We start from the raw sequence: 43,827 nt of genomic DNA, 5'->3' as shown, positions 1-43,827 counted from the left end.
GTCGGCGTCCTCAGTTAAGTGCTCAACGGTTGGCCTGAGGTCGGGTTGTAGCGGAGTGAGCCGGGTGGGATGTTCCGAATACTTCTCCGTGACATGCTGATGCCCGTATAGCCCCGGCGGCGTTCGGATACCTTCGCCCTGAGCCGCAACAGAAGCGCCAGCGCGTGGGCGCGTGTGCTCGGACGCAATACTCGCGTCGGTCGATCCCCGGATCCGCGCTGCCGTGCGTGCCGCAGCCGACGCGCTCGAGAGGGCCGGGCGTGAACTGGTCGAAACCGACATTCGGTTGAGTGAAGAAGCGACCGCCGCTTATTTCACGGCCTGGGTCGCATATGTCGCGCAACTGCCGGTCCCTGTCGGACGCGAGAACGATCTGCAGGAGGTGACCAGGCTACTGCGGCGGCTCGGAGCCGCTGTGGTGCCGGCCGACCTATCAGGCGAGGTCGCGTTGCTGGACGCTGCCCACAACCGAGTGGATGTCGAGCTCGGTCCCGGCTGTTCGCGTCCGAAACTGGCGATCGGTGAGCTGCGGCGTTCCGACCCGGTGGCTGCTGTAGCAGCGCAAGCTGAGTTCGCGCCGTTCACGATCCCTGCCAACGTCGAAGGCAGACCAAGCATCACAGTCCCGGTTGGGCTCCCGGCGGACCCGGGCCCCCTTTCGCTGTAATGCTGTCCGCACGCCGTGGATATGATTGGTGGCTCTTGGTATTTGCAGCCGAGGTCGAGCACGCTGTGGATGGCTTCCGACGGCCGGAATGCCCATCGCGCACGTGCACCACTGGGGGAGATTCGTGGTGACAGCATCGTCCAGTACAGCGGAGAAAGCCGTGCTTCCCCGCATTTTTCACGTCTGGCTGGGCGGTGCTCTGGTGTCGCAACTCGGCGACGCCGCTTTGTACTTCGCATTGGGGTGGGCGGCCTCGGCTCACGGCGGCCTGGCGTCCGGTTGGATTCTGTCGGCGGTCGCGCTGCCGCGGACGATTCTGCTCTTGTTCGGCGGCGCCGTCGGCGATCGGCTCGGTGCCCGACAGGTCATGATCGTCGGTGATGCCGTGATGCTGGTTGTCGCCGTAACACTGGCTGTCGTGTCGGGGGCAGCTGGGGCACCGTTGGCCATTCTCGTGATAGCTGCCCTCATAGTCGGCACAAACGACGCCTTCTACCTGCCCTCGTCCGGATCGATGCCCCGCCGGCTCGTCGAGCCCGAATTGCTCCCGCGGGCAGTCGCGCTTCGTCAGAGCGGAACGCAGGTGATTAGTCTGGTCGGTGCTCCTATCGGTGGTGCCTTGGTGGCATTCGCCGGGCTCTCCGCAGCGGCATGGGCCGACGCGATCACCTTCGCCGTGGTACTGGTCGTGCTGGTTGTGGTGCGTCCGCCGTTCACCCCGCCGTCGCCCGCGCAGCGCAAGCACATCCTGCGCGAGGTGTGGGAAGGGATCCAGGTCGCGGTCAGGACCTCCGGACTGGGACCCGTCCTGTTGCTCGTCGCGGGCGCGGCGGGATTCGTGCTGCCTTTTGCAACTTTGCTGATCCCGCTGCTGGCGCGAGAGCACGGATGGGGTTCGACCGGTGCGGGGTTTGTGGTCGGAGCCCAGAGCATGGGCACGATCGTCGTAACCCTGATCATCAGTCGCCGCGGGATCTTCGCCCGCTCCGGCATTGTTGCCGCGCTCGCGCTGGCGGTGGTCGCCGTGGGCGAACTGGCGGTTGGCCTCGCGCCAGCGCTGCCAATGGCCATCACGGGCGCGTTAGGCGTCGGCGCGGCGAGCGGCATGTTCGTCAGCCACCTCAGCCCGCTGCTCCTCAGCGCCGCTCCTGATACTCATCTCGCTCGTGTACAGGCAATCCTCTCGGTGATCCAGAGTGTGACCCTGTTGGCGACCAACAACATCATCGGCTCGGTTGCCCACGCGCTCGGACCTCAAGCCGGGACCCTCGTGTGTACGGCCGCGCTGCTTATGTGCGCCGCGGCGGGACTCTTCAGCCGGCCCGTCCGCAGGATCGCCCGACCGGCTGGCCGAGCTGTGCGTTCTTGATGGTCTGTCCGCAAGGGCATCGTCTGAACAAGGACAGCGGACGATGGTGCTAGCCACGACACTCGCGGTTGAAATGTCGGCGGCGCATGTCGGTTTTCGGCAGCGGCATCGCGACGTTGCGCGCGTATGAGCCTGCGAGGCCTGGCCGCGGCCGGATCACGTTCCCCCGCCACGAGCCCGTGCGCCCGCTCAACACGAACAGCCGGCCCGACGAACTGCCTGGCGTGCTCACTCCGGACGGGAATCCGTCCGGGGCGCTAGTCCTGGGGCAGTTGTCGTTCGGGGATGCCTGCGCTGACGTTGGTCGCGGAGCGGCGGAACGCGGTCGGCTCAGGCGGGCGGGAGCGCTGTTCGCGGTCGGCGCACTGTTGGACATGATCCGCAGGTCCGCGATGGACATCCTATTGCGCTGGCTAATGGACACCTACGGGCAAGGTGGTCGGCCCGCTGTCCACCATGGACGGCATCGCGTTCTTCGTCGAGACGATCTTCCCCGGCCTCGATTTATACGCCTGGGGCCATCTCCTGCCACGACGGCACCTTCATCTGGAGCAAGTGCTGGCCGAGTATGTCGATTACTTCAACCCCCATCGACCTCATCGCTCCTTGCATCAACGGCCGCCCGATCAAGTCTCGGTACCCGGCCGCATGACCGGCTCGGGGCGGGTTCGGCGTCGTGATCGGCTCGGCGGACTGATCCATGAATATCAGCAGGTCGCATGACGTGACACAGTTCTCGGCACTCACAGGATGCTGCGGCATTCCTCGATCACCGTCACCTCCGACACCTACACGACGGTCTTGCCTCAGGTGGCGTTCGCGGCGGCGGAAGCGACGGCGGCGATCATCCCGCAGCAGTCGGCGAGAAGTCTCGGGCTCGCCAACGACCACAATGGACAATCCAGAACCGGAAGAAAACCCTCCAGAAAACCAAAATCCCCAGGTCGATGAATCACAAGACCTGGGGATGTGGGTGCGCCATCAGGGACTCGAACCCCGAACCCGCTGGTTAAGAGTCCACGGCCTGACCTGTCGGGTGGTGCCGAGTGATGTCAGGCAAGACCTTTTCGTGTGGTCGCGGGGCGTGGTGTGTTGGCCGGTGTCGTCGTGCGGTGGAGGTCTCGGGCTCGCAAATGCCAGGTTGTGTCGCTTGGTCCGGTCCGGGTCTGGCACCGCGCCTTGGGGATGTCGTGACGGGGTCGGCGGTTCGGCGTGATGCTGTCGTCTCGGCGGTGAGCCGAGTCGAACAAGGTCGATCGGGCCAGACACGAAGCGACGTTCTCTGCGAAGTTTGTCCTGATTCGGAAGGATGCCGGTGGCTGCCGAACCGCACCCGGCGGCGGAGGAGCGGCTCAACTTCGAGTTCCGCCCCAGGATCAACTACGTCGCCGACTCCCGGCGGCTGATCTCGCTGCTGGGCATGCTGTCGAAGACGGTGTCGCACGGTTTCTACGAGGCACACGCCGACTGACCGGATAAAGCCGCGGACGACCAGCGCCGGATCCTGAACGCGCTGAGCGCCCGGTCGGCGGCGCGTACTCGGTCGATCGTGGAGAAGCACTTCTCCGATGGTGGTGAGCGCGCGGTGGCATTGCTGGAGAAACAGGGCTTCTGGGAGTGCTGACCGAGATTCCGCCGCGAATGCGGTCCCCGGCTCGAAGGCGACTTGACCGGCGGGCCAGACCATGGACGACGGGCTCGTCCCCTTCGTGCAGGTCGTAGTACGACTATCCCCTGACCACGGCGGGTTCCTCCTTGTCCGTGCGGGCACGGCGGACGATCTCATGGCTATCGCGATATACGCCGAACCCTCCGGGGATGTCGCCGACGATCCCGGCAACGTGCGGGTGAGCAGCTCGGCTGTTGGCTGGCCCGCCAGCACCGAGAGCCTCGTCGCTGTGCTCTGATCTCTAATCACTCTCGGTGCGAGTCTGGATCCCGACTGCCGCATCGGCGTCGCGCGCATCCGGCGAGGGGGTATTCCAACTGCCCAACAGTCGCAAGGCGTCTTCGGCAGGCGAGCCCGGTTCAGGCAGGAACGTCACCATCTGAAGACCGGCGGCGCCGGGCAGTTCCAGCGATTCGTAGTTCAGGACGATTTCCCCGACGACGGGGTGCTGGATGCGTTTCTTTCCGCGCCGGTGAACGGATACGTTGCGAGTAGCCCACATCGTGCGGAACTCCAGGCTGGCGGTGGAGAGCTGTCCGATCAGTTCGACGAAGGCCTTCGCCCGAGGCGTACGCGCCGATTCGGCTTGCAGGGTCGCCACGGTGTCCTCGGCCACCGCGTTCCATTCGGGGAACGTTTCGTGGCTGTGCTCGTCGAGGAATACGTAACGGGCCAGGTTCGGGAGTCCCGTACCGCGATGACGGTTGTAAATCTCGGAGTACAGAGCCCGGCCCAATGAGTTCGTCGCGAGGAGATCGAGGCGTCCGTTGTGGATCGACGCGGGCAGTCCCGGCATCGCGTCCATCAGCTGCCGCACATTGGCGTGGATCTTGCCTGCCGGCGCGGGGCGGCGCGAGCGGGGGCCCGCGGCGCGGGAGAGATCCAGCAGATGTTGCCGTTCGACCTCGTCGAGCTGCAGGGCGGTGGCGATGGCGTGCAAGATCTCCTCCGAGGCGCGGGCGATGTCACCGCGTTCGATCTGGGCGTAGTACTCGGTGCTCACGCCGGCGAGCACGGCGACCTCCTCGCGGCGCAGCCCGTCGACCCGGCGCTTGCCTCCTCCGGGCGGCAGCCCTGCCTGCTCGGGGGTCACCTTGGCGCGCCGCGTCATCAGGAATTCCCTGACTTGTCGCGAAATGTCCATTCCTCCACTTTAAGGAACGGGGGCGTGGGGAGGCATCTGCCAGCAGCCCACCCCAGATCCGCGTTTCGCCAGGGCATAGCGGGCGTCCTCGGGCAGGCAGCGCAACGGAGAGCGCCGCTGTCATGAGTGTCCGCCTGGGTCGCCGAGGGGCGGCAAATCAGGCCTCGATTCGTGCTGAGGCGGTGTTTCTGTCCCAGCTTGATTCGACCGACCCGCGGCCCAGGCGGAGAGGAGGCGCAGCCCGTTCTCGGTGGCGGACCCCGGGGCCGCGGACATGAACACGACGGATTGCTCGGGGTCGTGGGGGCAGGTGAGCATCTGCCAGTCCATGATCAGCTCTCCGGCGACCGGGTGCTGGTAGCGCTTGGTGCCGAACGTCTTGAGCGCGACCTGATGGGATGCCCACAGGCGGCGGAAGTCGTCGTTCCCGGCGCACAAGTCCTCGACCAGGCGGTCGAGTTCGGGGTCGGCCGGCGAGGAGGCGGCGTCCATGCGGGCGAAAGCGACGCACAGACGCGAATTCTCCTCCCAGTCCTGGTCGGTGTAGAGCGCGCGGACTCCTGGGTGGAGGAACGTGAGTCTCAGCAGATTGCGCTCAGCTGCGGGGAGCGCCCCGAAGTCTGTGTACAGGGCGGCGGCCAGTGGATTCCACGCCAGGATGTTCATATGCCGCCCGAGCACCAGGGCCGGGGCGTCGTTCATGCTGCGCACGAGGCGCAGTGTCTGCGGATGCACGCTTTGCGGCTGTAACTCGCCGACCGTGGGGGAGTTGGTGCTTCGGTCAGCGAGCTGGTGGAGGTAATGCACCTGGTCGGCGTCCAGCCGGAGTGCGTCGGCGATGCAGCCGAGCACGCCGGTGGACGGCGGGAGCCGGCCTTGTTCGATCCGGGTGTAGTACTCGGTGCTGATCGACGCGAGCTTCGCGACTTCCGCCCGTCGCAGACCAGCGACGCGGCGCGGGTGTCCGGTGTTCAAAAATCCCACCTGATCGGGGGAAATGTCAGCCCGTCGGGCCCGGAGGAAGTCGCCGAGCGCGTTGTCCCTGGCGTGCTGGTTCGTGCGCATGAGGTATCCCGTTTCTCTCGCGGTCAGGTTCCGGGAAGGGGGTAGAGATCTCTGCCCCTCAGATGCCCCGCACGATCGCCGCTCAGATGAGACAGTCCGGATTGAGCAAACGTTCCAGCCCTCTGGCTGCGGAATCGAATGCACTTCCAGGAGGCGTCAGTCGTGGAAAACATCGAAACCGTCACTTTCAAGAACAAGAACGTGGACGTCGCCGCGGACATCCACTTCCCGCCCGGGTTCGACCCGGCGCAGAAGTACCCGGCCATCGTCAGCGCCCACCCGGTCGGGAGCTGCAAGGAGCAGACCTCCGGCTCGGTCTACGGCAAGGCCTTCGCCGAAGCGGGCTTCGTCGTACTCGCCTTCGACGCGGGCTACCAGGCCGGCAGCGGCGGCGAGCCACGCCAGCTCGAAGACGCGACTGTGCGGGTGGAGGACTTCCGCTGCGCTGCCGACTACCTGGTCACCCTCGACTACGTGGACGAGGACCGCATCGGGGTGTTCGGCATGTGCGCCGGCGGCGGCTACACCTGGTCCGCCGCGATGACCGAGCGCCGGTTCAAGGCGGTCGCGACCGTGACCGGCGTCAACCTGGGCCGCCTGATGCGCGAGGGCGACATGTCCCCGGACGCGGCCATCACGACACTGGAAGCGGTCGCGAAGCAGCGCACCGCGGAAGCCCGCGGCGGCGAACAGCGACGCGACAGCTCGCTGCCGCCGTCGGTCGAGAAGGCCAATGAACTGGGTCTCGTGCCGCCGATGCACATCGACGTCGCGGAGGCCACCGAGTACTACAAGACGCCGCGTGGAGCCCACCCGCACGCGACGAACCTGTGGCTGTTCTCGTCCCTGGCGCCCACGATCGGCTTCGACGCCTACCACCTCGCGGACAAGCTGCTCACTCAGCCGCTGCTGCTGGTCGTCGGCAACAAGCCGGGGGAATTCGGCGCCTACCGGGACGGGCACACCGTCTTCGACCTCGCCGCCTCGAAGGACAAGCAGCTCCTGATCATCCCGGACGTCTCCCACTACGACCTCTACGACAAGCCCGAGGCCGTCGGGCCTGCTCTGGAGGCACTCATCCCCTTCTACCGGAAGCACCTCTGAGCGGTCCGGCCCCGCCAACGGGCCGGCCGTTTCGGCAAACGGCCCCTTCGTCCTGTCGGAGGGGCCGTTCTGCGCATGCCGTGCGGTCGACGCGTCCCTCATCCTGTTAAGCCGTCTGGAGTTCACTGATGACCACCGCCACTTCTCCTGAGGCGATCGCTTCCGCGCTGGCGCAGGGGTTCGCCTACACCCGGCGCGTCCCGGTGCTGCGTCGTCCTGACGAGTACGGCCTCGCCTACGAAGATGTCAGCTTCCCTTCGCAGGACGGCACGCCGCTCGAAGGCTGGTTCATCCCGGCCGACTCCGACAAGCTCGTCATCGCCAACCACCCCATGCCCTGCAACCGCTACGGCTACCCCGGGCACCTTCCCGCCTACGCCACTCCCTTCGCGGACTTCGAGGTCAACTTCCTGCCGGACTGCAAGAACCTCCACGACGCCGGCTACAACGTTCTGGCGTATGACCTGCGCAACCACGGCCGTAGCGGCGCGGCCAACGGCGGCCTCGTCGGCATCGGCCTGTTCGAATACCGCGACGTGATCGGATCGGTGCGCTACGGCCGTGAGCGCATGGGCATCGGCACTTCGCGCATTGCCCTCCTCTCCCGGTGCCTGGGAGCGGACTCCACGATCGTCGCGATGTCCAAGCACCCCGAGGTGTTCGACGGTATTCCGGCTTTCGTCGCCGTTCAACCCGTGTCGCTCCGCGCTCTCGCGGAAACCGCACTGGCTCAGGTGCCCGGCGGGATCGGCCTGCTGGAGGTGGAGCTGAAGAACCTCACCGGCTTCGACCTGGACGAGCTGTCCCCGCTGAATCATGCGAAAGACGTCACCGTGCCGACGCTCATCGCCCAGGTCCACCACGACTCCAGCACCCGGCCCGAGGACGTTCAAGGCATTTACGACAACCTCGGCGCGAAGGACAAGAAGCTGCACTGGATCGAGGGAACCACCCGCCGTTTCGACGGTTACAACTACTTCGCCGAGAACCCCGGGCAGATGGTGGACTGGTTCACCTCACACCTCGCTTGACTCGCCTGGAACTGCTGCCCTGGCGCGCCCCGGAGATCAACCCCGAAGCTGGCCGGACACTGTCCGGCCAGCGCTCCGATGGATCGGGTATCGGCCCGAACTGACGCGAATGGCGTGCGACTGTCCACTGCGGCCACCTGCGCATCGCCCCCCCGTGCCGTTGCCTGACAGAGGGCAGGGGTCATCCGATGAACCGGGGCGGCCGCCGCTCGGTGAAGGCCGCGATGCCCTCGGCTGGGTCGGGTCCGGCCATCGCCCGCAGGACGGCCTCGCGTTCCAGGCGTAGCCCGGTTTCGAGCGGCTCTTCCGAGGAAGCGCGGCAGAGGCTTTTCATCGCGGTCAGCGCGGGCCGGCTGCGCTCGGCGAGCGTTTCGCAGTACTCGAGCGCGGCGGCGGCCAGTTCGGCGACAGGCACGACATAACTTGCGAGGCCCCACTGCAGCGCGGTCGGGGCGTCGATGCGGCGTCCGGAATACATCAGGTCCAGTGCGCGGTTCGGCCCGACGACGCGGGGCAGCCGCTGGGTCGCGCCCCAGGCCGGGACCAGCCCGTATTGCACGTGCTGGTCGCCGAACCGGGCGTTGTCCGCGGCGAAGACCACATCGCAGCAGAGGAGCAGCTCCAGGCCGCCTGCCAGGGCCATGCCCTGGCAGGCGGCCACGACCGGGAGCGGACTGCCGGACAGCCGGGCCAGCGTGGCGTGCACGAGCCGAAGGAATCCGTCCAGCTCGGCGGAATCGCCGAGCATCGACTTGGCTTCGGCGAGGTCGCCGCCGGTGCAGAAGTGGTCGCCGTCCGCGTGCAGCAGGACGGCTCGCACGCCGGATCCCGGCCGTTCGAATGCGTCCATCCCGTCGGCCAGCTCGAGGAAATCCTTGCGGCGCAAGGCGTTGAACTTCCCTGGCCGGTTCAGCTCCAGCAATCCGACCGCTCCGGCTCGCGTGACGGCGACCATCAGACGGCCGGTTCCGCGGAACCGGACCGAGCCTCGACGGTCGTCTTGACCGACCGGGGCAGCTCCCGCAGGAGCAGACCGGCGACGACGGAGATCAGCGCCGCGCCGCCGTTGTAGATCGCGACCGTTGTCCAGCTGCCGCTCGACTTGAACAGGGCCGCGGAAATCAGCGGGGCGAACGAGCCGCCGAGCACAGCGCCGAGGCCGTACGACACGGCGAGCGCGCTGTAGCGGATCGAGGGCGGGAACGCGAGGGCGAAGAAAGTCGGCTCCGCGGCGGAGTTCGCGCTGACTGACATGAACAGCAGCACGAAACCGGCTGCCATCGGCAGGTAACTGCCACTGCCCAGCAGTGGGTAGAACGCGAACGGCGTCAGCACCAGTGCGATCGCGGACACGACGAACACCTGCTTGCGGCCGAACCGGTCGGTCAGCAGACCGAACAGCGGGGTCGAGAACATGTACATCGCGGTCACGATGAGCAGAATCGACAGCAGCGTGGTCTTCGGCTGGTGCAGCACGGACGTGCCGTAGGTGAGCGAATACACCGTGACGACATAGAAATTGACGTGGGTGCCGAGGCAGCACAGCATCACCAGGATCATCGGGCGCCAGCCGCGCTTGACCGCGTCCGCGAGCGGGACTCGCTTCACCGCTTGCGCGTTTTCCACGCGGACGAACTCGGGGCTTTCGTCGAGCTTGACCCGGATGTAGAGGCCGACCAGCACCAGTACCGCGCTCAGCAGGAACGGGACGCGCCAGCCCCAGGTGAGGAAGGCGTCGCCGGGCAGTTCATTGAGCACCAGGAACAGCAGGTTGGCCAGGAGCAGCCCCCAGCCCGCGCCGGAGTTGACGAACGCGCCGGCCAGGCCGCGTCGTTTGTCGCCTGAGCTTTCCACGCTCATTACGAAGCCGCCCGCCTGTTCCCCGCCGAGAGCGAGGCCCTGGATCAGCCGGCAGAGCACGAGCAGGATCGGCGCGAAGATGCCGATCGTGCGGTAGGTCGGCAGCAGGCCGATGGCGAAGGTGCCCACGCCCATCAGCATCATGGTCAGGAACAACACGCGCTTGCGGCCGATGCGGTCGCCGAGGTTGCCGAAGATCGCCGCGCCGATCGGGCGCATCACGAACGCGATCGCGAAGGTGGACAGCGACAGCAGAACCCCGGCGGCGGGGTCGACCTGCGGGAAGAACAGTTTTCCGAACACCAGCGAGGCGGCGACTCCGTAGACCAGGAAGTCGTAGTACTCGACGGTGGTGCCGACCATGCTGGCCACCACGGCGCGGCGGCCGGACCTGGCACGGCCGGCGGATTCCGGTGCGGGCGGGGATTTCGGCGTCGTCATTGAACGCCCCTCTCCGAATGGGTGCGGGCAGACCGGGAATGTGATCGAATAGTCCCCGAGTGGGGTTGCCGTAGCGTAAGCAGGCTCACCCGCGCAATCAATTCGGAGTTCCCGAAGCACCGCTTCGGGTTTGCGAAATAGGTTTCCTCCGCCCGCGCGCGTAGCGTCCCGTGGATGGGAGACACGCATTCCGGGCCGCTGGCGGGGGTACGGATCGTCGAACTGGGCGGCGTCGGGCCGACGCCGTTCGGCTGCATGCTGCTGTCCGATCTCGGGGCCGAGGTGCTGCGGATCGAACGCCCGCCCGGCTATGACGGCGGCGCGCCGATCGAACCGCGGTTCGAGCTGATGAACCGCGGCCGCCGCGGCGTCCCGTTGGATCTCAAACGCCCGGAGTCGGTCGCCGCGGTGCTGCGACTGGTCGAACGGGCCGACGCGCTGGTCGAGGGGTTCCGGCCGGGCGTCGCGGAGCGGCTGGGACTCGGGCCGGACGAATGCCTGGCCGCGAACCCTGCGCTGGTGTACGGCCGGATGACCGGCTGGGGCCAGGACGGGCCGCTGGCCAAGGCCGCCGGCCACGACGTCAACTACGTGTCGCTGACCGGCGTCGTGCACTCGATCGGCGAGGCGGGCGGTCCGCCGGTCATTCCGTTGAATCTGGTCGGCGACTTCGGCGGCGGCTCGCTCTACCTCGCCCTCGGCGTCGTGTCCGCGCTGCTGGAGAGCCGCACGTCCGGCAAGGGGCAGGTGGTGGACGCGGCGATGGTCGACGGTTCGGCGTCGCTGATGACCGCGTTCTACGGCTTCCGCGCGGCGGGCTACTGGACCGACGAACGCGGCACGAACCGGCTCGATTCCGGCGCGCCCTGGTATCAGGTGTACGAGACCGCGGACGGAGGCTGGATCAGCCTTGCCGCGAACGAGACCCGGTTCTGGCGCAACAGCCTCCGGATGCTCGGGTTCACCGAGGACGAACTGCCCGGTCAGCACGACCGGGAGCACTGGCCGGAGATGAAAAAGCGCTTCGCCGAGGTGTTCCGGACGAAGACGCGCGACGAATGGTGCGCGCTCGCCGAGGGACAGGACGTCTGCCTCGCGCCGGTGCTGTCGATGGCCGAGGCTCCGCAGCATCCGCACCTGCGGGCGCGCGGGACGTTCGTCGAGGTCGACGGCGTCGTGCAGCCCGCTCCGGCACCGCGGTTCAGCCGTACGCCGGGAGCGATCCAGCGGCCGCCGGCCGGGCCGGGGGAGCACGCGGACGAGGTGCTCGCCGACTGGGGGTTCTCCGCCGCCGAAGCCGCCGCCCTGCTCGGCTGAGTTCGGAAACCCCGAATCCGGCCTTCGGGAATCGTCAATTGGCTTTCCGGTCCGGCCGCATTAACCTGATGGAAACCGCGATGGGAGTACGAGAAAATGTGCGCGAATTTCCTCAATGAATCGCAGGCGGAATGGCTGAAGACCGTCAACGACTTCATGGACAACGAAATCACCGTCGAGTACGTCCGGAACTGCGACTTCGAACGGCAGTACCCGTACGAGGCGTATGACAAGATCGCGAAGCAGGGCTGGCTCGGCATCCTGATCCCGGAATCCGAGGGCGGCTCCGGCGGGGACATCTTCGACTACTCCCTGATGGCCGAGGGCCTGGGCAAGTTCGGCTTCGACTTCGCCTGCTCGGTCCTGGTGCCGACGTTCACCGCGATGAACATCATCAAGTACGGCACCGCCGAGCAGAAGGCGCGCTACGTCAAGCCGTTCATCGACGGCGAGATCCGGTTCTCGGTCTCGATTTCCGAGCCGGACGCCGGTTCCGACGCGGCCAACACCAAGACCCACGCCCGCCAGGACGAGAACGGCGACTGGATCGTCAGCGGCTCGAAGCTGTGGTGCAGCGGCGCGGCGGCGAAGGACACCGTCATCGCGATGCTGGTCCGCACGGACAAGAACGACAAGCACAACGGCCTGTCCGTGCTGCTGATCCCGAACGACACCCCGGGCTTGGACATCCGCAAGCTCCCGACGCTGTCCCGGCACGCGACCGGCACCACCGAGATCTTCCTCGACGAGGTCCGGGTGCCCGCCGACGCGCTGCTCGGCGAGGCCGGTCAGGGCTGGAAGATCATCACCGAGCACCTGGAGCTGGAACGCTGCGCGGTCGCCGCGGCCTACACCGGCAACGCGCAGGAAGCGGTGAACAACGCCAACCGCTACGCCCACCAGCGCACCCAGTTCGGCAAGCCGATCCGCGATTTCCAGGTGCTCAAGCACATGCTGGCGGAGAACCAGACGCGCGTCGACGCCGCCCGCCTGCTCTGCTACCGCGCCGCGCAGATGAAGGCCGAGAACCTGCCGGCAGCGCGCGAGACGTCGATGGCGAAGCTGTACGGCTCGGAAACGCTGAAGCAGTGCGCGCTCGACGGCATGCAGATCCTGGGCGGCTACGCGAACCTGCCCGAGGGCGACATGGAGCGGTACCTGCGCGAAAGCATCCAGTCCACGATCGGCGGCGGCACCTCGCAGATCCAGCGCACGATCATCGCGAAGTCGATGCGCCTGCCCGCCTGACCCGCTCGTTTTCCTGAGGAGAGAAGATCAATGGGGATCAACAACCGCATCGACATGCCCTACGACGAGCTGGAGGTCGGCCAGGTCTTCCGCACCGGCGGGCGGACGATCACCGAGGCCGACGTCGTCAACTACTGCGCGCTCACCGGCAACTGGATCGAAATCCACTCCAACAAGCATTACGCGGAGCAGACCCGGTTCGGCAAGCGGCTGGTGCAGGGCTCGCTGACGTACTCGATCATGACCGGGCTGATCCAGTTCGGCCCGTCGATCCAGGCGAACTACGGGATCGACAACCTGCGCTACCTCAAGCCGGTCGCGATCGACGACACGATCTACGTGACCGCCGAAGTCACCGCGAAGAAGGAAAAGGACGACAAGTACGGCGTCACGACCTTCCTGATGAAGGCGCTCAACCAGGACGGTTACGTGGTGCAGCGCAGCGAGTGGAGCCTGCTGATGCTGCGCCGCCGCGAGGACCTCGAAGCGCTGCTCGCGGCGTCCCTGCCGACGGAGAAGCAGCCGGAGAAGAAGTGAGCGCCGGCGAACCGGTCGCCGCGATCGTCGGGATGGGCGACGCGTACGCGTCGAAGGCCGACCGGAAAGACCCGCTGCAGCTGGCCACCGAGGCGACGATGGCCGCGCTGGCCGACGCCGGGATCGGCAAGCACCAGGTGGACGCGGTGTTCACCGGGCGCTCGCCGTGGGCGGACAAACGGTCCCAGTGGAGCAACATCTTCATCTCGCACCTGCAGATGCCGGTGACGCTCAACAGCGAGATCACCCTGCACGGCGCCGGATTGACGTCGACCATCGCGGTGGCGTCGCAGATGATCGCGGCCGGTGCGGCGGAGTACGTGCTGTGCGTGCAGAGCGACGCGACCGAACTGTTCGTGGACGCGGTCGCGATGGGTTCGGAGGCGGACTCGGACCCGCAGTACGAGGTGCCCTACGGCCCGACCATCCCGTCGCTGTACGCGCAGGCCGCGCACCGGTATTTCCACGAATACGGGATGACCGAAGAGGATCTCGCCGACGTCGCCATCGCCAATCAGCGATGGGGCGCGCAGCATCCGCACGCGGCGAAGCGCAAACACGGCGAGATCGACCGCGAGAAGGTGCTGTCCTCGCCGTACGTCGCCACACCGCTGCGCCGGTGGATGTGCTCCACCTGGGGCGGCGGCACCGGCGGCGCGCTGGTGGTGACCTCGCCCGAACGCGCGAAGGAAGCACGCGATCCGATCTGGGTGCGGGGCTACGGGTCGGCGACCACCCACGAGTACCTCACCGACCGGATGAACATGCGCTCGGGCCGGTTCGCCGGACTGGGCGAGTTTCCGAACCTGACGCACACCGCGACCGTGGAGGCCGCCCGTCAGGCATTCACCCGGTCCGGGCTGACTCCGTCCGATGTGGACATGCTGCAGCTGTCGGTGAACTTCGCGCACATGGGCCCGATCATCATGGAGGACCTGGGTTTCGCGAAGAAGGGCCACGGCATCGACGTGTACCGCGAAGGCCGGACCGGCGTCGACGGCGACCTGCCGACCGACACCAACGGCGGCTGGCTTTCCTTCGGACAGCCCGGGATCTCGTGCAATATGGACAGTCTGGTCGAGGCCGTCCGCCAGCTGCGCGGCACCGCGCTGGGGCTCGCGCCGAAGCGGAAACCGCGCACGGTGCTGGTGCAGGGCGCGGGCGGGATGCTCGCCGCGGCGGGCGTGATGGTGTTGTCCGGCAACGAAGCTGGGAGGCCGTGATGAGCGAGGACTGGCCGCAGCCCTACCGGCTGCCCGACGCCGAACCGTACTGGGCGGCGCTCGGCGAGGAACGGCTCACCTATCAGCGCTGCGGTGCGTGCAGCGAGGTCGTGTGGCCTGCGCACTCGTACTGTCCGCACTGCTCGGCCAAGTCGCTGGGCTGGGAGGAATCGCGGGGCCGCGGCACGGTGTGGTCCTACAGCACGGTCATGCGCGGCCCGACGCCGACGTGGGCGGCGATCGTGCCCTACACGGTCGGGTTCGTCGAGATGGCGGAGGGCTACCAGCTGTTCACGCAGATCGAGGCGGAACCGGACGCGATCGAGATCGGCATGCCGGTCGAGGTCCGGTTCGTGCGGCGCGGGGAGCAGACGCTCCCGGTGTTCGCCCCGGCCGCGGAGGGATGACATGGCCGGACCGCTCGACGGAGTGCGGATCCTGGACCTGACCTCGAACTTCATGGGTCCGTACGCGTCCCTGCTGCTCGCGGACCTCGGTGCCGACGTCGCGAAGGTGGAGCCGCCGGAAGGCGACACCACCCGCGGCGTCGGGCCGCGGCGCAGTCCCGGGATGGCGGCGATCTTCCTGCACCTGAACCGGAACAAGCGCAGTCTCGTCCTCGACCTGAAGCATCCGGACGGGCGGGACGCGCTGCTGCGGATGACGCGGTCGGCGGACGTGCTGCTCTACAGCCTGCGCCCGGCGGCGATGCGGCGGCTCGGTCTGTCCTATGCGAACCTGCGGGAAGTCAATCCGCGCTTGGTGTACTGCGGTTGCTTCGGCTTCGGCCAGAACGGCCCGTACGCGAGCAAACCGGCCTACGACGACCTGATCCAGGCCGCGGTCGGAATGCCGGTGCTGCAGAGCCGGGGCGCCGGAGAGCCGGCGTACGTGGCCACCGCGATCGCGGACCGGGTGGTCGGCATGGCGACGTCCTCGGCGGTGACGGCGGCGTTGTACCGGCGGGAACGCAGCGGGCGCGGCCAGGAGGTGCAGGTGCCGATGTTCGAGACGTTCGCGCACTTCGCCATGGGCGACCACCTCTACGGGCACACCTTCGTGCCGCCGATCGGGGACTGGGGCTACGCGCGGATGATGAACTCCGACCGCCGCCCGTACCGGACCCTCGACGGCTACCTCGGCGTCAACATCTACACCGACCGGCACTGGCAGCGGTTCTTCGCCGCGGTCGGGCGGGCGGATCTCGGCGAGGACCCGCGATTCGCCAGCATCGACGGCCGGACCGAGCACATCGGCGAGCTGTACGCGTTCCTGGCCGAGGTGTTCGCCACCCGAGCCACCGCGGACTGGCTGAAGCTGCTCGGCGAGGCCGACATCCCGGCGATCCGGATGAACACGCCGGAGACGCTGCTGAGCGATCCGCACATGGAGGAGATCGGGTTTTTCGCGGAGCAGGACCATCCTTCGGAGGGACGGCTGCGCACCATCGGCATCCCGCAGCAGTGGAGCGAGAGTGCTCCCGAGCTGCGGTACCCCGCGCCCCGGCTCGGCGAGCATTCGGCGGAGCTGCTGGGGGAGTTCGGGTTCGGCGAGAACGAGATCGGCGCGCTGGTTGCCTCGGGCGCGGCCGGGACGGGAGTGCGCGATGACGCGTGAACTGCCCCTGACGGGGATCGTCGTGGTGGAGCTGAGCGACAGCGCGTCCGCGCCGTTCGCCGGCAAGATCCTCGCCGAACTCGGCGCCGAGGTGTGGAAAGTCGAGCGGCCGACCGGCGACTCCGCGCGCAGCTGGGGGCCGAGCGAGTGGAAGGGCGACGGAGCGGCGTTCCACGCGCTCAACCGCGGCCGCCGCTACCTCAGCCTCGACATCAAGGACCGCGGGCAGCTGGCGACGCTGCACCGGCTCATCGCCGAGCGGGCCGACGTGTTCCTGCACAACCTGCGGCCGGGCACTGCGGCGCGTTACGGCCTCGACGCAGAGAACCTGCGGGTGACCAAACCGGAACTCGTGCACTGCGAGATCGGCGCGTTCGGCAAGGCAGGCCCGCTGCGCGAACTGCCCGGCTACGACCCGCTGATGCAGGCGTTCGCCGGAATCATGGACATCACCGGCGAAGCCGACGGCGGCCCGGTGCGCGCCGGGGTGTCCATTGTGGACTTCGGAACCGGGATGTGGGCGGTGATCGGCGTCCTCGCGGCGCTGAACCGGCGGCACGTGAAGCACACCGGGGCGGCGGTGGACGCGTCGCTGCTGGAGACGGCGATCGCGTGGAACTCCGTCGGCATCGCCGGCTACCAGGCCGACGGGCATCCCGGCGGCAGGCACGGCTCCGGCGTGGCGTTCATCGTCCCGCACCGCGCGTTCGCGGCCTCGGACGGCGCGTTGATCGTCAGCTGCGCCAACGACGCGCTGTTCGCCCGGCTGTCCGAGGCGCTCGGCCATCCGGAATGGGCGGCCGACCCGCGGTTCGCCGGGAACGCCGCACGGCTGGACAATCGCGCCGAAATCGACCGGCTGATCGGCGAGCGGATCGCGACCGGCACCCGCGCGCAGTGGCAGGAACGGCTGGAGGCGGCCGGGATCCCGTGCGCGCCGGTGCAGACGACGCCGGAGCTGGTCGGCCACGAGCAGACCCGCGAACTCGGCATCATCGGCACGGTCGACGAGGACGAGATCGGCGTCGTCGGGCTGCCGCTGTCGTTCGACGGCCGGCGTCCGCCTCCGCTGCACCCGGTCCGCCCGACCGGCGCGGACAACGACCTGCTCGGCTCGGTGCTGCCGACCCGGGCCTGAACCCCGTCCCAGGACAGAAGTGGAAAATGCCATGGCTGCGCCGTATTCGGAAAAGCAGTGGAGCGCGATCGAGTCCGCCTCGGCGGACGAGGCCAGGGTCGTGCAGGAAGAGCGGCTGCGCGAGCAGCTGGCGTACGTGGGTGCGCGGAGCGAGTTCTACCGGGAGAAGTTCGCTGCTGCCGGAGTGGATCCGGCTGCGGTCCGGACGGTGGAGGACCTGGTCCGGCTGCCGTTCACGGAGAAGCAGGAGCTGCGCGAGAGCCTGGCCGCCGCGCCGCCGCTGGGCGCGCACGTGGCGGCGGGCCCGGACGAGATCGTCCAGATCCAGGCCTCCTCGGGGACCACGGGCAGCCCCTCGTATGTCGGGCTGACCCGCAGCGACATCGAAACGTGGTGCGAGCTGGGCGCGCGGGCGCTTTACGCGAACGGGTTCCGGCCGGGCGACCGGCTGCTGCACGCGTTCGGGATGAGCAAGGGGTTCGTCGGCGGGCTGCCGGTGGTGCAGATCCTGCAGCACATGGGGATCGTGGACATCCCGATCGGCGCCGAGGCCGGGGCGGAGCGGTTGCTGCGCGTGCAGGCGGACCAGCGGCCGAACGCGCTCATCGGGACGCCCTATTTTCTGGCGTACCTCGCCGAACAGGCCCCGTCGATCGTCGGCCTGGACGCCCGCGAGCTGGGAGTTCGCGCGATCAGCGTCGGCGGCGAACCCGGCGGCGGGCTGCCCGCGGTGCGGGAGAAGCTCGAAGCGCTATGGGGCGCGACCTCGCGGGAAATGCTCGGCGGGACCGACATCGCGTGCACCTATTGGGGTGAATGCGAGGCCGCGAACGGGATGCATTTCCTGTCGCCGGACCTGATGGTCGCCGAGCTGATCAACCCCGACACTGGGGAGCAGATCGCCCCGGTCGAGGGCGCGCAGGGCGAGCTGGTGTACACCGCGCTGCGGCGGCAGGCGTCGCCGCTGGTGCGCTTCCGGACCCGGGACCACGTCGTGGTGACCGGCACGGACTGCGCGTGCGGGCGGACCGGGTACACGGTGCGCTGCATCGGCCGGACCGACGACATGCTGATCGTGCGCGGGATCAACGTGTTCCCGTCGGCGATCAAGCAGCTGGTGGCGGAGCTGGCTCCGGTCACCACGGGGGAGATGCGGATCCGCGCGGACTTCGAGGGGCATTCCACCCAGAAGCCGCTGCCGCTCGTGGTCGAACACGCGGCGGGCCTTCCGTCGGAGAAACAGGATGAACTCCGAGCGTCCCTGGAGAGCCGGATCCGGTCCGCGCTGAACGTGAAAACCGCCGTCACACTGGTCCCGGACGGCTCCTTGAAGCGCCCCGACCACGTGAAAGTCAACCTCGTAGAACGGGTGCCCGCGCAGACCGCGTGATAGAGGTAGAGCGTGAGCGCGTTCAACAGGCTGCACCTGATCCGGCAGGTCGACCTCCTGACCCTGCGGTTGTTCCTGTCCGCGGTCGAGGAGAAGCAGATCGGGCTGGCCGCGATCCGGGAGAACGTCTCGGCGTCGACGGCGACGAAACGGATCCACGACCTGGAGGCCATCGCCGGCATCGAACTGCTGGACCGCGGCCCGCGCGGGGTGGTGCCCACGCCGGCGGGCGCGGTGCTGGCGCGGCACGTGCGGAAGATCTTCGGCAGCCTGGAGGACATCCGGTCGGAAATCGCGGCGTTCAGCGAGGGAATGCAGGGCGATCTGACGATCGCTTCGGCGCGGTCGATCTTCGCGCCGTTTCTTGCCCGGGAACTCGGTGAATTCTCCCGGCAGTACCCGCAGGTCCGGATAATCGTCCACGAAATCGAAAACCGGGAAATCCTGCAGGAGGTCGCCCGCGGCGAGGCGGATCTCGGCGTGTTCGCCGCGGCGCACGAACTCGATCTCACCGGAGTGGACGTGACGCCCTACCGCCGCGACCGGATCGTGGTGGCGCTGCCGCGCGGGCACCGGCTCGCGGACCGGCTGAGCGTGACGTTCGAGGAGCTGCTGCCGGAGCCCCTGATCGCGGTCGGCCCGATGTCGGGTGCGTTCCGGGCCGCGGCGCGGCGCCTCGGCGAGGAGTTCGAACCGGCGTTCAGCGTGCGCAGCGGGGAGGTCGCGCTGAGCCTGGTGCAGGCCGGTCTCGGCGTCGCGGCGCAGCCGGAGTGCATGGTGACCCGCGAATTCCTGGAGCGGGTGGCGGTCGTCGAACTCGCCGAACCGTGGGCCGAGCGGAAGATCCACCTCGCGACCGCGGCGGGCCGCCGTCCGGCTGCCGCGTGCCGGGCGCTGATCGAGCAGCTGCTGGACCGGCCCGTCGACGAACCCCCGGTGGCCGACTGAGGTCCGTGAAGGACTCCTTGGGGGAATCAGATTCCCTCAAGGGGCCCTTCACGGACCTCAACTCGTTCCGGCGGGTGCTCCGCTTTGCCTTGGCGGGCAACGCAACCGCGCGGCCAGCCACCCCCGCGCCGCTGCTGAGAAACCTCGTGCGCGGCGATCGCCGCGCCCGCCCGCTTTCCCGTTCCCGAATTGCTGCTTCGGATATTCCGAATTGATCCCGCGGGCGTGATCTGCCTAACATCGAACGTGCGGCGGGAAATCTCCTGCGTCACATTTCGCACTTTTCACCAGCGCTTTTCCGCGCTGTCCGCAAAGGAGGCCGAAGCCCATGGGCGCACATCCGGGCACGGTGGTCGCGTGCTGACCCGCGGCGCGGTGCTGCGGGAAACTCCCGGCCAGTACGAGGTGGTCGAACTGGAGGTCGAGGACCCGCGGCCCGGCGAAGTCCGCGTCAAGATGGCCGCGAGCGGCCTGTGCCACTCCGACGACCACTTCGCCACCGGCGACCAGACCCCGCCGATCCTGCCGTTCGCCGGCGGGCACGAGGGGTCCGGGATCGTCGAGGCGGTCGGGCCCGGTACGCCGGGCTTCGCCGAAGGCGACCACGTCGTGTTCTCGTTCCTGCCGGTCTGCGGCCGGTGCCGGTTCTGCGCTCGCGGCCTGCAGAACCTCTGTGACCTCGGCGCCTCGCTCGGCACCGGCGCGCGGCCGGAGGACCCGACGTCGTTCCGGCTGTCGCTCGACGGGCGGCCGGTCGCCCAGATGGCCGGGCTCTCGACGTTCTGCGAGTACACCACCGTGTCCACCGCGTCGGTGATCAAGATCGACCCGGACATCCCGCTCGACCTCGCGTGCCTCACCGGCTGCGGCGTCGGCACCGGATGGGGCGCGGCGGTCAACTCGGCCGCGGTGCGGCCCGGGCACGTCGTGATCGTGATGGGCATCGGCGGCATCGGGATCAACGCCGTCCAGGGTGCCGCGCACGCCGGCGCGGCCGCGGTGATCGCGGTCGATCCTGTTGCGTTCAAACGGGAATCGGCCTTGAAGCTCGGTGCGACGCACGCGGTCGCGGACATGGCCGAGGCGACTGAGCTGGCCCGGTCGATGACCAACGGCCAGGGCGCCGATTCGGCGATCGTTGCGGTCGGCGTCGTGACCGGGAAACACCTCGGCGAAGGGCTCGCCGCGGTCCGCAAGGCAGGCACGTGCGTCGCGGTCGGGCTTGGCGAGAGCTTCGTCCGCGACGGCGACTTCAACCTGCACGAACTCGTCCTGTACCAAAAGCGCCTGCAAGGTTCCCTGTTCGGCGCGAGTTCGCCGACCGCGGACATCCCGGCGCAGCTCGAGATGTACCGCCAAGGCGTGCTGAAACTCGAGGAACTGGTCACCACCCGCTACGCCCTCGACGACGTCGCCGCCGGTTTCGACGACATGAAGGCAGGCCGGAACCTGCGCGGCGTCCTCGTCCACTCCTCCTAACGCCCGAAGACCGAAAGGACAACGATGTCCGCACACGCTTCGCCGCGCGAGACGATCTCCGTCGGCGACATCAGCATCACCTACCTGCCCGACGGCGAGGCCAGCGTCTCCGAGACCGCGCTGTTCCCGGCAGGCACGCCGGAACTGTGGAACGCGCACCGGGAGCTCTTCGACGACGACGGGAAGCTCCTGCTCTCCCTCGGCACCTTCCTCATCCGGACCGGCGACCGCAAAATCCTCGTCGACCTCGGCTTCGGCGACCACACGGTGGCGTTCCCCGCCGCGGACGGCGAGTTCCGCTCCGGCCGCCTGCTCACCAGCCTCCGCGAAGAGGGCCTGACCCCGGAAGACATCGACACGGTCTTCTACACCCACCTGCACATCGACCACGTCGGCTGGACCGCGCAGGGCGACGCGCTCACCTTCGGCAACGCCCGCCACGTCGTCGGCGAAGGCGAAATCGACTACTGGTCGTCGCTGGGCGACAACCCGATGGCTGCGGTCGGCCCCGGCGGCGTGCTGGGCCCGCTCGAAGGGCGAGCCGACGCGGTTTCCGACGGCGCGGTCATCGCACCCGGCGTTTCGGTCGTCGCGACTCCCGGGCACACGCCGGGCCATTGCTCGCTCGTCGTCTCATCGGGACAGCAGCGCGCGATCATCCTCGGCGACGTCCTGCACTGCCCGGTCCAGCTGTCCGACAACGAGGTTTCGCTGGTCTTCGAGGTGGATGCCGAAATGGGCAAACGGACCCGCGACCGGATGATGGGCGAGCTGGCGGGCGACCCGCACGCGGTCGCGGCGCAATGCCACCTCACCGGTTCGGCGTTCGGCCGGGTCCTGCGCGCCGATTCGCGGCGGAGCTGGACGACGCTCAGTGCTCAGGGGGTCTCGTGACCACCGGCACCGCGATGGCCACCCCGGGCGCGACGACCGAGTACTTCGAAATCGACTCGGCCGCCGTCGGAGCCCGGTTCGCGGTCAGCGTTTTCCTCCCGCGCGGCTACGAGGGAAGCAGCCGGGAGTACCCGCTGGTCTACGCGACGGACGGCAACCTCATCGCACCGCTCACCGAAGGCGTGCGCGGCGCGATCACCGACCGGCAGCAGGCGCGGCCGGTGGAGCCGTATCTGCAGGTGAACGTCGGGTACGTCGCCGCCGACGCGCCGAGGCAGCTGGTGCTGCGCAACCGCGACCTGGTGCCGCCGGGGGAGGGCGTGCCGGACTTCATGCGCGCGCACATCCGGCGGCGGCTCGGCGTCGAGTCGGGCGCGGCGCCGGAGTCGATGTACGAGGAATTCTTCGCCCAGCAGAAGAACGCCCGCGCGGACAACTTCCTCGCGTTCCTGGAGACGGAACTGCACCGGGAAATCTCCGCGCGCTACCGGTTCCGTGCCGACGACGTCGGGCTTTTCGGCTATTCCTACGGCGGGCTGTTCACGCTGTTCGCGCTCACTTCGGGATCGAGCCTGTTCACCCGTTTCGGGGCCGGCAGTCCCGGGGTCGTCGTCCCGGACAGCCGCATCTACGAACGTTACGAAAAACTGCTGGCGGACACCGAACCTCCGGCACGGGAAACTTTCCTGCACCTGACCGTGAACGCGTACGAAATGCTGGGTCCCAGCCAGTTCTACCGGCATCTGGGGATCGAGTTCCTGCGCTTTCTCGACGTGGCGACCGAACGTCCGCTGCCCGGCCTCCGGGTCAGCACCGAGCTGATCGCGGACGAGTCGCACAGCAGCGGAATCGTCGACGCCTACCGGAGTTTCCTGCGCACCTGCTACCCGGGAGCCGCCTCGTGAAGACGACCGCCGCACTGCTGTGGGAAGCACCGGGCACGTGGGACGTGCGCGAGGTCGACCTGGACCCGCCGAAGGCCGGAGAAGTCCTCGTCCAGGTGATGGCGTCCGGGCTGTGCCACTCCGACGACCACTTCGCCCAGGGCGACATCCCTTTCCACTCCTACCCGGCCTGCGGCGGGCACGAAGGCGCGGGCATCGTCCGCGAGGTCGGCCCGGGCGTCACCCGGGTCGTGCCGGGCGACCACATCGTCACGTCGTTCATCCCGGCGTGCGGGCACTGCCGGATGTGCGTCACCGGACGGCAGAACCTGTGCGACAACGGCGCGCTGATCACCGTCGGCACCCAACTCGACGGCACCTTCCGGATGCACGCCGACGGTCTTGGCGTCGCACAGAACGCGTGTATCTCCACGTTTTCCGAATGGACGGTCATCCCGGAGGTCTCCGCGACGCCGATCCGGCGCGACATCCCGTTCGAGGTCGCCGCCATCGTCGGCTGCGCGGTGCCGACCGGCTGGGGATCGGCGGTCCGCGCGGCCGGGATCGACGCCGGGGACGTGGTGATCGTGATGGGCACCGGCGGCATCGGGATGAACGCCGTGCAGGGCGCGCGCTACGTCGGCGCGGAGCGGGTCATCGCCGTCGATCCGGTGGCCATGAAGCGCGAACTGGCACTGAAACTCGGGGCCACGGACGCGTTCTCGGACATCGGCGAGGCGGCCGAACTGGCCCGGTCGCTGACCGACGGCCAAGGCGCGGATTCCGCGATCGTGTGCGTCGGTGTGCTCGCCGCCGAGCACTTGGCGCAGGCGTACGGGACGATCCGCAAGGGCGGCACGCTCGTGGTGACGAGTGCGGCCAACCACGACCTCACCGGAATCCCGGTGCCGCTGCTCGATTTCACCATGTCGGAAAAACGGATCCAAGGCGCGCTCTACGGAATGGGCGGCCCGGCCCGGGAAATCCCGCTGCTGCTGGACCTGTACCGGAACGGCTCGCTGAAGCTGGAGGAATTGATCACCCGTACCTACGACATTGAACAGGTGAACGAGGCGTACTCGGATATGCACAACGGGTTGAACGTGCGCGGCGTCGTGAGTTTCGCGGACCGGCACCGGTGATTCGGACTTCCCGAAGGACCGATTCGGAATTCGTCACTTGAATGGGAGGTGCCCGCGAATTACGGTGAAAACACCGGAAGAGCACCGAACCGCGAGGAGGCGGCAATGCTGCTGGGCTACGACGAAGTGGCGAAAGCCTTGGCCGCGGCCGGGGTCCCCGCCGTGCGGGAGCGTCTCGCGGCGTCCCCGGCGGAGGCGGTCGCCGCCGCGGACGAGTTCGGCGTTCCGGTCGTCTTGAAACTGATGAGCCCGGCGCTGGTGCACAAGGCGGACGTCGGCGCCGTGCTGCTCGACGTACAGGGGCACGCCGCCGCGGTCGCTGGTGCTGCGCGGTTGCGGGAGCTGGCCGGGGAACTCGGTCTCCCGGGCTGGCAGATCCTGGTGCAGGAAATGGTGCGTCCCACCGGGATCGAGGTGTTCGCCGGGCTCAAGCGCGATCCGGCGTTCGGCCCGGTGATCGTGGTCGGCGCGGGCGGCTCGCTGGTCGAACTGCTGCCGGACCGGATGCTCGCGCCGTGCCCGGTCACCGCCGCTGAGGCGACGGAGCTGCTCCGCGGCACCGTGCTCGGGAAGCTGCTGGGCGGTTACCGTGGCGCGCCGGACGTCCTCGACGAGGTGGCGGAGGTCGTCGCGGCGGCCTCCCGGCTCCCGGCGGAGGTGCCGGATCTGGTCGAAGCCGACCTGAACCCGATCGTGCTGACCGAGCGGGGGCCCATCGTCGTGGACGCGCGGATCGCGGTGGCGGAGGAGCCGGTCCCGGCACCGCCCGCCGCGCGGCCGGTACGGAACCTCGATCCGCTGTTCGAGCCGAAGTCGATCGCCGTGATCGGAGCGAGCGCGAGCGTCGTGCAGCCCGGCAACCGGGTGCTGCGCTACCTCAAACAGCACGGCTACGCGGGCCGCGTCGTGGCTGTGCACCCGAAAGCCGAGGAGATCGACGGGTTCCCGGCCGTGCCGAGCCTGACCGACCTGAAACCCGGCGAGATCGATCTCGCGTGCGTCGCGGTGGCCGCCGCCGGATGCCCGGAGGTGTTCGAACAGTGCGGCGCCCTCGGCGTGAAAGCCGCGGTGGTGATCAGCTCCGGGTTTTCCGAGACCGGCGAGCACGGACTGGAACAGCAGCTTGTCGAACTCGCCGAACGGCACGGGATCCTGTTGTGCGGCCCGAACTCGGCCGGGGTGATGAGCCCGGGCAGCAAGGTCCAGGTCTCGTTCATCCAGGCGCAGGACATGATGAACACGCCGGACGGCGGCGTCGCGATCGTGGCGCAGAGCGGTGCGCTCGGCGGGAGTCTCGCGTCGCAGGCGTGGGAACGCGGAATCGGCATCGGCCGCTACGTCAGCGTCGGCAACCAGGCGTCGATCACGGTCGCGGACTATCTGAGCCACTTCGCCACCGACGACGGAACCGAGGCGATCGCCGTCATCCTCGAAGGCGTCACCGACGGCCGTGGCCTGCTCACCGCGATCGAGCAGGTGACCGCGGCGGGAAAGCCGGTGCTGGTGCTGAAAACCGGCCGTTCCGAAGCTGGTGCGCGAGCGGTCCAGTCGCACACCGGAAGCATCGCCGGCGACTACCTCGTGTACCAAGCGCTGCTCGACCGCAGCGGTGCGACCACAGTGGACTCGATGACGGAAATGCTGGACACGCTGCAAGTGCACCACGCCTCCGGTGGCATCCCGCGCGGCTCCCGCGTCGCGATCGTTTCCACGTCGGGCGGGGCCTGCTCGATGACCGCGGACCTGTGTGCCCAGTACGGCTTCGAGGTTCCGACCTTCAGCGCGGAACTGCAGTCAGAGCTTGCCGCGATCCTTCCCGGCTACGCGGCCTTCGCGAACCCGGTGGACGTGACCGGCCGGGTGACCGCCGATCCGGCGATCTTCGGCCAGACCCTCGAGGTCCTGCTCGATTCGGACGAGGTCGACACCGTCGCGATCTCGATCACGACGGTCGCCGATCCGATGGCCGAGCAGATCGCGGGCCAGATCGCCGAGCAGGTGGCGGCTTCGCCGAAACCGGTCGTGGTGTCGTGGACGATCGCCGCGGAACTGGCGCGGCGCGGGCTGGCCGTCCTGCGCGAGGCCGGCATCCCGGTGTTCGACGACCCGGCCCGGCTGCTGAAGGCGATCAGCCTGGCGGACACGACGGAGGTGCGGCGATGAGCCGGCTGAACGGAAAGGTAGCGCTCGTCACGGGCGGCACCGGCGGGATCGGCCGAGGCGCGGCGCTCCGGCTCGCCGCGGGCGGCGCGTCGGTGGTCGTCAACGGCCGCGACGAGGGCAAAGCCCAACGGGTGCTGGCGGAAATCGCCGAGGCAGGCGGCACCGGCCATTTCGTCGCGGGCGACGTGCGGTCCACAGTGGACATGCGGGCCGCGGCGGCGGAAGCGGTGGCGCGGTTCGGCGGGCTCGACATCGTGGTGCCGAGCGCCGGCGGCAATGACGACGAGGCCCGCACCACCGCGGTCCGCGGTCCGTTCGCCGAGGTCGATCTCGACCGGGTCACCGCTTTCGTCGGCGCCGCGGTCGGGGCGAAGCTGAACGTGGTGCAAGCGGCTGTGCCTCATCTGCGGGAGCGCGGCGGGGGCAGCGTCGTCTTCGTGACGTCGGAGGGCGGCCGGGTGCCGACGCCGGGGCAGACCGCCATCGCCGCTTTCTCCGGCGGCCTCATCATGGCCAGCAAAGTGTTGGCGAAGGAACTCGCTGCCGAGCGCATCCGGGTGAACTGCGTGTGCGTGACCGTGGTCCGGGACTCGCCGTCCTGGGTCGCGGCGTTCGAAAGCGAGGGCGCGGTGAGCGACCGGCACCGGCGGCAGTACGAGAAGATCCTCGAACGCAGCCCGCTCGGCGTCGCGGCGCCACCGGACATCGGCGACGTGGTGGCCTTCCTGGCCTCTGACGAATCGCGCTATCTCACCGGCCTGACGGTCAGCCCCACCGGCGGGTTGACCATCCACTGAGGAGAGTGTTGTGCGCGAACTGCTGCCCGGCGATCTGCGCGGACGCTGGTACAACGCACCCGCTTTCGATCCGGACGACCCATGGGCGGGCTTCGCGCCGCGGCACACGGCCGTCGTTCTGATCGACCTGGTCAACTGGCAAGCCCATCCGGAGGGCCTCAGCGCCCGCTTGTCGCGCGACGGCTACAAAATCACCCGCTGCACCGAGATCGTCCGGCCGGCGCTGGCCGGCGTCCTGCCCGCGGCGCGGGCCGCGGGCGCGATCGTCGTGCACGCCCGGTTCGCGAGCCGGGCCGCCGAGTACGGCGACATCGTGCCCGCGTTGCGCGAATACGTGCGGGCAGCCGGTGCGCGGGAGGGGAGCTGGGAGGCGGAACCCTTGGCCGGGCTCTACCAGCCTGGCGACGTGTCCGTCACGAAGTCCGGCTCGGGCGCGTTCGGCAGTTCCGACCTGGACGGCGTGCTGCGGAATCTCGGCGTGCGGACGGTCCTGTACGCGGGCGTGGTCACCGACAGATGCGTGTTGCTGACCGCGGCGGCCGGGTTCGACCTCGGCTACCGGCAGTACCTGCTGACCGACTGCACCGCCGCCAGCACCGCCGCGGAACAGGCAGCGGCCGAAGAACTCATCGCGGGATACTTGGCGCAGCCGGTCACCGGAGCCGAGGCTGCGGCCGCGTTCGGGTGAAAAGGGCCGCGGTGTTCGAGGTGCTGATCGACCAGGCGGACCGGCGAGAGCTGGTCGATAATCGCGACGTCACGGAGTTCGCGAACGCTGGGCGGTAACTCTCTCGAGGGCGTCCGAGAGGGCGATCGTCCTGGGCCGGTCTCGACCGTCAAGCCGCACTCAGGTGCAGAAAGCCAGGCCAGATGACACCTCTGCCCCGTTTCCGGCTCGTGCCCATGCGTCCCCGCGACCCCCGCGAGGAGGGGCGGGCAGCCTCCACTTTGGAGCTGTTCTTCGACCTCGTCTTCGTTGTCGCGGTGAGCATCGCCGCGGTCCAGCTCCACCACGCGCTCACCGAAGGCCATGTGCTGGACGGGATCCTCAACTACGGGATCGTGTTCTTCGGGATCTGGTGGGCCTGGATGAACTTCACCTGGTTCGCGACGTCCTTCGACACCGACGACTGGCTGTATCGGGTGTTCACGATCGTGCAGATGGGCGGCGTGCTCGTCCTCGCCTCCGGCATCGCACCGGCGTTCGAGAAGCACGACTACTCGGTGCTGATCATCGCCTACGTCGTCATGCGCCTCGCGCTGGTCGCCCAATGGCTCCGGGCCTCCCGCTCGGCCGGTGCCGCACGCCGGGCCACACTCGTGTACGCCACTGGCATCACCGTGGTCCAAGCTTTGTGGCTCGCCTCGTTGCTGCTGCCGGATTCGATGTTCACCGTCGCCCTCGTCGTGCTGATCGTGGCCGAGGTCAGCGTGCCAGTCCTCGCCGAACGCACCGGTTCCACGCCGTGGCACCCGCATCACATCACCGAGCGCTACGGGCTGTTCACTCTGATCCTGCTCGGCGAGAGCCTGCTGGGCTCGGCCAACGCGATCATCGAGGCCCTCCACGACGCCGGCGATCTCGGGACCCTGATCGGGGTTGCCGCTCTCACCCTGATCGCCACTGCGGCGTTGTGGTGGATCTACTTCTGGCCGCCGCACCACCACGCGATCAGCAGCTTCCTCAGCTCCCTGGCCTACGGCTATGGGCACTTCTTCATCTTCGCCGCCGCCGGCGCGTTCTCCGCTGGCATCGAGGTCGAGATCGACGTGCTGGGCGGCCACAGCGAACTGAGCCAGCCTTGGGCCTCGTTCGCTTTCACGGTGCCCCTCGCCGTCTTCGTCCTCGGCATCTGGGCGCTGGCGATCAGGCCCCACGCTGACCGAGTGGTGAACACAGTCATTCCGCTGGCCGGACTCCTGGTGCTGATCGACCCGCTGATCCCGGTGCCGTTCGCTCTCGCCGCGGTCGTCCTCGCCGGCGCTGTCGCAGTGCTCGTCTGGAGACCGCCCGTCGAGGAGACCGGCGAAGCCGCTGCGGCCTGACCACTGCGGATGCACAGGCAGCATCCGCGGACAATCGACGAAGGACTTGGCTGCTGCGAGCCCGCGGCGTTGCGGCCAGATCCGATGCGAGACCGGCACATAATCGGTTCCTTGAGTCGCTCGTCCCGGCTCCGGTTGCAAATATCGACGCCTCGTCGCTGGCCAGCACCGACGGGTTCGCGCGGAGGTTTGTCGAGGCGCTGTCGGGCGACCGCGTGCGGAGCCGGTGCCCTTCCGCATGCAGACCTGCTGCTGGCTACTCCGCGTAGATCTCCTTGGCCATGCGGAAGGCAGTCCATGCCTTGGGCCAGCCGGCGTAGAACGCCGCATGGGTGAGCACCTCGGCCATCTCCTCGGCGGTGACGCCGTTGGCCTTAGCTCGCTGGATGTGGTGCTGGAGCGAGCCGTCGAGCACTCCGCTGGACATGAGCGCGGTTACTGTGACGATGCTGCGGATCCGGGCTGGGAGCTGCTCCTCCCGGGACCAGACCTCCCCGAAGAGGACATCGTCGTTGAGGGCGGCGAATTTCGGCGCGAACTGCCCGAGCGCATCCCTGCCTGCTGTTACTTTCTCCGCCATTGGCGCTTTTCCTCGTTCGAGAGTTCGTTGTATTCGTCGTCGGTGACCGGCTCGAGCCATTCATTGCCGACGTCCTCGCCGGGCGTGATGAATGCGAGGTGAGAGAACCACGTGTCGGCCTTCGCGCCGTGCCAGTGCTTGGTGCCGGCCGGCACTCGGATCACCGTTCCCGGTTCCATGCTGACCGGCTCTTCGCCCTCGGCCTGGTACCAGCCGGACCCGGCGGTGCAGAGCAGGATCTGGTCGCCGCCGCCAGCCGTGCCGTGGTGGATATGCCAGTTGTTGCGGCAGCCGGGCTCGAACGACACATTGCTGACCGGGACGCTGCCCGCGGTGAGTGCGGCGAGATAGCTCTGGCCCGTGAAATAGCGGGCGTAGCCGTCGTTCTTCTCGCCGAGAGGGAAGATTTGTGCGAAAGTGTTGTCGTTCATGTGATTTCTCGCTTCAGCCGAACACGACGACGCTGCGTGCGGTCTCGCCCTTCTCCAGCTTCGCGTAGCCCTCGTTGATCCGTTCCAGCGGAATGGTCTCGGAGACGAGGTCGTCGAGATTGAGCCTGCCCTGCTGATAGAGGTGGGCGTAGAGCGGGATGTCGACGCCGGCGACGGTCGCTCCCATGTAGACGCCGCTGAGCTTCTTGTTGCCGCGCAACAGGTCGTTGGCGGTGAGCGATGCGCTGGTGCCGGGCTTCATCTTCCCGACGACATAGGTCGCGCCTCCGGCGTCGGTGATGTCGATCGCCTGCTGGACGGTCTGCGGCAGCCCGATGACTTCGAAGGCGTAGTCGACTCCGCCCTTGCCGACGATCTCGCGGACGCGGCCGGCGAGGTCGGTCACCTCGGCCGGGTTGATGACCTCGGTCGCGCCGAACCTGCGGGCGAGGTCGAGCTTGGCGGGCTGGAGGTCGATGGCGATGACGTGGCCGGCTCCGGAGATCGCGGCTCCCTGGACGGCGTTGAGGCCGACTCCGCCGCAGCCGATGACGGCGACCGCGTCGCCGAACCTCACGCCGGCGGCGTTCTTGACGGCCCCGACGCCGGTGATGACGCCGCAGCCGAGCAGAGCGGCCCGGTCGAAGGGAATGGCGTGGTCGACCGGGACGAGGTTGCGTTCGTGGACCAGGATCTTCTCGGCGAACCCGCCGATGTCGCCGATCTGCGCGACCGGAGCGCCGTCCAGGGTGTACCGGGGCCGCTGACCGGGCCCGCGGCGGATCGCGCCCGGGTCGGTGCAGTTGGTGGGCACGCCGAGCAGGCAGTTCGCACAGGTGCCGCAACTGGAGATGAGGTTGGCGACGACGTGGTCGCCGATCTTCACGTCGGTGACGTCGCGGCCGACGGCTTCCACGACGCCGGCGACCTCGTGCCCGAGGACCATGGGCACCGGCCAGCCGAAATCGGTCTTCATGGTGTGCAGGTCGCTGTGGCACAGTCCGCTGGCCTTGACCTCGACCACGACCTCGTGCGGCAGGGGGTCGTCGATGTCGATGTCCTTGATCTCGAGCGGCTGTCCTACCTCGAGCATCACTGCCGCTTTCATCGGGTTCTCCTGGTTCTCTCGGTCAGGTGGTTCTGCGGGTGGCGAGTCGGCGGTTCAGCGGGCAGGCCACGCCAGGTCGGCGGGGATGCCGATGCTGTTGATCTCGACGAATTCGTCGAAGCCCTCGGGGCCGAGTTCGTAGCCGAGCCCGCTGTCCTTGACCCCGCCGAAGGGCGCGGCCAGGCCCGCCGGGAGCCCGTTGACCTCGGTCATGCCGGTTTCCATGCGGGTGGCGAAGCGCGTGGCCCGGATCGGGTCGGCGGAGTACACGGCTCCGCTGAGGCCGTAGCGGGAGTCGTTGGCGATGGCGAGAGCCTCGTCCTCGGTGCCGTACTCGAGCACCGAGATCACGGGCCCGAACACTTCCTCCTGGGCGATGTTCATCGCCGGGGTCACCCCGGTGAACACGGTCGGCTCGACGAACCAGCCGGTGTCCAGGTCCTTCGGCCGTCCGCCGCCGAGCACCGGGACGGCGCCTTCCTTCACCGCGGCGGCGATCATGGCCTCGACGCGGCCGCGGTGCGCCGAGCTGACCAACGGTCCGAAGTAGACCGTGGGGTCGAGCGGGTCGCCGATCTTCAGCTCGGCGATCTTCGCGGTCAGCGCGTCGACGAACCGGCCGGAGATGGTGCGGGGGAGCACGAGCCGGGTCTTGGCGGTGCAGACCTCGCCGTTGCTGCGCAGCGCCGCGTGCAGGACCGTGTCGACGGTCTGCTCCACGTCGACGTCGTCCAGCAGCACGGCGGCGGACTTGCCGCCGAGTTCCAGGGTGACCGGGCGCAGCAGCCCGGCGCAGACGGCGGCGATGCTCTTCCCCACGCCGGTGGAGCCGGTGAAGGAGATCGTGTCGACGCCGGGGTGGGAAACCAGGTGTTCGCTGGCCGGGCGGTCCCCGGAGACGATGTTGAGCACGCCCGCGGGCAGGCCTGCCTTCTGCGCCATCTCGGCGAAGAGGTACTGGTTCAGGGGCGCGTCGGGCGCGGACTTGACCACGACAGTGCAGCCGGCCAGCAGGGCGGGGGCGAGCTTCATGATGGTGATCAGGTGGGGCGCGTTCCACGGGACGATCGCGCCGAGCACGCCGGTGGGGCGGCGGTACACGAGAGCACGGCCGGACGGCGCCTGGCGGATCTCCTCGAACGGGTAGCTCTGCGCGAGTTCGGTCATCTGGTCGACGATCAGCCGAGGGCGCTGGGCCTGGATGGGCACCGAGTGCTGGATCGCCGTGCCCATCTCGGTGGACACCAGCTCTGCCATCGCCTGCTCGTTGGCCTGCATTTCGGCGCTGAGCCTGCGCATGACTTCCGAGCGCTCGGCCAGGCTCATCCGCGGCCAGGGGCCGTGGTCGAACGCCTCGCGGGCGGCAGCGACGGCCCGGTCGATGTCGGCTTCGACGCCCATCGGGACGGTCGTGATGGTCTCCTCGGTGTACGGGGAGATCACCGCCAGCTTCTCGTCGGTGGACGGGGCGACCCATTCGCCGCCGATGAACAGGCTGTCGCAGTGGTCCTGCCACGTGGTCTCGGCCATGGTTCTTCTTCCTCTCGTGTCTTCTGTTGCCGGTTCGCGGCGATCGGGCAGTTGTGCTGATCACCGGTGCATTCGGTGAAGGGGCTTGGGTGCTGGCGCGGGGCCGGTCGAGCGGGTCACCCGGCCGCTGGTCCGGTTTGGGCCGCGGCGAGCGGCTCGAGATCCGTCACGGCGGCGCGCAACCGCTCCATGGCCGTCGCGGTGTCGGCCCCGGTGCCCGCCGAGACGGCGGGCGGCTGTCCGTCGTCAGCTGGCGCCGAAAGGGGCGCTTGGGCGACGACGTCGAGGTCGCGGGAGACCGCCTCGATCTGAGCGCAGGCGGCTGCGCGCTCGTCGGTGCTCCACAGCGGTGCGAGCGCGGTCAGCGCGGCGATCTGGGCCCTCGCGCTCGTCAACGTGCGGACGGCGGGGTCGAGCGCGTCGTTGTCCCAGCGGCCGTGCCGGTCGCGGGGTTCGTGGCGGGCGCTGCCCGCGGCGGTGGCGAACTCCAGCCCGGTCAGCCGTGCCCGGACGTCCGCCTGTGCGACGGCGAGCCGGTGTGTCTCGTCGTCGGCCGTCCACAGCAACACCAGCGCGTCGATGTGCCGCGCGGTCGCCTCGGCCCACTCCTTCAGCCGCTCGGTGAGCAGGCGGCGCTGCCACGTGGGCGCGAGGAGATAGGCAGCGAAGGCAAGCAGGCAGCCGATGACGGTGTCGAGACCGCGGGTGGTCGCCCCCAGCGGGCCGGGGCTCAGGGAGGCGATCCACGCGACGACCCAGAACATGGTGTACGGCTGGCCGCAGCTGCGGAAGGCGAGGTAGCCGTAGAACAGCAGCAGGAGCACGACGGCGTGCAGCAGCGGATTCAGCGGGGCGAAGGACAACGCCACGCCGAGGACCGCGCCTGCGACGGTGCCGATGGTGCGGCCGATGCCGCGGGAGAACGTGGAGCCGTAGTCCGGGAACACGATCAGCGCCGCGGCGACGACGGCCCAGAAACCGTGCCCGGCGAGGAACGCGCCAGGTCCGAGCCACTGGCCCACGGCCATGCCGGCAACCTGCGCGACGACGCACACGATCGCCAGCCGCACGGCGTGGCGCAGGATCGGGGATCCCGGTCGCAGCTCGCCGCGGACCAGTTCGAGGGGGCTCGGCACCCGCCGTTGGTCCGAGGTGTCCGGGACGTCCCCGCCCGCGGCCAGCGCGGTGGCCGCGTCCACTGCGCGCGACAAGGCCGAGTGGAGGGCGTCTCCCGGCTCGGCTGGCCATGAGGCGGCGACGTGCACGCTTCCGGTGCGGGGCTGCAAGACCGCAGCGGCGATCGCGGTCAATTGTGCGCTGGCGGCCTCGTGCCACCGGGCCGACGTGTCGTCGGCGCGGTTGTCGAGTGCTCGCATCTGCTGGGCGATCTGCTCGCCGCGCGCGACGAGCTGCGCGAGCCGGTCCAGCTCGCGGTGCCGGTGCCATCGCAGCAGCGCCAGGCTGCGCTCGGCCGTCAGCAGGGCGGTGTCCTGCGCCCGCCCGGCGGCGATGGCCTGGTACAGGGAGGCGACAGCGCGACGCTGAGCCGAGTGGCGGGACCCATACGGCGGCAGGAGCTGGGCGAGCACCATGATCGCGAACCCCAGTGCGAAGAACCCGGTCGCGCCGCCGACGCTCAAGGTCAGCGCCGAGGAAATCTCCGCGAACGCCAGGAACACGATCGTGACCACCGTCAGGCGGATGCTCAGGCTCATCGCGACGGCCCGCAGCAGCCCGGAAATCAGGAACAGCACGAAGATCAGCGGCAGCACGACGGCCCACCTGTCGCCGAGCAGCAGACCCGCGGCCGCGGCGGCGATCTGCGCGGCGCTGGTGGCCGCCGTCGCGACGATCCGGGACCTGTTGTGCGGCATGACCGCCGCGATCGTGGCCAGGAACGCCCCCACCGTGATCAGCAGCTGGGCTTCCGGGTCGTGCAGGAGATAGCCGACGACCGCGGCGATCAGCATGCCGATCGCCACGCGCAGCAGCTTGAGGGGCTCCTGCAGGGGTTTGCCCGGCTGCACGCCGCGCCGCGCGGCGTTCCGGAGAGCAGCCCAGTCCATGGTGGTGATTCGCCTTCTTCCGATGTCCGGCGGGTTCGTCCGAGCGGGTTCAGCCGCCGTTGCCGAGGTTTCGGTGCAGCCGGGCCAGCAGAGGCCAGGCCAGGTCGGGGTCGATGTCGGAGACCAGGCTGTTCAGCCACTTCTCGACCAGCGGCAGCACTTCCTGGATCCGGCCCTGCCCGGTCGCGGTCGCGGTGAGCGTCTGCACCCTCCGGTCCTCGTCGTCGCAGCCGCGGACGACGAGGTCGCGTTTGACCAGTCCGTCGACCAGCCCGGTCACGGTCGCCCGCTTGACCTCAAGCTGTTCGGCAAGCCGGGCCGGGGTGATGCCCGGCATCTCGCTCACCGCGAGCAGCGCGGCGAACCGTCCGCCCGACAGGTCGTGCCCGGCCAGCAGTGCGTTGTACCGGTCGTCGATCTGACGCGCCGTGGCCAGCAGTCCCATCGCGAACTCCCCGCTGCTCCCGCCGGCGAGCCGACGCAGCAGCAGCCCTTGCCTCGTGCCCAGCATCTCCTTCATAGGCGCCATACTATCAGGTGCCTAACTATATTTCCAGGCGTGGCGCGCTGAGCGCTGCGCCGAGGCAGCGCGGGCCGCTCGATGCCTCGGAGAATCGCTGTCCCGCGGCAGCGGGGGGCCGGACTCCGAAACCGCTACCAGACGGGCTGGTCTCCGTCGGTGCCTGGCTTGTTCACGCCGAGGTTCTCGCGGACGTGGTTCTGCGGGTGGGCGACGATGTCGGCGACGAGCGCGCCGACGCTCTTGCGCGAGACGGTGGTGCCCTTGAACGGTTCGTCGCGCTGGGTGGTCTCGTACGAGATCTCGTCGGCGTCAGACAGCCACGCCGGGCGCAGCACCGTGTAGTCCAGGGACGAGGCTTCGATCGTGTCGGAGGCGGCCGCGTAGGTGTCGAGCGTCGCGGCGCCGATCGTGGTGCGGTTCCAGCGGCCGAACGCGCCGGGGACTTCCTGGTAGATGCCCAGCGCGGTCACGAAGATCAGGCGTTGAACCCTCTCGGCTTCCATGACGTCCACGATGGCCTTCGCCTGTTCGTCGATGTCGCCGGCGAGGTTCGCGTAGACGATGTCCTGTCCGCGCACCGCTTTCGTGAGCGCTGCACGATCGTTGACGTCGCCCTCGATCACGGTCGCACCGTCAGGGACGTTGCTGATGCGGTTCTTGTTGCGGGCGAACAGCGTAAGTGTCGCGCCTTGGTCGGCGAGCATGTCGATGGCCCAGGAGGCGATCTGCCCGGAAGCGCCGAGCACGAGAACGTTGGTCATGAGAACTCTTTCTGTTTGACGAGGCCGGTGAGGCCGGGGCCAGTGCCATGGACGGCGATGGCCCCGGCGGTGTTGTGCTGGCGGCTCTCGTTGACGGTCAGAGGTTTTCGGCGAAGAACGGGGTCAGCTTGGCCATGGCGTGGGCGACGGGCTCGTCCTTGTCGTAGAGGTCGTAGTGCGACCATCCCTTGATCACGGCGAGTTCCTTCTTCTCCGACCGTGCTCGGCGCACGATCTCGTGGCCGTCACGATACGCACCGAAACCGCCGGGAATGTCGCCGACGATCACCAGCAGCGGCTGGGTGAGCAGCTCTTCGGCGAGGTGGAAGGCATCCCAGCCATAGGCGACACCCATGCGGGAGCGGAGGGTGAGGTTCACACCATGGGGTTTGGCGCCACGGTCGGTCTTGTAATACTCGGTCGCACCGAGGATGTCGACATCGGTGATGCCCCACTCCGCGGCCTGCTCCAGCGAGGACGGCAGCCCCGGATCGATCAGCCAGTCGGCGCCGCGAGCCTCGGCGGTGCGCTGCTCGCCGATCTGCTCGAGCTTGGCGATCACCCCGGCGACAGAGCCCTCGGTCTCGCGCAGCAGCTTGCCGTAGTTCGCGCCCGTGACGGTCGCGACAGCCTTGTAGCGGCGCTCGGTCATCACGGTGTTGATGGCATACCCGCCCGCTCCGCACATGCCGACCAGGCCAATGCGGTTCGCATCCACGTACGGGAGGGTGACGAGGTAATCGACCACGTGGCGGAAGTCCTCCACCCGCAGCGACGGATCCTCGGTCGAACGCGCCTCGCCGCCCGACTCGCCCTGGAAGCTCGCGTCGAAAGCGAGAGTGACGAAGCCCTGCTCGGCCAGCTGCGCCGAGTAGACCTCACCCGAAGTCTGCTCCTTGCAAGAACCGATCGGGTGCGCCACGACGATGGCCGGGTATTGCTCGGACGCATCGAAGTTCGGCGGGAAGTAGATGTCCGCCGCGATTTCCCAATACATGCCGCGGTTCTTGAACCTGACGTGTTCGACAGTCGACACGACGTGCTCCTTCTGCAACTGCTCAATGATTTCTGACCGGCCGCCGGAAACGGGTGGCCGGAGCGGCGGAACCGATCGGATCCGTCCGGTACTTCAAGGCTAGGAAGCCTGTCGTGAATGAGGCAGTTGCCAGCAGCCCACCCCAGCCGCTCCTTGCGCGGCCTGGGATCCAGGAGGGGGGTGCCTGCGCATCGAGCGTGGCCTCAGAAACTGGCGGCGACGGCGTATTCCAGCTGCCCGGCAACCGCAGGGAGTCTCTGGACGTGAGCCCTGCTTAGGCAGGTATGTCACCGTCTGCACGTCCGGTACCGGGCCGCAATTCAACCCCGCCATGAGGTTTCGGTCCTGCGCCGTCAAATCGGCAAAGCGCGTCCCGCCTGGCCGGATCGCGCGGTCTTGTCCGCGTTGACACGGCTGCTGCCCCGCGACCTGCGCCGGCTCCGCATCGGGACGCCAGGCACGTTGCTGGCGTGGCATCGTCGTCTAGTCACCCGGAAATGGACCTGCCCCAACCGGCCTGGACGGCCAACGGTCGATGATGAGTTGCGCGAGTTGGTCGTCCGGCTTGCCCATGGAGAACCCGGGTCGGAGGCATCGCCGTGTCCAGGGAGAGCTGGGTACCACGTCGGTGCGGGGACAATCCGCCGGATTCTCGCCGCCTCCCGCATCGGTCCGGCGCCGCGGAGGACGAACACCGGTTGGCGTACCTTTCTGCGCACCCGAGCGGGGGCCTGCTGGCCACGGACTTCTGCCATCTGGACACTGTCGGTCTGCGTCGGCTTTATGCCCCTGTTCGTGATGGAGATCCGTACCCGGCGAGTTCACATCGTCGGTGTGACCGCTCATCCGGCTGCGGCTCCGGACTACGCAGGCTGCTCGCAACCTGCTGATGAGTTCTCGGCGGGGAATCTCCCGATTCCGGTTCCTTGTCCGCGACCGGGATACGAGGTTCACGGCACCGTGTGACGCGGTGTTCGCCTCCGAGGGCATCGACGTGGTCAAGACCCCGCCGCGAACGCCCCGAGCGAACTGCTTTGCGGAGCGGTTCGTGCGCAGTGTCCGGTCGGAGTGCACCGACAGGATGCTGATCTACAACGAACGCCACGCTGTCGCAGTCCTTGATGAGTTCGCCCGGGACTTCAATGATCATCGTCCGCACCAGGGACGTGAGCACCGCGCACCCAACCACGATCCCGCCGCCGTCATCCCGCTCGGCGGCCCAGTCCGGCGGCATCGTGTCCTCGGCGGCGTGATTAACGAATACCGCCGAGCAGTCTGAACCGACCACAAAACCGCAGATCACAGACCAAGTCGCGAGTTTTGGCACGGTAGAAGGTGGTGCAGCGGATGCTGCGGCACTCGTCGATCACCGTCACTTCCGATACCTGCACGACGGTCTTGCCTCAGATGGCGTTCGCGGTGGCGGAAGCGACGGCGGCGATCATCCCGCGGCAGTCGGCGCGAAGTCTCGGGCTCGTCACCGACCATTGTGGACGGACGCGAAGTGGAAGAAAAGCTTCCAGAAAACCAAAACCCCCAGGTCGAAAACTTCTCGAACCTGGGGAGTGAGGGTGCGCCATCAGGGACTCGAACCCCGAACCCGCTGGTTAAGAGCCAGCTGCTCTGCCAATTGAGCTAATGGCGCTTGGTGCTTCCCGCCGCTGTGGTTTCCCTCGGCGACGTGGAAAAGATTAGCAGGGCGTTCAGGCCCCGTTTCAGGGGGGTCCCCTTTTCTGCTCGCCGGGACAACAGCCCAGGTCAGCGGCGGTGACCACCCGTGAACCCGGGCAGCGTCGGCCGACGCGGCAGCGGGCGGGTCGGACGGGAGACCCCAGTGACCTGCGCGACACCGGCACTCGCCACAGTACCCCGGAAATGACAAAACCCCGGCTTCTCCGAAAAAGATCTCGGTGAAGCCGGGGTGCGCGGGTGGCTAACGGGGCTCGAACCCGCGACCTCCTGGACCACAACCAGGTGCTCTACCAGCTGAGCTATAGCCACCATCTGGCAAAAGATCTCGCGATCACCTTGCTGGAAGCAATCCTAGCGGGTGCCCGCGAGCGCTTTTCAGGGGGTCACCCTCGGTGGCGTTCCAGCACTTCGGCGGCGGCGGCTTTGGCCTCGTCGCTCGTCGGGCCGGGCTGGGGGACGAAGGCGATCGCGCGGTAGTACTCGAGTTCGCCGACGGACTCCTTGATGTCCGCGAGCGCGCGGTGGGCCAGGCCTTTCTCCGGCTTGGCGTAGTAGATCCGCGGGTACCAGCGGCGCACGAGCTCCTTCACCGACGACACGTCGACCATCCGGTAGTGCAGGTGGTTGTCGAGTTCCGGCATGTCGCGGGCGATGAAGCCGCGGTCGGTGGCGATCGAGTTGCCGGCGAGCGGCGCGCTGGCCGGGTCCGGCACCCATTCGCGGATGTACTCCAGCACGCGCTGCTCGGCCTCGGCGAGCGTGGTCGTCGAGGCGCGGACTTCTTCGGTGAGGCCGGACTTGGCGTGCATGTCGTGGACGACCTGCGGCATGCCGTCGAGCTTGGCGTCGTCGGCGTGGATGACGATGTCGACGCCCTCGCCCAGCACGTTCAGGTCGGCGTCGGTCACCAGCGCGGCTATTTCGATCAACGCGTCCTTGCCGAGGTCGAGCCCCGTCATCTCGCAGTCGATCCAGACAAGATGGTCGTTCACCCGCACCACCCTAACCCGACACGGGGATATCAGCGGCGTCACCTGGGCTTCCGGCGCGTTACGCTCGGTCAGCCAGTGCAGCGAGGTGTGATTTCGGACTCGGAACGGGGTGCGGCCAGTGGCCGAGCAAGCGTCGGGACCAGCGGCGGAGATCGCGCAGGGATACGTGAGCGACGGGGCGGCCGTCGAGCTGGGCGCGGTGGTGATCGACGGGAAGACGGAGGCGTCGGCCGCGGTCCGGCTGCCGCTGGCGACGCTGAACCGGCACGGGCTGGTCGCGGGCGCGACCGGCACCGGCAAGACCAAGACGCTCCAGCTGATCTCCGAACAGCTGTCGGCGGCCGGGGTTCCGGTCGTGCTGGCCGACGTCAAGGGCGACCTGTCCGGCCTGTCCGCGCCCGGCGAGGCGAACGATCGCACCGCGAAACGGTCCGCGGAGCTGGGTGACGAATGGGCGCCCGAGGCGGGTCCGGTGCAGTTCTTGTCGCTCGGCACCAGCGGCACTGGCATCCCGGTCCGCGCGACGATCACCAGCTTCGGGCCGGTGCTGCTGTCGAAGGTGCTCGGGCTCAACGAGACGCAGGAATCGACGCTCGGCCTGATTTTCCACTGGGCTGACCAGCGCGGTCTCGCCCTGCTGGACACCAAGGACCTGCGGTCGGTGATCACGCATCTGACCAGCGACGAGGGCAAGGAAGACCTCAAGGGTATCGGCGGGGTGTCCGCGGCGACGGCGGGCGTCATCCTGCGCGCACTGTCCAATCTGGAGGCTCAGGGCGGCGAGGAGTTCTTCGGCGAGCCCGAGCTGGACGTCCACGACCTGATGCGCCAGCAGGACGGCAAGGGCGTCATCACGCTGCTGGAACTGGACAATCTGCAGTCCAAACCGGCGCTGTTCTCGACGTTCCTGATGTGGCTGCTGGCCGAGCTGTTCGAGGAACTGCCCGAGGAAGGCGACCTCGACCAGCCGAAGCTGGTGTTCTTCTTCGACGAGGCGCACCTGCTGTTCTCCGACGCGTCGAAGGCGTTCCTCGAGCGGATCGAGCAGACGGTGAAGCTCATCCGGTCGAAGGGCGTTGGCGTGTTCTTCTGCACGCAGCTGCCGACCGACATCCCGAACAACGTGCTGTCCCAGCTCGGCGCGCGGGTGCAGCATGCGTTGCGCGCGTTCACGCCGGACGACCAGAAAGCGTTGGCGCGCACGGTAAAGACCTATCCGAAGTCGCCGCACTACGACCTCGAGACGGCGTTGACGTCGCTGGGCATCGGCGAGGCGATCGTCACCGTGCTGTCCGAACGCGGCGCGCCGACGCCGGTCGCGTGGACGCGGCTGCGCGCCCCGCGGTCGAAGATGGGGTCGATCGGGGCGGACGCGATCCGCGCGGCGGTCGCGTCGTCGGAGCTGAACGCGAAGTACGGGGAGACGATCGACCGCGAGTCGGCGTACGAGAAGTTGGCGGCGAAAGCCACTCCAGCCCCGGATTCGGCGCCGGCCGCGGAGCCCGAGGCGCCGGCCGCGCCCAGGCCGGAGAAGGAGGAGCCGGGGATGATCTCGCAGGTGCTGAGCAACCCGGCGGTGAAGTCGTTCATGCGCTCGGCGGCGAGTTCGCTCGGACGGGAGTTCTCGCGCGGGCTGTTCGGCAACCGGCGGCGTTGAGATACCTGACGGGAGATGGCAGGTATCGGCGGTTGACTGTGCGGGATCGAGTTTCCGGCAGAGGAGCAACAGCATGACCAGGACCGCCGTCGCCGCGTTCGAGCTGGACAAATGGGAGCCGCAGGCGCAGGACGAGGCCGGCGGCACGGCGTTCGCGCAGGTGCTGATCGAGAAGACGTTCACCGGGGCGGTCGAGGGGACCAGCCGGGTCGAGATGCTGACGGCGTCGAACGAGACGTCGCGCGCGTATGTCGCCTTCGAGCGGTTCACCGGTTCTGTCGACGGCCGGAAGGGAAGCTTCGTTCTCCGGCACACGGCCGGCGACGAGGGGCTGTCGCTGGTTTTGCTGCCCGGTTCGGGCACGGACGAGCTGGCGGGCATCTCCGGATCGGCCGATATCGCCGTCGACGAGGGCAAGCACACGTTCACGCTGGTCTACGAACTGCCGGGCGCGTGAAGAAGCCGCTCTCTCCAGGCCCCGAATTTCCCGGAGAGAGCGGCCAGGGTTCCTCACCGTCCCGAGAGTGAGGAGCGGAGGCGGGCCGCCCCGACCACGGTCCGCCTCCGGAGTCCCGGTCAGCCGTTGACGATCTGGTCGACGATCTTCTTGGCGTCGTTGATCGGGATGGCGAACCCGATTCCGACGCTGCCCGCCGAGGAGTTCGGGCTGTAGAGCGCGGAGTTGATGCCGATCACCTGGCCCTGGCTGTCGACGAGCGCGCCGCCCGAGTTGCCCTGGTTGATCGAGGCGTCGGTCTGGATCGCGGTGTAGCTGGGGCCGGACGTGACGTTCGAGGTCTGCCTCCCGAAGGGCGAGTTCTGCTGATCGCCGTCGCCGCCCCCGACGTCGGACAGCGGCCGGTTGAGCGCGCTGACGATGCCGGTGGTGACGGTGTTCTGCAGCCCGCCCGGCGACCCGATCGCGATGACCTGCTGCCCGACGGCGAGCTTGCTCGAATCGCCGAGCGTCGCCGCGGTGAGCCCGCTCGCGCCCTGGGCCTGCAACACCGCGATGTCGCTCTTGGTGTCCGAACCGACGACCCTGGCCTGGTACTTCTTGCCGTCCGACGTGGTGACCGTGACGGTCTGCGCGCCCTCCACGACGTGCGCGTTGGTGAGGATCCGGCCGTCCGCGGTGAGGATGACGCCCGATCCGATCGCCGTGCCCCGCCCGGTCGTGACGTTCACCTGAACCACACTGGGCACCACCTTCGCGGCGACGGTGCTGACATCCCCGGAAGCCGTGGTGTTGCTGATGGTCTGCCCAGTGGCGGCGGTCGACGCGGTGCTTGAGGACGCGCTGGTGCCGCCCGTCAGCCCGACGATCGCCGCACCGGCACCGCCGCCGAGCAGGGCCGCGGCCAGCGCCGTGGCTCCGACGAGCGCCGCCATCCGGCCGGGTCGCTTCCGCGGACCGGCCAGGGCGGCTGGCGGTTGCGCGGGTTGTGGCATTGGGCCGTAGTGCGGAGTGCCTGGCTGCTGCTGTGGGGTGCCGGGTTGGTTTTGCGGAATGCCTGGGTGTTGTGGGGCGGTGGGTTGGCTGTGCGGAGCTCCGAACTGCTGCTGCGGGGTGCCGGGTTGGTTGTGCGGCGTGCCTGGCGGGTGCGACGCGGTGCCGGATTGGTTGTGCGGCGCGCCGAGCTCGTGCTGCGAGGTGCCGGACTGGTTGTGCGGAGCTCCGTGCTGCTCCTGCGGTGGGTTGGCTTCGTTGGGCGCGCTGCCTTGCTGCTGCGGCGCGCCGGTCTCATCGCTCGGGGTGCCGGGTTGAGGCTGTGCGGCGTGCGGGCTCGGCAGAGGCGCGGTGCTCGGCCCAGACTGCGCGGCAGTCCCCGGCTGAGGAACCCGGACCGCTCCGGGTCCGGCTGCTTGGGCACCGCCGGGCAGCTTCGCGTTGCCCGGCCCGGCCTGCTGAGCGCTGGCGGCCGTCTCCTGCTCGCCACGCCCTCCGGCTTGCCCGACAGGACCGCCTCCGACCTCCCGCGGACGTCCCTGTCCCGCAACGAACGGACTCGACCCGGCCCGGTACTGGCCATACTGCTCACTGCTCTGGTGCGGCTGGTGCCCACCGGGTGTAGCGGGGCCGGGCCGGCTCTCGTTCTCGCTCATGAACCCAGACTCGCGCCTGTGCTTATGAGCAGCCTGTGGAAAACCCTCAGGCTTTCCTGAGAAGAATCAGCTGAGAATTCTCAGCCGTTCTCAGGCAGTGCATCCTCGTCCGTGCCGTGCCGTGCCGTGCCGTGCCGTGCCGTGCCGTGCCGTGCCGTGCCGTGCCGTGCCG

At 68.5% G+C, this 43,827-nt stretch carries 41 protein-coding genes and 2 tRNA genes; 27 read left to right on the top strand and 16 right to left on the bottom strand.

The window, feature by feature from the left end; all coding sequences use genetic code 11:
- The first annotated feature begins 172 nt into the window (after window positions 1–172).
- The 5 genes from WA670_RS43480 to WA670_RS43460 all read left to right on the top strand — a co-directional run bounded on the left by WA670_RS43480 (window position 173) and on the right by WA670_RS43460 (window position 3,943).
- Window positions 173–667, top strand: a complete 495-nt coding sequence (locus WA670_RS43480) for an amidase family protein (RefSeq protein WP_134668380.1) — start codon at window positions 173–175, stop codon at window positions 665–667.
- A gap of 127 nt (window positions 668–794) precedes the next feature.
- Window positions 795–2,036, top strand: coding sequence for an MFS transporter (locus tag WA670_RS43475; protein WP_336162007.1), 1,242 nt, complete (start codon window positions 795–797; stop codon window positions 2,034–2,036).
- A 456-nt stretch (window positions 2,037–2,492) separates the two neighbouring features.
- Complete coding sequence (locus WA670_RS43470) at window positions 2,493–2,759, top strand: hypothetical protein (RefSeq protein ID WP_336162006.1); 267 nt, start codon at window positions 2,493–2,495, stop codon at window positions 2,757–2,759.
- A gap of 592 nt (window positions 2,760–3,351) precedes the next feature.
- Window positions 3,352–3,507 carry a hypothetical protein gene (locus WA670_RS43465; RefSeq protein WP_336162004.1) on the top strand — a complete coding sequence of 52 codons (156 nt, stop codon included), beginning with the start codon at window positions 3,352–3,354 and terminating at the stop codon, window positions 3,505–3,507.
- A gap of 313 nt (window positions 3,508–3,820) precedes the next feature.
- Window positions 3,821–3,943: a hypothetical protein gene (locus tag WA670_RS43460; RefSeq protein WP_255806986.1), complete on the top strand. Its 123-nt coding sequence runs from the start codon at window positions 3,821–3,823 to the stop codon at window positions 3,941–3,943.
- A 3-nt stretch (window positions 3,944–3,946) separates the two neighbouring features.
- On the opposite strand, the gene WA670_RS43455 is transcribed toward WA670_RS43460, so the two are convergent.
- Both WA670_RS43455 and WA670_RS43450 read right to left on the bottom strand, forming a co-directional pair.
- Complete coding sequence (locus WA670_RS43455; RefSeq protein WP_238604802.1) at window positions 3,947–4,849, bottom strand: helix-turn-helix transcriptional regulator; 903 nt, start codon at window positions 4,847–4,849, stop codon at window positions 3,947–3,949.
- 120 nt (window positions 4,850–4,969) lie between these two features.
- On the bottom strand, window positions 4,970–5,914 hold the full coding sequence (locus tag WA670_RS43450; protein WP_238604803.1) for a helix-turn-helix domain-containing protein: 945 nt from the start codon (window positions 5,912–5,914) through the stop codon (window positions 4,970–4,972).
- A gap of 162 nt (window positions 5,915–6,076) precedes the next feature.
- Here WA670_RS43450 and WA670_RS43445 point away from each other — a divergent pair, with 162 nt between their 5' ends.
- Window positions 6,077–7,018 carry an alpha/beta hydrolase gene (locus WA670_RS43445; RefSeq protein ID WP_238604804.1) on the top strand — a complete coding sequence of 314 codons (942 nt, stop codon included), beginning with the start codon at window positions 6,077–6,079 and terminating at the stop codon, window positions 7,016–7,018.
- 128 nt (window positions 7,019–7,146) lie between these two features.
- On the top strand, window positions 7,147–8,049 hold the full coding sequence (locus tag WA670_RS43440) for an alpha/beta hydrolase family protein (protein ID WP_238604805.1): 903 nt from the start codon (window positions 7,147–7,149) through the stop codon (window positions 8,047–8,049).
- A 181-nt stretch (window positions 8,050–8,230) separates the two neighbouring features.
- Here WA670_RS43440 and WA670_RS43435 read toward each other — a convergent pair whose 3' ends face one another.
- Both WA670_RS43435 and WA670_RS43430 read right to left on the bottom strand, forming a co-directional pair.
- On the bottom strand, window positions 8,231–9,004 hold the full coding sequence (locus tag WA670_RS43435; protein ID WP_238604806.1) for an enoyl-CoA hydratase/isomerase family protein: 774 nt from the start codon (window positions 9,002–9,004) through the stop codon (window positions 8,231–8,233).
- The gene (locus WA670_RS43430; RefSeq protein WP_238604807.1) at window positions 9,004–10,350 is read right to left on the bottom strand and encodes an MFS transporter; all 1,347 of its coding nucleotides are present in this window, start codon (window positions 10,348–10,350) and stop codon (window positions 9,004–9,006) included. Before WA670_RS43430 ends, WA670_RS43435 begins: the two co-directional genes overlap by 1 nt.
- 174 nt (window positions 10,351–10,524) lie before the next feature.
- On the opposite strand from WA670_RS43430, the gene WA670_RS43425 reads away from it, so the two are divergent.
- The 17 genes from WA670_RS43425 to WA670_RS43345 all read left to right on the top strand — a co-directional run bounded on the left by WA670_RS43425 (window position 10,525) and on the right by WA670_RS43345 (window position 29,173).
- Window positions 10,525–11,667, top strand: a complete 1,143-nt coding sequence (locus WA670_RS43425; protein WP_238604808.1) for a CaiB/BaiF CoA transferase family protein — start codon at window positions 10,525–10,527, stop codon at window positions 11,665–11,667.
- A 96-nt stretch (window positions 11,668–11,763) separates the two neighbouring features.
- Window positions 11,764–12,915, top strand: a complete 1,152-nt coding sequence (locus WA670_RS43420; RefSeq protein ID WP_238604809.1) for an acyl-CoA dehydrogenase family protein — start codon at window positions 11,764–11,766, stop codon at window positions 12,913–12,915.
- 30 nt (window positions 12,916–12,945) lie between these two features.
- On the top strand, window positions 12,946–13,452 hold the full coding sequence (locus WA670_RS43415; protein ID WP_238604810.1) for a MaoC family dehydratase: 507 nt from the start codon (window positions 12,946–12,948) through the stop codon (window positions 13,450–13,452).
- The gene (locus tag WA670_RS43410) at window positions 13,449–14,675 is read left to right on the top strand and encodes a thiolase family protein (RefSeq protein WP_238604811.1); all 1,227 of its coding nucleotides are present in this window, start codon (window positions 13,449–13,451) and stop codon (window positions 14,673–14,675) included. Before WA670_RS43415 ends, WA670_RS43410 begins: the two co-directional genes overlap by 4 nt.
- On the top strand, window positions 14,675–15,082 hold the full coding sequence (locus WA670_RS43405) for a Zn-ribbon domain-containing OB-fold protein (protein ID WP_238604812.1): 408 nt from the start codon (window positions 14,675–14,677) through the stop codon (window positions 15,080–15,082). Before WA670_RS43410 ends, WA670_RS43405 begins: the two co-directional genes overlap by 1 nt.
- A 1-nt stretch (window position 15,083) precedes the next feature.
- Window positions 15,084–16,292, top strand: coding sequence for a CaiB/BaiF CoA transferase family protein (locus tag WA670_RS43400; RefSeq protein ID WP_336161995.1), 1,209 nt, complete (start codon window positions 15,084–15,086; stop codon window positions 16,290–16,292).
- On the top strand, window positions 16,282–17,430 hold the full coding sequence (locus WA670_RS43395; RefSeq protein WP_336161994.1) for a CaiB/BaiF CoA transferase family protein: 1,149 nt from the start codon (window positions 16,282–16,284) through the stop codon (window positions 17,428–17,430). The genes WA670_RS43400 and WA670_RS43395 overlap by 11 nt, the downstream gene beginning before the upstream one ends.
- Window positions 17,431–17,461: 31 nt before the next feature.
- Entirely contained in the window at window positions 17,462–18,820 is a 1,359-nt protein-coding gene (locus WA670_RS43390; protein ID WP_336161992.1) for a phenylacetate--CoA ligase family protein, read from the top strand.
- A gap of 12 nt (window positions 18,821–18,832) precedes the next feature.
- A complete protein-coding gene (locus WA670_RS43385) occupies window positions 18,833–19,768 on the top strand; it encodes a LysR family transcriptional regulator (RefSeq protein WP_238604816.1) in 936 nt (311 codons plus the stop codon).
- Between the two features lie 357 nt (window positions 19,769–20,125).
- On the top strand, window positions 20,126–21,247 hold the full coding sequence (locus WA670_RS43380) for an NDMA-dependent alcohol dehydrogenase (RefSeq protein ID WP_336161990.1): 1,122 nt from the start codon (window positions 20,126–20,128) through the stop codon (window positions 21,245–21,247).
- 24 nt (window positions 21,248–21,271) lie between these two features.
- On the top strand, window positions 21,272–22,141 hold the full coding sequence (locus WA670_RS43375) for an MBL fold metallo-hydrolase (RefSeq protein ID WP_336161989.1): 870 nt from the start codon (window positions 21,272–21,274) through the stop codon (window positions 22,139–22,141).
- Window positions 22,138–23,046 carry an alpha/beta hydrolase gene (locus tag WA670_RS43370; protein WP_336161988.1) on the top strand — a complete coding sequence of 303 codons (909 nt, stop codon included), beginning with the start codon at window positions 22,138–22,140 and terminating at the stop codon, window positions 23,044–23,046. Before WA670_RS43375 ends, WA670_RS43370 begins: the two co-directional genes overlap by 4 nt.
- Complete coding sequence (locus tag WA670_RS43365) at window positions 23,043–24,167, top strand: NDMA-dependent alcohol dehydrogenase (protein ID WP_336161986.1); 1,125 nt, start codon at window positions 23,043–23,045, stop codon at window positions 24,165–24,167. The genes WA670_RS43370 and WA670_RS43365 overlap by 4 nt, the downstream gene beginning before the upstream one ends.
- Before the next feature lie 105 nt (window positions 24,168–24,272).
- Window positions 24,273–26,330, top strand: a complete 2,058-nt coding sequence (locus WA670_RS43360; protein WP_336161985.1) for an acetate--CoA ligase family protein — start codon at window positions 24,273–24,275, stop codon at window positions 26,328–26,330.
- Complete coding sequence (locus WA670_RS43355; RefSeq protein ID WP_238604822.1) at window positions 26,327–27,127, top strand: SDR family NAD(P)-dependent oxidoreductase; 801 nt, start codon at window positions 26,327–26,329, stop codon at window positions 27,125–27,127. The genes WA670_RS43360 and WA670_RS43355 overlap by 4 nt, the downstream gene beginning before the upstream one ends.
- Window positions 27,128–27,137: 10 nt before the next feature.
- Window positions 27,138–27,815 carry a cysteine hydrolase family protein gene (locus WA670_RS43350; RefSeq protein WP_238604823.1) on the top strand — a complete coding sequence of 226 codons (678 nt, stop codon included), beginning with the start codon at window positions 27,138–27,140 and terminating at the stop codon, window positions 27,813–27,815.
- A gap of 182 nt (window positions 27,816–27,997) precedes the next feature.
- Window positions 27,998–29,173: a low temperature requirement protein A gene (locus WA670_RS43345; RefSeq protein WP_336161982.1), complete on the top strand. Its 1,176-nt coding sequence runs from the start codon at window positions 27,998–28,000 to the stop codon at window positions 29,171–29,173.
- A 256-nt stretch (window positions 29,174–29,429) separates the two neighbouring features.
- On the opposite strand, the gene WA670_RS43340 is transcribed toward WA670_RS43345, so the two are convergent.
- The 8 genes from WA670_RS43340 to WA670_RS43305 form a co-directional block, all read right to left on the bottom strand.
- Window positions 29,430–29,753 carry a carboxymuconolactone decarboxylase family protein gene (locus WA670_RS43340; RefSeq protein WP_238604825.1) on the bottom strand — a complete coding sequence of 108 codons (324 nt, stop codon included), beginning with the start codon at window positions 29,751–29,753 and terminating at the stop codon, window positions 29,430–29,432.
- The gene (locus WA670_RS43335; RefSeq protein ID WP_336161979.1) at window positions 29,738–30,184 is read right to left on the bottom strand and encodes a cupin domain-containing protein; all 447 of its coding nucleotides are present in this window, start codon (window positions 30,182–30,184) and stop codon (window positions 29,738–29,740) included. The genes WA670_RS43340 and WA670_RS43335 overlap by 16 nt, the downstream gene beginning before the upstream one ends.
- A 13-nt stretch (window positions 30,185–30,197) precedes the next feature.
- A complete protein-coding gene (locus tag WA670_RS43330) occupies window positions 30,198–31,292 on the bottom strand; it encodes a Zn-dependent alcohol dehydrogenase (protein WP_336161978.1) in 1,095 nt (364 codons plus the stop codon).
- A 54-nt stretch (window positions 31,293–31,346) separates the two neighbouring features.
- Window positions 31,347–32,822, bottom strand: a complete 1,476-nt coding sequence (locus WA670_RS43325; RefSeq protein ID WP_336161977.1) for an aldehyde dehydrogenase — start codon at window positions 32,820–32,822, stop codon at window positions 31,347–31,349.
- A gap of 116 nt (window positions 32,823–32,938) precedes the next feature.
- Window positions 32,939–34,888 (bottom strand): FUSC family protein, encoded by a 1,950-nt coding sequence (locus WA670_RS43320; RefSeq protein ID WP_336161975.1) that lies wholly within the window; start codon window positions 34,886–34,888, stop codon window positions 32,939–32,941.
- Between the two features lie 49 nt (window positions 34,889–34,937).
- Window positions 34,938–35,408, bottom strand: coding sequence for a MarR family winged helix-turn-helix transcriptional regulator (locus WA670_RS43315; RefSeq protein ID WP_336161972.1), 471 nt, complete (start codon window positions 35,406–35,408; stop codon window positions 34,938–34,940).
- A gap of 134 nt (window positions 35,409–35,542) precedes the next feature.
- On the bottom strand, window positions 35,543–36,172 hold the full coding sequence (locus tag WA670_RS43310) for an NAD(P)H-binding protein (protein WP_336161970.1): 630 nt from the start codon (window positions 36,170–36,172) through the stop codon (window positions 35,543–35,545).
- 97 nt (window positions 36,173–36,269) lie between these two features.
- The gene (locus tag WA670_RS43305) at window positions 36,270–37,208 is read right to left on the bottom strand and encodes an alpha/beta hydrolase (RefSeq protein WP_336161969.1); all 939 of its coding nucleotides are present in this window, start codon (window positions 37,206–37,208) and stop codon (window positions 36,270–36,272) included.
- 970 nt (window positions 37,209–38,178) lie between these two features.
- Between WA670_RS43305 and WA670_RS43300 the strand changes: the two genes are divergently transcribed.
- On the top strand, window positions 38,179–38,487 hold the full coding sequence (locus WA670_RS43300) for an integrase core domain-containing protein (RefSeq protein WP_336161968.1): 309 nt from the start codon (window positions 38,179–38,181) through the stop codon (window positions 38,485–38,487).
- A 293-nt stretch (window positions 38,488–38,780) separates the two neighbouring features.
- Here the strand turns inward: WA670_RS43300 and WA670_RS43295 are convergent.
- The 3 genes from WA670_RS43295 to orn all read right to left on the bottom strand — a co-directional run bounded on the left by WA670_RS43295 (window position 38,781) and on the right by orn (window position 39,892).
- Window positions 38,781–38,853, bottom strand: a tRNA-Lys gene (locus tag WA670_RS43295).
- A gap of 283 nt (window positions 38,854–39,136) precedes the next feature.
- Window positions 39,137–39,209, bottom strand: a tRNA-His gene (locus WA670_RS43290).
- A 74-nt stretch (window positions 39,210–39,283) separates the two neighbouring features.
- Complete coding sequence (orn, locus tag WA670_RS43285; protein WP_037817745.1) at window positions 39,284–39,892, bottom strand: oligoribonuclease; 609 nt, start codon at window positions 39,890–39,892, stop codon at window positions 39,284–39,286.
- A 118-nt stretch (window positions 39,893–40,010) separates the two neighbouring features.
- On the opposite strand from orn, the gene WA670_RS43280 reads away from it, so the two are divergent.
- Both WA670_RS43280 and WA670_RS43275 read left to right on the top strand, forming a co-directional pair.
- On the top strand, window positions 40,011–41,549 hold the full coding sequence (locus WA670_RS43280) for a helicase HerA-like domain-containing protein (protein ID WP_336161965.1): 1,539 nt from the start codon (window positions 40,011–40,013) through the stop codon (window positions 41,547–41,549).
- Window positions 41,550–41,622: 73 nt separating this feature from the next.
- Window positions 41,623–42,006 (top strand): DUF3224 domain-containing protein, encoded by a 384-nt coding sequence (locus WA670_RS43275; protein ID WP_037817634.1) that lies wholly within the window; start codon window positions 41,623–41,625, stop codon window positions 42,004–42,006.
- Window positions 42,007–42,125: 119 nt separating this feature from the next.
- Here the strand turns inward: WA670_RS43275 and WA670_RS43270 are convergent, their stop codons facing one another.
- The gene (locus WA670_RS43270; protein ID WP_336162009.1) at window positions 42,126–43,061 is read right to left on the bottom strand and encodes a S1C family serine protease; all 936 of its coding nucleotides are present in this window, start codon (window positions 43,059–43,061) and stop codon (window positions 42,126–42,128) included.
- Between the last annotated feature and the right edge of the window lie 766 nt (window positions 43,062–43,827).

Source organism: Amycolatopsis sp. VC5-11 (assembly GCF_037034185.1).
GTDB lineage: Bacteria > Actinomycetota > Actinomycetes > Mycobacteriales > Pseudonocardiaceae > Amycolatopsis > Amycolatopsis nivea.
The sequence above is the reverse complement of the archived record's forward strand: the minus strand, read 5'-3'. Positions and strand labels throughout refer to the sequence as shown.

Excerpts from the sequence above, each read along its gene's own strand:
- WA670_RS43470 (WP_336162006.1), top strand. The coding sequence starts at position 2,493 with ATGGACGGCATCGCGTTCTTCGTCGAGACGATCTTCCCCGGCCTCGAT.
- WA670_RS43460 (WP_255806986.1), top strand. The coding sequence starts at position 3,821 with ATGGCTATCGCGATATACGCCGAACCCTCCGGGGATGTCGCCGACGAT.
- WA670_RS43455 (WP_238604802.1), bottom strand. The coding sequence starts at position 4,849 with ATGGACATTTCGCGACAAGTCAGGGAATTCCTGATGACGCGGCGCGCC.
- WA670_RS43450 (WP_238604803.1), bottom strand. The coding sequence starts at position 5,914 with ATGCGCACGAACCAGCACGCCAGGGACAACGCGCTCGGCGACTTCCTC.
- WA670_RS43440 (WP_238604805.1), top strand. The coding sequence starts at position 7,147 with ATGACCACCGCCACTTCTCCTGAGGCGATCGCTTCCGCGCTGGCGCAG.
- WA670_RS43435 (WP_238604806.1), bottom strand. The coding sequence starts at position 9,004 with ATGGTCGCCGTCACGCGAGCCGGAGCGGTCGGATTGCTGGAGCTGAAC.
- WA670_RS43430 (WP_238604807.1), bottom strand. The coding sequence starts at position 10,350 with ATGACGACGCCGAAATCCCCGCCCGCACCGGAATCCGCCGGCCGTGCC.
- WA670_RS43425 (WP_238604808.1), top strand. The coding sequence starts at position 10,525 with ATGGGAGACACGCATTCCGGGCCGCTGGCGGGGGTACGGATCGTCGAA.
- WA670_RS43420 (WP_238604809.1), top strand. The coding sequence starts at position 11,764 with ATGTGCGCGAATTTCCTCAATGAATCGCAGGCGGAATGGCTGAAGACC.
- WA670_RS43415 (WP_238604810.1), top strand. The coding sequence starts at position 12,946 with ATGGGGATCAACAACCGCATCGACATGCCCTACGACGAGCTGGAGGTC.
- WA670_RS43405 (WP_238604812.1), top strand. The coding sequence starts at position 14,675 with ATGAGCGAGGACTGGCCGCAGCCCTACCGGCTGCCCGACGCCGAACCG.
- WA670_RS43400 (WP_336161995.1), top strand. The coding sequence starts at position 15,084 with ATGGCCGGACCGCTCGACGGAGTGCGGATCCTGGACCTGACCTCGAAC.
- WA670_RS43395 (WP_336161994.1), top strand. The coding sequence starts at position 16,282 with ATGACGCGTGAACTGCCCCTGACGGGGATCGTCGTGGTGGAGCTGAGC.
- WA670_RS43390 (WP_336161992.1), top strand. The coding sequence starts at position 17,462 with ATGGCTGCGCCGTATTCGGAAAAGCAGTGGAGCGCGATCGAGTCCGCC.
- WA670_RS43375 (WP_336161989.1), top strand. The coding sequence starts at position 21,272 with ATGTCCGCACACGCTTCGCCGCGCGAGACGATCTCCGTCGGCGACATC.
- WA670_RS43360 (WP_336161985.1), top strand. The coding sequence starts at position 24,273 with ATGCTGCTGGGCTACGACGAAGTGGCGAAAGCCTTGGCCGCGGCCGGG.
- WA670_RS43355 (WP_238604822.1), top strand. The coding sequence starts at position 26,327 with ATGAGCCGGCTGAACGGAAAGGTAGCGCTCGTCACGGGCGGCACCGGC.
- WA670_RS43345 (WP_336161982.1), top strand. The coding sequence starts at position 27,998 with ATGACACCTCTGCCCCGTTTCCGGCTCGTGCCCATGCGTCCCCGCGAC.
- WA670_RS43340 (WP_238604825.1), bottom strand. The coding sequence starts at position 29,753 with ATGGCGGAGAAAGTAACAGCAGGCAGGGATGCGCTCGGGCAGTTCGCG.
- WA670_RS43335 (WP_336161979.1), bottom strand. The coding sequence starts at position 30,184 with ATGAACGACAACACTTTCGCACAAATCTTCCCTCTCGGCGAGAAGAAC.
- WA670_RS43330 (WP_336161978.1), bottom strand. The coding sequence starts at position 31,292 with ATGAAAGCGGCAGTGATGCTCGAGGTAGGACAGCCGCTCGAGATCAAG.
- WA670_RS43325 (WP_336161977.1), bottom strand. The coding sequence starts at position 32,822 with ATGGCCGAGACCACGTGGCAGGACCACTGCGACAGCCTGTTCATCGGC.
- WA670_RS43320 (WP_336161975.1), bottom strand. The coding sequence starts at position 34,888 with ATGGACTGGGCTGCTCTCCGGAACGCCGCGCGGCGCGGCGTGCAGCCG.
- WA670_RS43315 (WP_336161972.1), bottom strand. The coding sequence starts at position 35,408 with ATGAAGGAGATGCTGGGCACGAGGCAAGGGCTGCTGCTGCGTCGGCTC.
- WA670_RS43310 (WP_336161970.1), bottom strand. The coding sequence starts at position 36,172 with ATGACCAACGTTCTCGTGCTCGGCGCTTCCGGGCAGATCGCCTCCTGG.
- WA670_RS43275 (WP_037817634.1), top strand. The coding sequence starts at position 41,623 with ATGACCAGGACCGCCGTCGCCGCGTTCGAGCTGGACAAATGGGAGCCG.